Genomic DNA, 57,269 nt, shown 5'->3' on the forward strand with positions numbered 1-57,269 from the left:
CAGTGTGCTGCCTGGGCAACTGCGACAAGGCCCCGGCGCTGATGATCGACGACGACACTTTCGGCGACGTGCAGCCTGCTGGCGTGGCCAAACTGTTGGAGGGCTACGTATGACCCTGACCTCTTTCGGCCCTGCGAACCGCATTGCGCGCACCGCAGAAACCCACCCCCTGACCTGGCGCCTGCGTGACGACGGCGAGCCCGTATGGCTCGACGAGTACCAGGCCAAGAACGGCTACGCGGCGGCCCGCAAGGCCTTCGCCGACCTGTCCCAGGACGACATCGTCCAGACCGTCAAGGATGCCGGCCTCAAGGGTCGCGGCGGTGCGGGCTTCCCCACCGGCGTGAAGTGGGGCCTGATGCCCAAAGACGAATCCATGAACATCCGCTACTTGCTGTGCAACGCGGACGAAATGGAACCCAACACCTGGAAAGACCGCATGCTGATGGAGCAACTGCCCCATCTGCTGATCGAAGGCATGCTGATCAGTGCCCGCGCACTGAAAACCTACCGCGGCTACATCTTCCTGCGCGGCGAGTACACCACCGCCGCCAAGCACCTGCGGCGTGCCGTGGAAGAAGCCAAGGCCGCGGGCCTGCTGGGCAAGAACATCCTGGGCAGCGGCTTCGATTTCGAGCTGTTCGTCCACACCGGCGCCGGGCGTTACATCTGCGGTGAAGAAACCGCACTGATCAACTCCCTGGAAGGCCGTCGCGCCAACCCACGCTCCAAGCCGCCCTTCCCTGCCGCCGTGGGCGTATGGGGCAAGCCGACGTGCGTGAACAACGTCGAGACCCTGTGCAACGTGCCGGCGATCATCGGCGACGGCGTGGAGTGGTACAAATCTCTGGCCCGCGAAGGCAGCGAAGACCACGGCACCAAGCTGATGGGCTTCTCCGGCAAAGTGAAGAACCCTGGCCTGTGGGAGCTGCCCTTCGGCGTGACCGCACGCGAGCTGTTCGAAGACTACGCCGGCGGCATGCGCGACGGCTTCAAGCTCAAGTGCTGGCAGCCAGGCGGCGCTGGTACCGGCTTCCTGTTGCCAGAACATCTGGATGCGCAAATGTATGCCGGCGGCATCGCCAAAGTGGGCACCCGTATGGGTACCGGCCTGGCCATGGCGGTGGACGACAGCATCAACATGGTGTCGCTGCTGCGCAACATGGAGCAGTTCTTCGCCCGTGAATCCTGCGGCTTCTGCACCCCTTGCCGCGATGGCCTGCCATGGAGCGTCAAGCTGTTGATGGCCCTGGAGAATGGCCAAGGCCAGCAAGGCGACATCGAGACCCTGCTGGGTCTGGTGGGTTTCCTCGGCCCAGGCAAGACCTTCTGTGCTCACGCACCGGGTGCCGTGGAGCCTTTGGGCAGTGCCATCAAGTATTTCCGTCCAGAGTTCGAAGCCGGCATCGCGCCTACCAGCGCCGCCGTCCCGCCTCTGGCCCGACCGATCGTAGTCGGCGCGTAACGCTTAGATGAGGGTGCAGGGTCCGTGCCCTGCGCTCGACGTGCGATGACGCCGTGAACGGCTGTGTTGATTCGCACGCATAACAAGATTCCATTAGCCACGCCCGCTGACACCGGGCCAACGAAGAACTTTGAACCATGGCCACTATCCACGTAGACGGCAAAGCGCTCGAAGTCGATGGGGCGGACAACCTGTTACAGGCTTGTCTGTCACTAGGCCTCGACATCCCTTATTTCTGCTGGCACCCCGCTCTCGGTAGCGTCGGTGCCTGTCGCCAGTGCGCGGTCAAGCAGTACACCGACGAGAACGACACCCGTGGTCGTATCGTCATGTCCTGCATGACCCCAGCCACCGACAACACCTGGATCTCCATCGACGATGAAGAATCCAAGGCCTTCCGCGCCAGTGTTGTCGAGTGGCTGATGACCAACCACCCCCACGACTGCCCGGTCTGTGAGGAAGGCGGTCACTGCCACCTGCAAGACATGACGGTGATGACCGGCCACAACGAGCGCCGTTACCGCTTCACCAAGCGCACCCACCAGAACCAGGACCTCGGCCCGTTCATTTCCCACGAGATGAACCGCTGCATCGCCTGCTATCGCTGCGTACGCTTCTACAAGGACTACGCCGGCGGTACCGACCTGGGCGTCTACGGCGCCCACGACAACGTGTACTTCGGTCGCGTTGAAGACGGCACCCTGGAAAGCGAGTTCTCCGGCAACCTCACCGAGGTCTGCCCGACCGGTGTGTTCACCGACAAGACTCACTCCGAGCGCTACAACCGCAAGTGGGACATGCAGTTCTCGCCGAGCATCTGCCATGGCTGCTCCAGCGGTTGCAACATCTCCCCGGGCGAGCGCTACGGCGAGCTGCGGCGCATCGAGAACCGCTACAACGGTTCGGTGAACCAGTACTTCCTCTGCGACCGTGGCCGTTTCGGTTATGGCTACGTCAACCGCAAGGACCGTCCACGCCAGCCACGCCTGGCCGACGGCACCAAGCTGACCCTGGACCAGGCTCTGGACCAGGCCGCCGACCTGCTGCGCGGTCGCAACATCGTCGGTATCGGCTCGCCTCGCGCCAGCCTGGAAAGCAACTACGCCCTGCGTGAGCTGGTAGGTGCCGAGCACTTCTACAGCGGTATCGAAGCTTCTGAACTGGAGCGCATCCGCCTGGTTCTGCAGGTTCTGAACGACAGCCCGCTGCCGGTTCCGAACCTGCGCGACATCGAAGACCACGATGCCATCTTTGTCCTCGGCGAAGACCTGACCCAGACCGCCGCACGCATGGCCCTGGCCCTGCGCCAGTCAGTCAAGGGCAAGGCCGAGGAAATGGCCGATGCCATGCGCGTCCAGCCTTGGCTCGACGCTGCGGTGAAGAACATCGGCCAGCACGCGCTGAACCCGCTGTTCATTGCCAGCCTCGCTGAAACCAAGCTCGACGACGTGGCCGAGGAGTGTGTACACGCCGCTCCGGACGACCTGGCGCGCATCGGTTTCGCCGTGGCCCACGCCATCGACGCCAGTGCCCCGGCCGTGGAAGGCCTGGACAGCGAAGCCCTGGAACTGGCCAAACGCATCGCTGATGCTCTGCTGGCGGCCAAGCGGCCACTGATCATTGCCGGTACCTCCCTGGGTTCCAAGGCACTGATCGAAGCAGCGGCGAACATTGCCAAAGCCTTGAAGCTGCGCGAGAAAGCCGGCTCCATCAGCCTGATCGTGCCAGAGGCCAACAGCCTCGGCCTGGCCATGCTCGGTGGCGAATCCGTGGACGCGGCCCTGCAGGCGGTGATCGACGGTAAGGCCGACGCCATCGTGGTGCTGGAAAACGACCTGTACACCCGCACCGACGCAGCCAAGGTGGATGCCGCGCTTAATGCAGCGAAGGTGGTGATCGTTGCCGATCATCAACAGACTGCAACCCTCGAGCGTGCACACCTGGTGCTGTCGGCGGCCAGCTTCGCCGAAGGCGACGGCACCCTGATCAGCCAGGAAGGCCGCGCCCAGCGCTTCTTCCAGGTCTTCGATCCGACCTACCTGGACGCCAGCATCATGGTTCACGAAGGCTGGCGCTGGCTGCATGCCCTGCGCAGTACCTTGCTGAACCAGCCGGTGGACTGGACCCAGCTGGACCACGTGACCGCTGCCTGCGCCGCGAGCACCCCGCAACTGGCCGGCATCGTTGACGCCGCGCCATCCGCCGCGTTCCGCATCAAGGGCCTGAAACTGGCTCGCGAACCGCTGCGCTACAGTGGCCGCACCGCCATGCGCGCCAACCAGAGCGTGCACGAACCGCGTACTTCGCAAGACCCGGATACTGCCTTCGCCTACTCCATGGAAGGTTACTCGGGCTCCGCCGAACCGCGCTCGCAAGTGCCGTTCGCCTGGTCGCCGGGCTGGAACTCGCCGCAAGCCTGGAACAAGTTCCAGGACGAAGTCGGCGGCCACCTGCGTGCCGGCGACCCGGGTACCCGCCTGATCGAAAGCCAGGGCGACCGCCTCAACTGGTTCGCCAGCGTGCCGCGGGCCTTCTCCCCGGCTCAGGGTACTTGGCAAGCGGTGCCGTTCTACCATCTGTTCGGCAGCGAAGAGAACTCTTCAAAAGCCGCTCCAGTGCAGGAACGCATTCCGGCGGCCTACGTGGCCCTGGCCAAGTCCGAAGCCGATCGCCTGGGTGTCAACGACGGTGCCTTGCTCACGGTGAACGTAGCCGGCCAGACCCTGCGTCTGCCACTGCGCATCAACGAAGAGCTGGGTGCTGGCCTGGTGGGCCTGCCTGCCGGCCTGGCGGGGATTCCTCCGGCGTTCTTTGGCAAATCCGTTGACGGTCTGCAGGAGGCGGCGCAATGAGTTGGTTTACCCCTGAAGTGATCGACGTGATCCTGACGGTCGTCAAAGCCATCGTGATCCTGCTGGCCGTGGTGGTCGCCGGTGCGCTGTTGAGCTTCGTCGAACGTCGCCTGCTGGGCTGGTGGCAGGACCGTTACGGTCCGAACCGCGTTGGCCCGTTCGGTATGTTCCAGATCGCCGCCGACATGCTGAAGATGTTCTTCAAGGAAGACTGGACTCCACCGTTTGCCGACAAGGTGATCTTCACCCTGGCACCGGTGGTCGCCATGAGCGCCTTGCTGATCGCCTTTGCGATCATCCCGATCACCCCAACCTGGGGCGTCGCGGACCTGAACATCGGCCTGCTGTTCTTCTTCGCCATGGCCGGTCTTTCGGTCTACGCGGTGCTGTTCGCCGGCTGGTCGAGTAACAACAAGTTCGCCCTGCTGGGCAGCTTGCGTGCCTCGGCCCAGACCGTGTCCTACGAAGTGTTCATGGGCCTGGCGCTGATGGGCATCGTGGCTCAGGTCGGTTCGTTCAACATGCGCGACATCGTCGAGTACCAGGCGCAGAACCTGTGGTTCATCATTCCGCAGTTCTTCGGCTTCTGTACGTTCTTCATCGCTGGCGTGGCCGTGACTCACCGTCACCCCTTCGACCAGCCGGAAGCGGAACAGGAACTGGCCGACGGTTACCACATTGAATACGCCGGTATGAAATGGGGCATGTTCTTCGTTGGCGAGTACATCGGCATCATCCTGATCTCGGCACTGCTGGTCACCCTGTTCTTCGGTGGCTGGCACGGTCCGTTCGGCATCCTGCCGCAACTGTCCTTCGTCTGGTTCGCCCTGAAGACCGCGTTCTTCATCATGCTGTTCATCCTGCTGCGCGCCTCTATCCCGCGCCCGCGTTATGACCAGGTGATGGACTTCAGCTGGAAATTCTGCCTGCCGCTGACCCTGATCAATTTGCTGGTGACCGCAGCGCTTGTGTTGTTGAACACGCCAGCGGGCGCGGTTCAGTGAGGATTTGACCCATGTTCAAATATATTGGCGACATCGTTAAGGGTACTGGTACCCAGTTGCGCAGCCTGGTGATGGTGTTCGGTCACGGCTTCCGCAAACGCGACACCCTGCAATACCCCGAAGAGCCGGTGTACCTGCCGCCACGCTACCGTGGCCGTATTGTCCTGACTCGCGACCCCGACGGCGAAGAACGTTGCGTTGCCTGCAACCTGTGCGCCGTGGCCTGCCCTGTGGGTTGCATCTCGCTGCAGAAAGCTGAAACCGAAGACGGTCGCTGGTACCCGGACTTCTTCCGTATCAACTTCTCGCGCTGCATTTTCTGCGGTCTTTGCGAGGAAGCCTGCCCGACCACCGCAATCCAGCTGACACCGGATTTCGAAATGGCCGAGTTCAAACGTCAGGACCTGGTTTACGAGAAAGAGGATCTGCTGATCTCCGGTCCCGGAAAGAACCCTGACTACAACTTCTATCGTGTTGCAGGTATGGCCATTGCCGGTAAGCCAAAAGGCTCCGCGCAGAATGAAGCCGAGCCGATCAACGTGAAGAGCTTGCTGCCTTAAGGAAGAACGATGGAATTCGCTTTCTATTTCGCATCAGGTGTTGCCGTTGTTTCCACGCTACGCGTGGTCACCAACACCAACCCTGTGCACGCCCTGCTCTACCTGATCATTTCGTTGATCGCCGTGGCCATGACCTTCTTCAGCCTCGGCGCGCCGTTCGCCGGCGCCCTGGAAGTGATCGCCTATGCTGGCGCCATCATGGTGCTGTTCGTGTTCGTGGTGATGATGCTCAACCTCGGCCCGGCCGCGGCTCAGCAAGAGCGTATCTGGCTCACGCCCGGCATCTGGATCGGCCCGGTGATTCTCGCCGCGCTGCTGCTGGCTGAACTGCTGTACGTATTGTTCAGCCACCAGAGCGGTGCCGGTATCGGTCAAACCACCGTCAGCGCCAAGGCCGTGGGCATCAGCCTGTTCGGTCCTTACCTGCTGGTGGTCGAACTCGCCTCGATGCTGCTGCTTGCCGCAGCCGTCACGGCGTTCCACTTGGGCCGCAACGAGGCGAAGGAGTAATACCATGCCTGTTATCCCTCTCGAGCACGGTCTGGCGGTTGCCGGCATCCTGTTCTGCCTCGGTCTGGTCGGCCTGATGGTCCGCCGTAACATCCTCTTCGTATTGATGAGCCTGGAAGTGATGATGAACGCCTCTGCACTGGCCTTCATCGTTGCGGGCGCCCGCTGGGCGCAACCGGATGGACAAGTGATGTTCATCCTGGTGATCAGCCTGGCAGCCGCCGAGGCCAGTATTGGCCTGGCGATCCTGCTGCAGCTGTACCGCCGCTTCCACACTCTCGATATCGATGCAGCCAGCGAGATGCGCGGATGAACCTTCTCTTTCTGACTTTCGTATTCCCCCTGATCGGTTTCCTGCTGCTGTCGTTCTCCCGGGGACGCCTCTCGGAAAACCTCTCGGCCCTGATCGGCGTCGGCTCCATTGGCCTGTCGGCCATCGTGGCCGCCTACGTGATCTGGCAATTCAACGTCGCGCCGCCCGCGGGTGGTCACTACACCCAGGTGCTGTGGCAGTGGATGTCGGTGGACGGTTTCGCACCGAACTTCGCCCTGTACCTGGATGGTCTGTCCGTGACCATGCTGGGTGTAGTAGTGGGCGTGGGCTTCCTGATCCACTTGTTCGCGTCCTGGTACATGCGTGGTGAAGCCGGCTACTCGCGCTTCTTCGCCTACACCAACCTGTTTATCGCCAGCATGCTGTTCCTGGTGCTGGGCGATAACCTGTTGTTCCTGTACTTCGGCTGGGAAGGCGTGGGCCTGTGCAGCTATCTGTTGATCGGTTTCTACTACAGCAACCGCAACAACGGTAACGCCGCACTCAAGGCCTTTATCGTCACCCGTATCGGCGACGTATTCATGGCCATCGGCCTGTTCATCCTGTTCCAACAGGTGGGCACGCTGAACGTCCAGGAACTGCTGGTGCTGGCACCGCAGAAGTTCCAGGCCGGCGACTTCTGGATCACCCTGGCGACCCTGATGCTGCTGGGCGGCGCCGTGGGTAAATCCGCGCAACTGCCGCTGCAGACCTGGCTGGCGGACGCGATGGCCGGTCCGACCCCGGTTTCGGCACTGATCCACGCCGCGACCATGGTGACCGCTGGTGTCTACCTGATCGCCCGTACCCACGGCCTGTTCACCCTGGCGCCGGAAGTCCTGCACCTGGTAGGCCTGGTCGGCGGCGTGACTCTGGTTCTGGCCGGCTTCGCCGCGCTGGTGCAAACCGACATCAAGCGGATCCTCGCCTACTCGACCATGAGCCAGATCGGCTACATGTTCCTGGCCCTGGGCGTTGGCGCCTGGGACGGCGCGATCTTCCACCTGATGACCCACGCCTTCTTCAAGGCCCTGCTGTTCCTTGCTTCCGGTGCGGTGATCGTTGCCTGCCACCACGAGCAGAACATCTTCAAGATGGGCGGCCTGTGGAAGAAACTGCCTCTGGCCTACGCCAGCTTCATCGTTGGTGGCGCAGCCCTGGCAGCCCTGCCTCTGGTAACCGCGGGCTTCTACTCCAAGGACGAGATCCTCTGGGAAGCCTTCGCCAGCGGCAACCACGGCCTGCTGTACGCCGGCCTGGTGGGTGCGTTCATGACCTCGCTGTACACCTTCCGCCTGATCTTCATCACCTTCCACGGTGAAGCCAAGACCGAAGCCCACGCCGGCCACGGGATCTCCCACTGGCTGCCGCTGGTGGTGCTGATCGTGCTGTCCACCGGGATCGGCGCGATGATCACTCCGCCCCTGCATGGTGTACTGCCGCTGAGCGCCGGTCATGCCGGTGGCGAAGCCAAGCACAGCCTGGAAATCGCCTCGGGCGCCATCGCCCTGGCCGGTATCCTGCTGGCCGCCCTGTTGTTCCTTGGCAAGCGTCGCGTTGTGACCGCCATCGCCAACAGCGGCATCGGGCGTCTGCTCTCGGCCTGGTGGTTCGCCGCCTGGGGCTTCGACTGGATCTACGACAAACTGTTCGTCAAGCCATACCTGGCCATCAGCCATGTACTGCGCAAGGACCCGCTCGATCAGACCATCGGTTTGATCCCGCGTATGGCCAAAGGGGGTCACAACTCCCTGAGCCGTACCGAGACCGGTCAACTGCGTTGGTACGCCGCCTCGATGGCAGCCGGTGCCGTGCTGGTCATCGGCGCCATTGTGCTGGTAGCGGTCTGATATGAACCTTGCGAACTTGCGAAAGGAATTGAGCCCGTCATGATTCTGCCTTGGCTAATCCTGATCCCCTTCATCGGCGGCCTGCTGTGCTGGCTGGGTGAGCGCTTCGGCGCCACCCTCCCCCGCTGGATTGCGCTGTTGACCATGACCCTGGAACTCGCTCTCGGCCTCTGGCTGTGGGCCCACGGTAACTATTCATTTGCTCCGGCGCCTGGCGCCGATCCAACTTGGGCCATCGAGTTCAAGCATGTCTGGATCGAGCGCTTCGGCATCAACGTGCACCTGGCGCTGGACGGCCTGTCGCTGTTGATGATCCTGCTGACCGGCCTGCTGGGTATCCTCTCGGTACTCTGCTCCTGGAAAGAGATCCAGCGTCACGTGGGCTTCTTCCACCTGAACCTGATGTGGATCCTGGGCGGTGTGGTCGGCGTGTTCCTGGCGCTGGACCTGTTCATGTTCTTCTTCTTCTGGGAAATGATGCTGGTGCCGATGTACTTCCTCATCGCGCTCTGGGGTCACAGCTCGGCAGACGGCAAGAAAACCCGGATTTACGCGGCGACCAAGTTCTTCATCTTCACTCAGGCTTCCGGCCTGATCATGCTGGTGGCGATCCTGGGTCTGGTGCTGGTCAACTTCAACAACACCGGGGTCATCACTTTCGATTACGCCCAGTTGCTCAAGACCAAGATGTCCACCGCCACCGAGTACATCCTGATGCTCGGCTTCTTCATCGCCTTTGCGGTGAAGCTGCCGGTGGTGCCGTTCCACTCCTGGCTGCCTGACGCTCACGCCCAGGCACCGACCGCCGGTTCCGTGGACCTGGCGGGCATCCTGCTGAAGACCGCGGCCTATGGCCTGCTGCGCTTTGCCCTGCCGTTGTTCCCCAACGCCTCGGCCGAGTTCGCACCGATCGCCATGACCCTGGGCCTGATCGGGATTTTCTACGGTGCCTTCCTGGCGTTCGCCCAGACCGACATCAAGCGCCTGATCGCCTTCTCCAGCGTTTCCCACATGGGCTTCGTGCTGATCGGTATCTACTCCGGCAGCCAGCAGGCCCTGCAGGGCGCGGTGATCCAGATGCTGGCCCACGGTGTTTCGGCAGCCGCGCTGTTTATCCTCAGCGGCCAGTTGTACGAGCGCACCCATACCCGCGACATGCGTGAAATGGGCGGCCTGTGGTCGCGTATCGCCTACCTGCCGGCCATCAGCCTGTTCTTTGCAGCAGCTTCTCTGGGCCTGCCGGGCACCGGTAACTTCGTCGGCGAGTTCCTGATCCTGATCGGCACCTTCGTCAGTGCGCCATGGATCACCGCGATCGCGACTTCCGGCCTGGTGTTCGGCTCGGTCTACTCGCTGATCATGATCCACCGTGCCTACTTCGGCCCGTCCAAGTCGGACGCGGTACTGCACGGTATGGATGCTCGCGAACTGATCATGGTGCTGGGACTGGCGGTCCTGCTGATCTACATCGGCGTGTACCCGCAACCGTTCCTCGATACCTCTGCCGCCACCATGCATGGTGTGCAGCAATGGCTCAGCACCGCCTTCACTCAACTCGCTTCGGCCCGGTAAGAGCGCTATGGACTTTACGATTCAACACTTTATAGCCCTGGCGCCGCTGCTGATCACCAGCGCCACCCTTGTGGTGGTGATGTTGGCGATCGCCTGGCGGCGCAACCACGCCCAGACCTTCCTGCTGTCGGTGGCCGGTCTGAACCTGGCATTGCTGTCGATCTTCCCGGTGCTGAAAGTGGCACCCCTGGCGGTTACCCCGCTGTTGCAGATCGACCAGTTCGCCTGCCTCTACATGGCCCTGATCCTGGTGGCCACCCTGGCCTGCGTCACCCTGGCCCACGCCTACCTGGGCGACGGCAGCAGCGGTTACCCGGGCAACCGAGAAGAGCTGTACCTGCTGATCCTGCTGGCCGCCGCCGGTGGTCTGGTACTGGTCAGCGCGCAGAACCTGGCCGGCCTGTTCATCGGCCTGGAGCTGCTTTCGGTACCGGTCTACGGCCTGGTGGCCTATGCCTTCTTCAACAAGCGCTCCCTGGAAGCCGGCATCAAGTACATGGTGCTGTCGGCCGCCGGTTCGGGCTTCCTGTTGTTCGGCATGGCCTTGCTCTACGCAGAAGCCGGTAGCCTGAGCTTCAGCGGCATCGGTCAGGCCCTGGCCGCCACTGGGCTGCCAAGCCCGCTGGCGCAACTGGGCCTGGGCATGATGCTGATCGGCCTGGCCTTCAAACTGTCGCTGGTACCATTCCACCTGTGGACTCCGGACGTCTACGAAGGCGCCCCGGCGCCGGTCGCCGCCTTCCTGGCCACCGCCAGCAAGGTGGCAGTGTTCGCCGTACTGGTGCGTCTGTTCCAGCTGTCTCCAGTGGCCAGCAGCGGTGTCCTGAGCAACGTGCTGACCGTGATCGCCATCGCCTCGATCCTGGTGGGCAACCTGCTGGCGCTGACCCAGAGCAACCTCAAGCGTCTGCTGGGTTACTCGTCCATCGCCCACTTCGGTTACCTGCTGATCGCCCTGGTGGCGAGCAAGGGTCTGGCCATGGAAGCCATCGGCGTGTACCTGGTCACCTACGTGATCACCAGCCTCGGCGCCTTCGGCGTGATCACCCTGATGTCCTCGCCGTACAAGGGCCGTGATGCCGACGCCCTGTACGAGTACCGCGGCCTGTTCTGGCGCCGTCCGTACCTGACCGCCGTGCTCACTGTGATGATGCTCTCCCTGGCCGGTATTCCGCTGACCGCGGGCTTCATCGGCAAGTTCTACATCATCGCTACCGGTGTCGAAGCGCACCAATGGTGGCTGGTCGGTTCCCTGGTAATGGGCAGCGCCATCGGCGTCTTCTACTACCTGCGAGTGATGGTCACCCTGTACCTGATCGAGCCGAACCTGCGTCGCGTCGATGCCCAACTGCACTGGGAACAGAAAGCCGGTGGCGTCATGCTGCTGGCCATCGCGGTCCTGGCGTTCTTCCTGGGCGTATACCCACAGCCGCTGCTGACCCTGGTCCAGCACTCCGGCCTGGCGGGTTGATCACTTAGGTTTCAACGCAACAAACAGAACGGCACCTTCGGGTGCCGTTTTGCATTTCAGGCCCCTGCCCTCCCCTCTTCCCAGCGAAACTCGGAATCGCCCTTCCTGTCACGTCGGCCCGGTCCGACATTCAGCCCACTGCCGCGGGCATAGACTGTTGCCAGATCAAACGCGGCGCTCAGCGGGCCTTGACCAAAGCTGCAGCGTCATCCAGTCTATACGCAGGAAGCGTATGAAATGAATGCTCTGTTTATTGAACTACCGGCATTTGCACGATACCGAAAGGACTTCCTTGACGACGAGTTGTTCTGCGAACTGCAGATCGAGTTGCTACGCCACCCGCACGCGGGTGTTCTGATTCAGGGCACTGGCGGCTTGCGCAAGATGCGTTTCGTCGATGAGCGACGCAACAACGGCAAGCGTGGCGGGCTGAGGGTGATTTATTACTGGTGGTCCGGGGGAGCGCAGTTCTGGCTCTTTACCTTGTTCGACAAGGAGCAGATGGACGACCTGCTACCGCAGCAGCGACAACAGCTCAAACAACTGCTGGAACGTGAAATCGAGGCCAGAAGACATGACCAAACGTGACATCTTTTCCGAACTGCTAGAAAGCGTCGATGCCCTCACCCAGGAACGTCAGGGCAAGATCACCCTGCGTAGCCATAAAGTGAAGCTCGACAAGCTGCCGCCCATCACCGCCGCCGAGGTGATGAACATCCGCCAGCAACTCAACCTCTCGCGCTCGGTATTCGCCATGTACCTGCGCACCAACACCCGCACCCTGGAAAATTGGGAACAGGGCCGCGCCACCCCCAATGCCCAGGCCACCACCCTGATACGCCTAGTGGAACGCTATCCGGATACCGTAGAGCGCCTGGCCTCCCTGGCCTGAGCGAGCCTGAGCTTTGCAATGGGCAACAAAAAACCCGCACCAGGCGGGTTTCTTGTTGCTGCGAACCTAGGCCTAGTCAGCCAGACGCCAGGTAGTGCCGCCCTTGCCGTCTTCCAGAATCACGCCCATGGCGGTGATCTGGTCACGGATCCGGTCGGACTCGGCCCAGTCCTTGTTGGCACGGGCCGCCAGGCGAGCCTGGATCAGCGCCTCGACTTCGGCCGCATCGACCCGGCCTTCGGCACCGGCTTGCAGGAAGTCGTCGGCTTCCAGTTGCAGCACACCCAGTACGCTGGCCAGCTCTTTCAGGCGCGCCGCCAGACCGGCCGCCGCATCGATATCGCTCTCACGCAGGCGGTTGATCTCGCGCACCATCTCGAACAACACGGCACAGGCTTCCGGAGTACCGAAGTCGTCGTTCATCACCTGGGTGAAACGTTCGACAAAAGCCTCGCCACCGGCCGGCGCCACTTTCGGCAGGCCCTTGAGTGCGTGATAGAAACGCTCCAGGGCGCCCTTGGCGTCCTTGAGGTTGTCTTCCGAGTAGTTGATGGCGCTGCGGTAGTGGCTGGCCACCAGCAGGTAACGCACCACTTCCGGATGGTACTTGTCGAGCACATCGCGAATGGTGAAGAAGTTGTTCAAGGACTTGGACATCTTCTCGCCATTGATGCGGATCATGCCGCAGTGCATCCAGGCGTTGGCGTAGGGCTTGCCGGTGGCGGCCTCGCTCTGGGCAATCTCGTTCTCGTGGTGCGGGAACTCCAGGTCGCTGCCGCCGCCATGAATGTCGAAGGTCTCGCCCAGGCAGCAGGTGGACATCACCGAGCATTCGATGTGCCAGCCCGGACGACCGTCACCCCAAGGCGATGGCCAGCTTGGCTCGCCCGGCTTGGTGCCTTTCCACAGAACGAAGTCCAGTGGGTCCTGCTTCGACTCGTCGACTTCGATCCGCGCGCCGATGCGCAGGTCTTCGATCTTCTTGCGCGACAGCTTGCCGTAGCCCATGAATTTGCCGACGCGGTAGTACACGTCGCCATTGCCCGGGGCATAAGCGTAACCCTTGTCGATCAGGGTCTGGATCATCTTCAGCATGCCCGGAATATGATCCGTGGCACGCGGCTCCATGTCCGGCTTGAGGATGTTGAGGCGTGCTTCATCCTCGTGCATCGCCGTGATCATGCGTTCGGTCAGGACATTGAACGGCTCACCGTTCTCCTTGGCCCGGTTGATGATCTTGTCTTCGATGTCGGTGATGTTGCGCACATACGTCAGGTCATACCCGCTGAAACGCAGCCAGCGGGTAATCAGGTCGAAGGCCACCATGCTGCGGCCATGGCCCAGGTGGCAGTAGTCGTACACGGTCATGCCGCACACGTACATGCGCACCTTGTTGCCATCCAGAGGCTTGAAGACTTCTTTGCTCTTGGTGAGCGTGTTGTAGATCGTTAGCACGTTAGTTCCTTGACTGAATCACTGACCCCAGGAGTCGCGCAGGGTCACGGTACGGTTGAATACCGGAGCACCTGGTTTCGAGTCCTTGATATCCGCGCAGAAGTAGCCTTCGCGCTCGAACTGGAAACGGTCTTCCGGCTGTGCGTTGCCCAGCGAGGGTTCAGCACGACAACCAGTGAGCACTTGCAGGGAGTCAGGGTTGATGTTGTCCAGGAAACTCGCGCTGTCTTCGGCCTTCTCCGGGTTCGGAGAGCGGAACAGACGATCGTACAGACGCACTTCGCACTCGACGCTAGCCGCAGCCGGCACCCAGTGGACCACGCCCTTGACCTTGCGGCCTTCAGGGTTCTTGCCCAGGGTGTCCGGATCGTAGGAGCAACGCAGCTCGACGATATTGCCCTCAGCATCCTTGATCGCTTCGTCGGCACGGATCACGTAGCTGCCGCGCAGGCGCACTTCGCCGTTCGGCTCCAGGCGCTTGTAGCCTTTTGGCGGCTCTTCCATGAAGTCGTCACGGTCGATGTAGATTTCACGGGCGAATGGCAGCTTGCGCACGCCAAGTTCTTCTTTCTGCGGATGACGCGGCAGTTCGAGGTTCTCGACCTGGTCTTCCGGATAGTTGGTGATCACGACTTTCAACGGACGCAGCACGCACATGGCGCGCGGGGCATTCGCGTCGAGGTCCTGGCGGATGCTGAATTCCAGCATGCCGTAGTCGACCACGCCGTCGGAGCGGTTGGTGCCAACCATCTCGCAGAAATTGCGGATCGATGCCGGGGTGTAGCCGCGGCGGCGGAAGCCCGACAGGGTCGACATGCGCGGGTCGTCCCAACCATTCACGTGCTTCTCATCCACCAGTTGCTTGAGCTTGCGCTTGCTGGTGATGGTGTAGTTCAGGTTCAGGCGGCTGAACTCGTACTGGCGCGGGTTGGCCGGCACTGGCAGGTGCTCGAGGAACCACTCGTACAGCGGACGGTGGCTTTCGAACTCCAGTGTGCAGATCGAGTGGGTGATGCCTTCGATGGCATCCGACTGACCGTGGGTGAAGTCGTAGTTGGGGTAGATGCACCACTTGTCACCGGTCTGGTGGTGATGGGCGTGGCGGATGCGGTACATGATCGGGTCGCGCAGGTTCATGTTCGGCGAGGCCATGTCGATCTTGGCCCGCAGTACCCGTGCACCGTCCGGGAATTCGCCGGCACGCATGCGGGCGAACCAGTCCAGGTTCTCTTCTATCGAACGCTCGCGGAACGGGCTGTTCTTGCCCGGCTCGGTGAGGCTGCCGCGGTATTCCTTGGCCTGCTCGGGGGTCAGGTCGCAGACGTAGGCTTTGCCTGCCTTGATCAGTTCCACGGCCCAGTCGTGCAACTGGTCGAAATATTGCGAGGCATAGCGCACTTCACCGGACCATTCGAAACCCAGCCACTTGACGTCGCTTTCGATGGCGTCGATGTACTCCTGGTCTTCCTTGGCCGGGTTGGTGTCGTCGAAGCGCAGGTGGGTGACACCCCCGAACTCCTGGGCCAGACCGAAGTTCACGCAGATCGACTTGGCGTGACCGATGTGCAGGTAACCGTTGGGCTCCGGAGGGAAGCGGGTCACGATCTGTGTGTGCTTACCCGAGTCCAGGTCCGCCTGGATGATCGGGCGCAGGAAGTTGACCGGTACGGCCGGTCCAGTCTTGGAATTCGAGGTAGGGTCGACAGTGGGCTTGCTCATAGGATCCTTGAACGTACAAGTGCGCGGCCAGGTGCGGCCTGATAAATCAAAACGGATATCATAGCCGATGCTGTCAAGTGCCTGACAGAGCGCAGCTTTAAAACTGCGGCTATTAATGGCACCCAAGTGAAAAAACAGCCTCGAAATTCGTGGCGGTCACGCTAAACTGCGCTCCTTGGCTGCAGGATGGCCAAATCGGTGCGGACCCCATGCGTGCCCCGCCACCCAGGATTTTCTTGAAAACGCTTCTCCTTATACAGAGTACCGACCATGACCCAAGTCAAACTGACCACCAACCACGGCGAGATCGTGCTGGAACTGAACGCCGAGAAAGCCCCGTTGACCGTGGCCAACTTCGTCGAATACGTGAAAGCCGGTCACTACGAGAACACCGTATTTCACCGCGTCATCGGTAACTTCATGATCCAGGGCGGCGGCTTCGAACCTGGCATGAAAGAAAAGAAAGACAAGCGTCCAAGCATCCAGAACGAAGCGGACAACGGCCTTTCCAACGACAAGTACACCGTCGCCATGGCCCGTACCATGGAGCCGCATTCGGCCTCCGCGCAGTTCTTCATCAACGTCGCTGACAACAGCTTCCTCAACCACAGCGGCAAGACCGTTCAAGGCTGGGGCTATGCCGTATTCGGTAAAGTGATCGCCGGCACTGAAGTGGTCGACAAGATCAAGGGCGTGGCCACCACCATGAAATCCGGCCACCAGGATGTACCCGCAGAAGACGTGATCATCGAGAAAGCCGAGATCGTTGAGTGATACTGCTGATTTCAGATTTGCATCTGGAAGAGGAACGCCCGGACATTACCCGGGCGTTTCTGGATTTACTCGGTGGGCGCGCTCGCGCCGCCGAGGCGCTGTACATACTCGGGGACTTCTTCGAGGTATGGATCGGCGACGATGCCATGACCCCCTACCAGCTTTCCATTTGCCAGGCACTGCGCGAGCTCAGCGACAGCGGCACGCAGATCTTCCTGATGCACGGCAATCGCGACTTCATGCTCGGCCAGGCCTTCTGCAAGGCGGCGGGCGCCACCCTGCTCAAGGACCCCAGCGTCGTCGACTTCTACGGTGAACCGGTATTGCTGATGCACGGCGACAGCCTGTGCACCCGCGACGAAGCCTACATGCGCATGCGCCGTTACCTGCGCAACCCGTTGAGCCTGTGGATTCTGCGGCACCTGCCCTTGCGCACCCGGCGCAAACTGGCACGCAAGCTGCGCAATGAAAGCCGTGCCCAGACCCGCATGAAAGCCAACGACATCGTCGATGTGACCCCGGACGAAGTGCCGCGGGTGATGCAGGAACATGGCGTGCACACCCTGGTACACGGCCATACCCACCGCCCGGCGATTCACAAGTTGCAGATTGGCGAGCAAGCCGCCAAACGCATCGTGCTGGGGGATTGGGATCGTCAAGGTTGGGCGTTGCAGGTCGATGAGCAAGGCTTTCAGTTGGCGGCATTCGATTTCGTACCGGCTCAGTTGGCGCTACCCGGTTCGTCTTGAATTTCGCGTCTTTCGCTGGCAAGCCAGCTCCTACAACGATTCCTCAACCGTAGGAGTCGGCTTGCCGACGAAGAGGGCCCTGGGCCTTGCATTAGCCTTGGGGACGCCTTCGCTGGCAAGCCAGCCCCTACAAGGGAGCTGGGCATCAATGCCCCGCCGACGCCGGGCCGGCCTTGGCGGCGAACGGCGGCTTGGCCAGCCAGACCAGCAGAATCAGGCCCATGAACACCCAGCCCAGCAAGGTGAAATAGTCCACCGTCGAGAGCATGTACGCCTGGCTGGTGAGCACTTGATCCAACTGCGCGTAGGCCTTGGTGCTGGCACCGCCGAGGTTGTTCAGTGCATCCCGGGTGACCGGATCGAAGGTGCTCATGCTTTCGCTCATGTAGGCATGGTGCTGATCCGCCCGACGTATCCAGATCCAGGTTGTCAGCGACGCGGCAAAGCTGCCTCCCAGGGTCCGCAGAAAGGTCGCCAGGCCAGCGCCGTCGGCGATCTGGTGCGGCGGCAGATCGGACATCAGGATGCTCAGGGTCGGCATGAAGAACAGCGCCACGCCAATCCCCATGAACAACTGCACCAGGGCGATGTGCTGGAAGTCCACCTCATTGGTGAAACCGGCACGCATGAAGCAGCTCAGGCCAATGGCCAGGAATGCCAGGCCAGCCAGTAGGCGCAGGTCGAACTTGTGGGCGTACTTGCCGACAAAGGGCGACATCAGCACCGGCAGGATGCCAATCGGTGCCACGGCCAGACCGGCCCAGGTGGCGGTATAGCCCATCTGGGTCTGCAACCATTGCGGCAGGATCAGGTTGATCCCGAAGAACCCGGCGTAGCCGCCCACCAGCACAATGGTGCCGATGCGGAAGTTGCGATGGGCGAACAGCCGCAGGTTGACCACCGGATGACGATCGGTCATTTCCCAGATCACGAACACCGCCAGGGCAATCACCGAGATCAGCGTGCCGACGATGATGAAGTTGGACTCGAACCAGTCCAGGTCGTTGCCCTTGTCGAGGACGATCTGCAAGGCACCAACCCCGACAATCAGGCTCAGCAGGCCGATATAGTCCATCGGCTGACGACTGGTCACCACCGGCCGCGCTTTCATTTGCTGCTGCACCACCCAGGCGGCAAACAGGCCGATCGGCACGTTGATAAAGAAGATCCACGGCCAGCTGTAGCTGTCGGTGATCCAGCCACCGAGTATCGGCCCGGCAATCGGCGCCACCACCGTGACCATGGCCAGCAGCGCCAGGGCCATGCCCCTCTTCGCGGGCGGGTAGACGGCAATCAGCAGGGTTTGGGTCATGGGATACAGGGGACCTGCCACCACCCCTTGCAGCACCCGAAAGCCCACCAATTCCGGCATGGAGGTGGAAATGCCGCAGAGAAACGAGGCCACCACGAACAGCAGCGTGGCCCAGATAAACAGCTTCACCTCACCGAAACGCCGGCTCAGCCAGCCGGTCAGCGGCAAGGCAATGGCGTTGCTCACGGCGAACGAGGTAATGACCCAGGTGCCCTGTTCCGAACTCACCCCGAGGTTGCCGGAGATGGTCGGCAACGCCACGTTGGCGATGGTGGTATCGAGCACCTGCATGAAGGTCGCCAGGGACAGACCGATGGTACTCAGCAGCAGGCTGGGAGGCGTGAAAGACGCATTATTGCTCATCGCGAATCCTTTGGAACTAGGCTGGCACCCTGGCCTCTAGACGAAACCAGGGTTGACGGATTGGCGAATCAGCGCTGGGCAGTCTTGCCGATGGTCGCGCTGTTGTCGTGGATCAGGCGGGCGATCAGGGCGTCGGCCTCACCCAACTGACGGTCATAGACGTTGGTGCTCAAAGAAGCCTTTTGCGGTGGTTGCTGGGCCAGTACCGGACCGCTCTGATCTCGCAGGTTGACGTTCACCAGGGTCGACAGGCCGACCCGCAGTGGGTGCTTGGCCAGCTCATCGGCGTTGACGTGGATACGCACCGGTACGCGCTGCACGATCTTGATCCAGTTGCCGGTAGCGTTCTGCGCCGGCAACAGGGCAAAGGCGCTACCGGTACCGGCGCCGAGGCTATCAATGGTGCCGCTGTATTTCACATCGCTGCCATAGATGTCGGCCTCGATATCCACCGGCTGGCCAATGCGCATGTCCCGCAGCTGGGTTTCCTTAAAGTTGGCGTCGATCCACAGCTGGTCCAGGGGAATCACCGCCATCAGTGCAGTACCCGGCTGGACCCGCTGGCCCAGTTGCACGGTGCGCTTGGCCACATAACCGGTCACCGGCGCGATCAGCGTGCTACGGGCGTTGGTCAGGTAGGCCTGGCGCAACTGCGCAGCGGAAGCCTGCACATCCGGGTGATTGGAGACTACGGTGTCGTCTACCAGAGCATTGGTGGTATTGAGCTGCTGCTGGGCATTGGCCAAGGCATTTTGCGCCGAGGTCAGGTCATCGCGAGCGTGGGACAGTTCTTCCTGGGAGATCGCACCGCTGGCCGCGAGGTTCTTGCGGCGATTGAAGTTGTCCTGGGCTTTCTGCACTTCGGCCTTCTGCGCCGCCACCTGGGCCCGCATGCCATCGACGTTGCTGTACAAGCCGCGTACCTGGCGCACGGTGCGGGCCAGATTGGCCTCGGCACTCTGCAGGCCGACCTGGGCATCGTTGGGGTCGAAGTTGATCAGCACCTGGCCTTCATGCACCAGGTCGCCATCATCAGCGCCGATGCTGACCACGGTGCCGGTGACCAGCGGGGTGATCTCCACGACGTTGCCGTTGACATAGGCATCGTCGGTGCTTTCATTCCAGCGTCCATAGAGTTCGTGCCAGGCGAACACGCCCAGGCCGCCGAGGATGACGATGGCCGTCAGCCCCAGGAGCATGACTTTGCGCTTGCGGGAGTTGCTGGCGTCCGGGGTGTTTTCGGTTGTTTGAGTGTCGGCAGTGGCCATGACAAATACCTCGAATTATTTGGTCTGAGGGGCTGGGGCTGGGTTGGCCGAAGCCAGGTTCTGGGCGCCGAAGCCGCCCCCCAACGCCTGCATCAATTGAATCGACAGGTCGATCTGCTGAGCATTCAGCGTGGCCAGCTGGCGCTGGGCCTGCAGCAATTGCTGCTCGATGCTCAGCACGTCCAGGTAGTTGCCGATCCCGGAACCGAAACGCTGGACCACGGTGTTGTAGGAATCCTGAGCGATGTCGGTGGCGTGCTGCTGGGCGACGATCTGCCGTCCGATATCCCGCAGTTGAGAGATGCTGTCGCTGACATCCCCCAGGGCGGACACCAGGGTCTTGTTGTATTGCGCGACTGCCAGGTCGTAGTCGGCATCCCGAGCGTCCAGGTCGGCCCGCAGTCGCCCACCGTCGAAAATCGGCAGCGAAACGGTCGGCGCAATACTGAAGAAGCGACTGGCGGAACCGAACAGCGCATCGCCCAGCAACGCCTCGGTGCCCGCTCGCGCACTGAGGTTGAGGTTGGGATAGAAACGGGTCTTGCTGGCATCGATGTTCTTGCTCGCCGCTTCCACTCGCCAGCGAGCCGCCACCAGATCCGGCCGGCGTCCCAGCAGTTCAGCAGGCAGCGTCGAAGGCAGGGCTACGGCGCTGGCTTGCAGGACCTTGGGCCGGGAGATGTCATCGGCCCGATCCGGACCTTTGCCCAGCAACACGGCCAGGGCGATCTTCGCGCTCTGCAATTGCTTCTCGGCGTCGATCAGGCTGGCCTGGGAGCTGGCCTCCAGACTTTCGGTCTGCTGGTACTGGTACTGACTGTCGATCCCGGAGTCCAGGCGACGGCGGCTCAGGTCGAGCATCTGCCGGGTACGCTTGAGGTCCTCGTTAGCCAGGTCGTAAACGATATGCGCACGCCCCAGGTCGCTGTAGGCACGCGCCACATCGGCGGCCAGGGTCAGGCTTGCTGCCTGGCGATCGACTTCAGCGGCTCGGGCCTGCCCCAGCGCCGCTTCCCAGGCCGCGCGCTGGCCGCCCCAGAGATCGAAGTTGTAATTGAAGCTGGCGCCAACATTGCGCACCGTGGAATAGGCCCCGCCCTGCCCCAGCGGGTCCTGGTCACGGGCCAGGCGCGATCGGCTGATACCGGCGCTGGCATCCAGGGTTGGCATCCGCTCGGCATCCGCGGCATAGGCCGCAGCACTGGCCTGATGGGCACGGGCACTGGCGATCTGCATGTCCGGGCTGTCCCGCAGGGCTTCCTGGATCAGACCGTCAAGCTGGGTATCGCCCAGGCTTTTCCACCAGTCGCTTTGCGGCCAGGCGGCCGGCGACAAGGTCACGCCGTTGAGAGACTGGCCAGTTGCGAGGCTTTTTGCCTCAAGGCTTACGCCGGAGGTATCCAGGCCGCTGTAATTGGCACAACCGGCCAGACTCATGGCCAACAGCACCAGGCTGAGGCGAGTACGCAAGGATTTACTGCTCATTTATCACCAATGCGCAGGACGGTGATCGGATCACCGGCTGCCAGCAAAATTTTCTTGAGAATCTGTTCCAGGGTGCGCAACTCCTCGGGAGAGATGGCACCGGCAAGCTCGTTCATCGCATTGGCGCCGATGTAGGGCAGCCGATCGGCGAGCTTCTGCCCCTCTTCGGTCAGCACCAGCTGCACTTGGCGGCGATCACCTTCCGAACGCTTGCGAGCGAGAAAATCCTTCTGCTCCAGGCGATCGAGCATGCGGGTCATGGAACCGCTGTCCAGGGACAGGTGGCGACACAACTCGGCCGGCGTATCGACACCGAACTGGGCCATGATGATCAGCACCTTGAACTGCGCGGCGGTGATGCCGTGGGGTTCCATATGGGTGTCAATGATCCGGTCCTTGAGCAAGGCGGCACGCCCCAGCAGCAGGCCGAGATGGCAATTGTGAAAATCGTCGGGTTCGAAATGCTTCATCTGACCACCAATTAGCTGCCTAGGCAGAGAGTGTGTGTCGAGATGTTACTGCCTAGGCAGCAAATGTCAACGCAATAATTAGCTTGCTCTTTATTTGCTTGATAAACGGTGCAGCGCCGCCGGTTCGAAACCGGCGGGTGCCTTGTTCTGTTGGAGAGAGGTGGCGTGGACAAGAAGGGGGGCTGCCCCCCCCCTCTGACGGCGAGCCTTAGAAGTCGCGCTTGTAGAAGATGTCCAGGGAGCTGGCAAAACCGCTGGCCGCTTCCAGGTAGACCTTCTTGCTCAGTTTGTAGCGCAAGGCAATGGTGCTGGCAGGTTCGAAGACCCCGACGCCATAACGCAGGCTGAGCTTCTCGGAGATATTGCCGCTGGCCACCACGCTGGTGCTGTTGCCGCTGCCTTGGGTATCGAGCTGGAAGTCCTGGATGCCCAGGTTCTTGGCAATGCCGCCGGTAAGCTCGGAACTGCCCATCAACCCCAGGCCCAGGGCGGCCTGGGCCAGCATGTTGTTGTCTTCACCGGTGGAGCTCAGCGGCCGCCCCAGCACCAGATAGGACAAGGCCTGTTCCTGGCTCATGGCCGGCTCGGAGAAGATCTGCGTCGCCGGTTGCTCGGCGCTGCCACTCAAGCGGATGCCGGCAATCACGTCGTCGGTCTGGCGCACCGCTTCGATATCCAGGTACGGCTGGTCGATGGGGCCGGCAAACAGCAACCGTGCGCGACGCACCGTCAGGCGCTGGCCATAGGCTCGGTAACGACCGTCGTTGAGCCACAGCTCGCCACGGGTATCCATGTTGTCGCCAATGTGCACATGCCCCTGCAGGTTGGCGGTGAGGCCGAACCCGGCAAAGCTGAGCTTGTCCTGGCCCACTTCCACATCGATGTTCATCGCCATGGCCATGGGCTTCTTACCCTCGTCGGTCTGCTGGCCGACGATGACCGTGTCATCGGAAACCTTGACCGTCGACGGCGGCAGTTCACGTACGGTGATCTGCCCCTTGGGGATCAGCACTTTGCCGTCGATTGCCAGTTTGTCGTCCTGCAGTGAGATCTTCAGGTCCGGAGCCATTTCCAGCGCCGCATAGGGCTCGACAGTGACGGGTAACTGCGTGCCCTTGAGGCTCAGGTCCACCGCCAGGGCACGCCCCCAGGCGATATTGCCGTTGAGGCTGCCCTGCCCGGCCTTGCCGCTTTTCCAGCCGCCGTTGAGTTGCACGCTCTCGCCCATGATCTGCGCGCTCAACTGCAAGTCTTCAAGGCTGATGGGCAGCTCGGAACCGGAGACCTGACCGCCACTGAGTTGCAGATTGCCGTTGACCTGGGGCGCTAGCAGCCCACCAGACAAGCGACCACTGCCGTTCAGATTGCCGCTGAGTTTCTCCACCATGGGCACAAACGGCCGCGCCACGGACAGATCAAGACCACTGAGGCGGAACTCCCCGGACAACGGTTTGCTCTTGGGCAACGGATTGATCTGTGCCTGAACCATCAGTTCTCCCAGCTTGCCGCCGTCGAACTGCAGCTGAGTATCGATGCGTCGCGGGTTGAGGCGGGTGTCGAGCTTCAACGCCTGATAGGGGAAGTCCAGCCACTGCCCCTTGTCCTTGACCCGCAAGGTGCCACCACTGGCATCCAGCAGGATCTGGCCTTTGGGACCACTGGCCGGCAGGTCCAACTGCACCTCGGCATTGAGAATGCCCTTCCAGGCGAAGTCCTTGGGCAGCCATTGAGCCAGGCTGTCGATGGGGAAACGCTTGAGGTGATAACGCAGCTTCGGATCAGGCATCAATCGCTGGTCTTCGCCGCACAGACTGGCATCACCGCTGGTCCAGCAATGGGCGCCAAAGTTGAGGGTTCCATTGGCCAGCCGCTCCAGCTTCGCCGGGCTCTGCAGTTTCCAGTCCTGGCCGCCGGTCTGTACATCGCCACTGGCCAGGCGTCCCCGCCAATTGCCCTGATCCAGCGCGCCGTCCAGCCCCAGGGCCAGTTTCAACAGCGGGCCTTGCAGGTCCAATTGCAGTTTCTGTTTCTTGATATCGCCCTGGCCGGCCAGGGTCAGGGTGCCAAGCTGGGTGTCTCCCGCCTGAATCTCACTGCCCTTGAGTTCCACCTGAGCCTGTTGTGCGCTGTCGAGAGTGGCTTCCAGCTTGAGGCTTTGCAGACGGTTGTCGGCAAAGGCCAGTTGCTGCCCCGAGAGGTCCACCTTGCCCTGTGGCGCCTTGAGCGTGCCTGCCAGGTCTACCCGGCCATTGAGTTGCCCGCGCAACTGCGGCCAGAGCTGGCCCAGGCGCGGCAGCTTGATGTCCAGTTGGCCGGCGATTTTCTGCTGCAGGCTGCCGGAGCCGTTGATGCGGTTGTCCCCCAGGCGGATATCCAGGGCACTCAGGTTCCACTGCTCCCCTGCCCCGTCGGCCTTGGCCAGCAGCACGGTTGGCTGCCCCCGCAGGCGCCCCTTGAGGTCGAGGTCGGCCGTGACCTTGAGCTGTTCATTCTTCATTTCACCCTGGCTGCGCAAAGGGCCGGCCAAGGTGCCGGGCAACTCGGCCAGCCAATAGGCCGGGTTGATGGCCGACAACTCCAGGGCCGTATCCCAGGCCACACCGTCGGCAAATTGCAGGTTCAGGTGCCCCTGGGCCTTGCCTTGTCCGGCCGTGAGCTGAAACTGCGGCAGGAAGATCTTGCTCAAGTCGCCGCTGAATGGACTGCTCAGGCTGAAGGCGCCTGCCGGGCCATCCAGATCACCCTTGAAGTTGCCCAGGTAATTGCCATCCCGATACGCCACTTCTGCATTGAAGCTGCGCAACGCCACGGCCGGTTCTTCGATCAATGGGTAAAGGCGATGCCAGGGGAAATCCAGCCAGGCAAGCTTCGCCTCGGCCGAAAAGCCTTGGCTCCAATCAAGCTGACCGCTGAGATTGAGGCTTTGCTTGTCGTTGGCCCGCAGGTCCAGCGTGGCGATCTGCGCGCCCTTGGCGTCGACCTTGCCTTGCAACCGCAGAGCCACCGGCCCTTGCTCCGCCGGCAGACTGGCCTTGCCGTTGAGCTGGTAGCCGTTTTTCAAGTCCCCCTTGCCGGTCAATTCCAACTGGTCCAGTTGCAGGGTATCCGGCAAGTCGGCGCTGGCCTTGAAGCCATCGGCAATGATTCGCACCTGCGCCGGCAGGTTCTCCACCAGGGGTTGCAGCTCACCGCTCAACTGCCCTTGCAGATAACCACTGCTGTCGGCCTTGAGTTTCAAGGTCTTGAGCAGATCGCCTTCGATCTTCATAGCCAGGGCCCAGGGGCCACCGCCAGGAGCGGGCAAACCGAGGGTACCCTGAGCCGTCAGAGGCCAGTCGCCACTGGGTTGCAACAGGCCGGACAGGTCGAGGCTCAGGTCATCGCGCTGCAGGTGCACCGAGTCGATCTGCAAGCCCTGAGCGGTCCAGTGCGCCGCCAGTTGCAGCCCCTTGAGTTCTTCACTGCCGTTGAACAACAGACGGCCAACCCGTACCTGTCCAAGCTCGATGGCCACGGGCAGACGCAGTTCCGGCAGGCTGATGGGCCCCGTGCTTTCTTCGGCATCGTTGCCGGGAGCGAACTGAAGGCTGACCTGATCGGCCTCCAACTGCTCGATGCACAGGGTCATGCGCAACAGGCAGGCAGGAGACCAGGCAAATTTCACCGATTCGAGCTCAACCCGGCTGCCGTCCTGCTGCCAGAGCAGATGGTCTGTGCTCCACTGGCCGCCCAGATGCCCCTGGAAATTGTCCAAGGTCAGTCCCGGCACCAGGCCCAGGGCCCAGCGGCTGCCGGCCTGAGTCCCTAGAACCGTGGTCAGGGCCAGGAGGGTGAGGATCACCAGCGCAAGAATCGCCAGCAGCGTTATCTTCAAAGCGCGCTTCAAAGCTCTGGCCCCATGGAAAAGTGCAAGCGAATACCACCGTCATCATTCATTGCGTGGGCCAGGTCGACCCGGATCGGTCCTACCGGCGAAACCCAGCGCAGCCCTACACCGACCCCGGTCTTGAGGTTCGGCAGTTCCAGTTTGTTGAACGAGTTGCCCTGATCGACAAAGGTCGCGATCCGCCATTTCTCGGCGATGGAGTACTGATACTCGACACTGCCCGCCACCATGTAACGACCCCCGATACGATCGCCGTCGGAGTTCTTCGGGGACAGGGTCTGGTAGTCGTAGCCACGCACGCTCTGGTCGCCACCGGCGAAGAAGCGCAAGGACGGCGGAATGGATTTGTAACCGTTGGTGGCGCTGCCTCCAAACTGCACACGACCGAGAAAGCGATGATTGTCCCAGGCTGTGGTCAGGCCTTTGAGCAGGACCGTTCCGTACAACAGGTTGGTGTCGGAACCCACGCCTTCCTTGGCCAGCTTGGTATCGAATTGAATGCGATAACCGTTGTGCGGATCGATGCGATTGTCGCTGCGCAGGTAGGAATAGGTCAGGCCAGGCATCAGCAGATTACTCAGGCCCGAGTCGTCCCCAAGGCGATACTCCTCACGCTGATACTTCAGCGAGACCACGCGCTGCCAGCCGCTGGGCAGCTTGCTGTGCCACTCGGGGCCCACTGTGAGCAACTTACTCAGGGTATCGGTGCCGGAGATTTCTTCGTTCTGATAACCACCGGCAAAGCGCAGCTTGTCGGTCAGGGGCGGGTCCAGAGGAATGTCGTACCACAGGCCGACGTTCTGCCGCGGCGCCGAGACTTCCGCCTCCCAGCCATAACTGTGGCCCTGGGGATTGACCCAGTGCCGGGTCCAGTTGGCCTTGACCCGGGGGCCGACGTCGGTGGAGTAACCCAGGCCAAGCCCCATGGTCCGGGGCTTGCGGGTTTCCAGCAGGACCGCTACCGGAATCACCTCATGCTCGGCAGCAGTGGGCGCCGCATCTACCCGAACACCCTCGAAATAGCCACTGGACTGCAGCGCCTGATTGAGTTCGGCAATCAACTCGGAGTCGTAGGGGGCGCCGTTCTTGAAGGGCACCATGCGCCGCAACAGGTCTTCGTCAAACAACGAGTCCCCGGTGAAACTGACCTTGCCCAGTGCGTAACGCGGACCGCTGTCATAAACCAGTTCGATGTCCGCCACCCCGGCCAGGGGATCTACCGACAATTGCTGGCGGGTAAAACGCCCGCTGAAAAAACCATAGCGCGAGGCCTGGTTCTGGATCAGGCGCTTGGCATCTTCATAACGGCCATGATTGAGCACAGCGCCAGGCTTGAGCTGGTCACTGTCGGGGGTGCGGAAGGACTTGAGGGAAGCCGCCGGGCCTTCGACCCGGATCGTCACATTGCGCAGATGCACCGGCTCGCCGGGGTCGATACGCAACAACAGGCGGGGTTTCTCGCCGCCACGCACTTCGCTTTCGATATGGGGCTGGTAGTAGCCCAACGCCTGGGCGGCTTTCTTCGCCTGCTCCTCGGCGCCCCGGCTGAACCGCAGCAGGGCTTCTTCATCGCGATCACCGACACCGCCAATGTAACCCTCCACATTGGCCTTCAGCTCGTCGTTGGCGGGCTTTACCCTGACATCCAATTCGCTCTGCGCCAGCGCCGCACAGCTTGTGAACAACAGCAAAAAGCCGCTGGTAAATCTTCCTGGAAACTTCATAGGCGCGGATGCTATCACGAGCTTGGGGGGGCGATAGAGCGCTCAAGTGCTAGGAAAGTTCTATATCAGGCTGTTGCTCTTTGTAAGAGCTGCGGGTTCGCATGAAAGAAAACGTGCTCACGGACCGGCCCTACCGCGATCTCCCCGATCTCCTCATAACCCTGACGTTTATAGAACTCCAGATAGCGCGGATTGCCCGTATCCAGGACCACGCCCTGGGAATGTTCATCCACTGCACACCAATTGTGAACCGCCTGCAGTAACTGTTCGCCGAAATGCTGCCCCTGAAATTGCGGGTGCACCCCCAACAGCGGCAGCACATGAACCGCATCGCCGGGTAGGCAAGCCTGCACCGCTTCGTGGTACTCCAGATACCGCCGCGTACACCGGAACCCCGTGCTCAGGACCATGCGCAGCCGCCAGGCCCAGCTTTCGGTAATGCCCAGGCGGCGTTGCGGCGGGGCGATCAGGGCAATGCCAATCAAGCGGTCATTGACGAGCAGGCCGATGGCCGGCAGGTCTTGCAGAAAATGTTGCTTTACCAGCTCGCGCACCGTCGCCCGCACCCGCTGTTCATAACCGGCGCGCTCGGATTCGAAAATGAAACCGAACGTCGGTTCATGGCGATAGGCCTGGTACAGCAGCGACCGCGCTTCGCGGGAATAGCCGCTGTCGAGCATATGGATATCGGCGATGGCGTTGGAGGTATCAGGCATGTCGGTCACTCTCCCCTGGACCCGGCTCGAATGGCCGCGCTCTTGTTATTACGAACCTGGCGCGGCGCTGATCGTTCCCACGCTCAAGGACATTAGCAGCGCATTCGCGGGGCTGCCATGCTGGTCGACCCGGGCGTAGTCAGCTAGCATCGCTGTTTTGCCAGGACCGCCGACCATGAAGATCGTCTCGTTCAATATCAACGGGCTGCGCGCCCGCCCCCATCAGTTGGCGGCGCTGATCGACAAACACCAGCCGGACGTGATCGGCCTGCAGGAAACCAAGGTCGCCGACGAGCAGTTTCCCCTCGCCGACATCCAGGCCCTGGGCTACCACGTGCATTACCACGGCCAGAAGGGCCATTACGGTGTCGCCCTGCTCTCGCGCCAGGCGCCACTGGCCCTGCATAAAGGCTTTGAAGGCGATGACGAGGACGCCCAGCGGCGTTTTATCTGGGGCACCTTCGCCGATGCCAACGGCACGCCGGTGACCATCATGAACGGCTACTTCCCCCAGGGTGAAAGCCGCGACCATCCCACCAAGTTCCCAGCCAAGGAACGCTTCTACAACGACCTGCAGCACCTGCTGGAAAGCCGCTTCAGCAACGACCAGCCCCTGGTGGTCATGGGCGATGTGAATATTTCCCCGCAAGACTGCGACATCGGCATCGGCGCCGAAAATGCCAAGCGCTGGCTCAAGACCGGCAAGTGCAGCTTCCTGCCGGAAGAGCGCGAGTGGATGGCACGCCTGAAGAACTGGGGCCTGGTGGACAGCTTCCGTCACCTGAACCCCGAGGTGAACGATCGCTTCAGCTGGTTCGACTACCGCAGCCGCGGCTTCGAGGACGAACCCAAGCGCGGCCTGCGCATTGATCTGATCATGGCATCCCAAGGGCTGCTGCCCCGGGTCAAGGACGCCGGTGTCGATTATGAGCTGCGGGGCATGGAAAAGCCTTCTGACCATGCGCCAATCTGGCTCGAGTTGAGCTGATCGACAGGCACAAAAAAGCCCATCACTAGATGGGCTTTTTTCTACTGCTTACAGATGGACCACTTCAACCCGCTCAGTGGTGCCGGCTGCTGCAATGGCGCTGATCGCGTTTTCAAGGGTGGCTTCCGAATCGTACAAGTGACTGACCAGAATCACTTCCTTGCCAGACTTGAGCTTGAAAAAAGGTTTACCGCCCGATGAAATTTTCTTGACGTAACGCTCGGGAGAAGAGCAGTGTGCGCGGAACAGGCCGAGAGCTGCCTCGGCACTGTCCCGGCAAGGGAATCGGTCGCTTTGAAGCATGGTCTGCGCCTCCTTTGTCTTCAGCAAGAATCTGCATGCACCACTGCCATACTGCTTCAGCTCGAACCAGGCACTCATTTGTAACTCCTTTGCTTACTACGAAATAGCAGCACAACACTGCCGAGGCATCCGCGGGGGGATGACGCGTTGGCAGTCGCCCCAATCCCCGCCAGACAAAGTTGCCCACTCTACGCAGCCTTCGAAGACTGGTCTCTAGGACAAGTCTCAAAAAATCTAGAGAAAACAGCTATTTACGACGTAGGACTTTCGCCATTTGTGGTCAGAAAGTGCCACCCGTCACATCCCTGTCACCTCCCTGACTTAATCTCACCAGCACTCTCCTCTTTCTCAATAGAAGGCCAGTGCCGCCATGCCCCGCGCTTCCACCGTCAGCGAACGAGATATCTGGTGCCGGACCATCAGCCTGTTTCTGATCGGCTTCGTTTGCTATGCCCTGCCTTGGTCGGTGTTCGCCGCCTTGCCCCTGGCACCTGAAAATACCGCTGTGTTGCACATCCAGGGCTCCAACACCATCGGTGCCCAACTTGGCCCGGCGCTGGTCAAGGGTTTGCTCGAACAGCAGGGTCTGCGCGACGTCAGGATCGAGGCCGGCGGCAAGGACAATGAGAAACGCGTTCTGGGACAGAGCGCCCAAGGTCGGACAGTCAGAGTCGATGTCGCCGCCCACGGTTCGAGCACCGGCTTTGGCGCGCTGAAAAACGCCCAGGCCGATATTGCAGCCGCCTCCCGACCGATCAGGGACAGCGAACTGGTGGAGCTGGAAAACCTGGGAGACCTGAAAAGTCCCGGCGCTGAACAGGTCATCGCCATCGACGGACTGGCAATCATCCTTCATCCACACAACCCGCTGAGCCAGCTAAGCACCGAACAACTGGCCCGCCTGTTCAGCGGCGAGATCAAGACCTGGGAAGAACTGGGGAGCACGGGCGGACCGATCCACCTGTATGCCCGGGATGACCAGTCCGGCACCTACGACACCTTCAAGGAGCTGGTACTCAGCCGTCGCGGCAAGACACTGAACCCCGCCGCCAAGCGTTTCGAGTCCAGCGAGCAGCTGTCCGACGCGGTGAGCCGAGACCCTCAAGGCATCGGCTTCATCGGCCTGCCCTACGTACGCCAGGCCAAGGCCGTGGCGATTATCGACGGCGACTCCCAACCCATGCCGCCCCTCAACAGCCTGATCGCCACCGAAGACTACCCACTGTCGCGGCGCCTGTACCTGTACCTGCCGCCCAATGGGCAGAACCCCTGGGCCGACGCTCTGGTCAGTTTTGCTCAGAGCACCAAGGGCCAGGCCATCGTCGCCGCCAACGGCTTTATCGCCCAGACCGTACAGGCCATGAAGGTGGCACCCAGCGCGCAGATGCCCAAGGCCTATCAGGCGTTGAGCCGAGAGGCCCAACGCCTGACGGTGAACTTTCGCTTTGAAGAAGGCAGCGCCAATCTGGACAACAAGGCACGCCAGGACCTGAATCGCGTCCTGGATTACCTGCGCCAACACGGCAAGATGAACCGGCAAGTCACTCTGGCCGGATTCGGTGATGCCAAGAGCGACCCGGCACGCGCTGCGCTACTGTCCAAGCTGCGGGCCATGACCGTGCGCAGGGAACTGGTAAAAAGCGGGGTGGTGTTTCGCGAGATCCGCGGTTTCGGCGCTGAACTGCCAGTGGCAGCCAACAACGCCGACGAGGGCCGGATCAAAAACCGGCGCGTGGAAGTCTGGGTGTACTGAATACACAGCAATCGGCCTGCCACAGGCGTCGCCCGGCAGGCCGGCTGCATGACCATCAATGGCCGCTGCGCAGCATTTCCTTCGGCACATACTTGCCGATTTCGTACTTGCCGATGGCCGCGCGGTGCACTTCATCCGGGCCGTCCGCCAGGCGCAAGGTGCGCTGCATAGCGTACATGTAGGCCAGAGGGAAGTCATTGGATACCCCGGCCCCACCGTGAATCTGGATCGCCCGATCGATCACCCGCAGGGCCACGTTCGGCGCCACCACCTTGATCTGGGCAATTTCGCTCTTGGCCACCTTGTTACCCACGGTGTCCATCATGTAGGCCGCCTTGAGGGTCAGCAGCCGAGCCATGTCGATCTCCATCCGCGAGTCGGCGATCTTGTCGATGTTGCCACCCAGGCGAGCCAGCGGCTTGCCGAACGCGGTGCGATTCACCGCGCGCTTGCACATCAATTCCAGGGCTCGCTCGGCCATGCCAATGGAGCGCATGCAGTGGTGAATGCGGCCCGGGCCAAGACGGCCCTGGGCAATCTCGAAACCACGTCCCTCTCCCAGCAGCACGTTCTCATAAGGCACTCGAACGTTGTCGAACAGCACTTCGGCGTGACCATGAGGCGCATCGTCGTAGCCGAACACCGGCAGTGGACGAACGATTTTCACCCCTGGGGTATCCACCGGCACCAGGATCATCGAGTGCTGCTGGTGACGCGGCGCATCCGGGTTGCTCAGGCCCATGAAGATCAGGATCTTGCAACGCGGGTCACAGGCGCCCGAGGTCCACCACTTCTTGCCGTTGATGACCCACTGGTCGCCATCGCGTACCGCGCGGGCCGCCATATTGGTGGCGTCGGACGAAGCCACATCCGGCTCGGTCATGGCGAATGCGGAGCGGATCTCGCCCCGCAGCAGCGGCTCCAGCCAGCGCTGCTTCTGTTCTTCGCTGGCATAACGCACCAGTACTTCCATGTTGCCGGTATCCGGCGCCGAGCAGTTGAACGGCTCGGGGCCCAGCAGCGAACGGCCCATGATCTCCGCCAATGGCGCATATTCAAGGTTGGTCAGGCCGGCACCCAGTTCCGACTCAGGCAGAAACAAATTCCACAGCCCTTCAGCCTTGGCCTTGAGTTTCAGCTCTTCCATGATGGCGGTCGGCTGCCAGCGATCGCCTTCGGCAACCTGACGCTCGAAGACCGCTTCAGCCGGATAAACATAGGCATCCATGAACGCGGTGACGCGCTCACGCAGTTCCTGAACCTTGGGGGAATAGGCGAATTCCATGGGCAGTTCTACCTTTGTGAAGAACGGGTGTTTGGGGACTGAAATCGATGCTAGATCAGCTACGAAAATTTACCTAGCCTATTCTCGGCGTGTATTAACATTCATCACCGATATATGATCGGCTGATCCGAAAGGCTTCCGAGCCTCCCTCACAGGCCCTAACAATAAGAGTGCAGCGCCATGAATCTGAGCAAGGTCGACCTCAACCTCTTCATCGTTTTCGACGCGATCTACACCGAAGCCAACCTGACCCGCGCCGGGCAGATCGTCGGCATCACCCAACCGGCCGTGTCCAACGCGCTGGCGCGTCTGCGCGAGACCTTCAACGATCCGCTGTTCGTCAGGACCGCCCAGGGCATGGTGCCCACGCCCATGGCGCAAAACATCATCGGCCCGGTGCGCAACGCGCTGTCGCTGCTACGGGTTTCGGTGCAGGAAAGCCGCATCTTCAACCCCCTGCAAGCGGTCAAGACCTATCGCATCAGCATGACCGACCTGACCGAGGCGGTAATCCTGCCGCCACTGTTCCAGCGCCTGCGCCGCCTGGCGCCAGCGGTGATCATCGAGAGTTTCCTCTCCAAGCGTCGGGAGACCACCAAGGAACTGGCGGCCGGGCGTCTGGACTTTGCCGTGGATGCCCCTCTCAACACCGACCCCCAGGTGCGCCACGTCAAGCTCATGGAAGACCGTTACGTGTGTGCCATGCGCAAGGGCCATCCCCTGGCGGGCAAGGAAAAGTTTACCCTGGACGACTACCTGTCCCTGACCCACATCCATATTTCCAGCCGCCGCAGCGGCCTGGGCCATGTCGACCTGGCGCTGGGCAAGATGGGCATCCAGCGCAAGATTGCCCTGCGCTCCCAGCACTACCTGATGGCCTCGCAAGTCCTGCAACAGACCGACATGGTCATGACGGTGCCGGAACGTTTTGCCCGACGCCATGAACTGCATGCCTTCAATCTGCCAGTCAATGATGTGCCACCGGTGGAAACCCACCTCTATTGGCACGAAAGCACCGACCAGGACCCGGCCAACCGTTGGATGCGCGAGCAGATGATCGAGCTGTGCCAACAGGTTACCGCCTACGAAAAGAAGCTCGACCAGCAAACAGCCTGACCCCTTCGCCGGCAAGCCCTCTCTGTAGGAGCCGGCTTGCCGGCGAACGGGATCGACTCGGATTGCTTGACGTATACGTAAACCTGCCTTTAGCTTAGCGCCAAGTCCCACCTTGAGCGCCTCCATGAGCAGCCAGACCTACAGCATCTCCGACCTCGCCCGCGAGCTCGACATCACCACCCGGGCCATACGCTTCTATGAAGAACAGGGCCTGCTGGCCCCTGAGCGTCGCGGTCAGGAACGCATCTACTCTCCCCGGGACAAGGTCAGCCTGAAGCTGATCCTGCGGGGCAAGCGCATCGGCTTTTCCCTGGCCGAATGCCGTGAACTCATCGAGCTCTACGACCCCAGCAGCGGCAACCTGAAGCAGTTGCACAGCATGCTGGCGAAAATCGGCGAGCGGCGTGAGCAGCTCGAACAGCAGTTGCTCGACATTGAACAGATGAAGCTGGAACTGGACACCGCCGAAGAGCGCTGCACCCAGGCACTGGAACAAACCATCCAGAACCAGAAAAGCACCGCACAATAATCCTTGGGACACCTGCGCCGCTCGCGCCGGCATCCGCCATCCCTCATAGAAGGTGAACCTGAATGTCACTCCCCAGCCATGTACGCCTGATCGAAGTCGGCCCCCGCGACGGTCTGCAGAACGAAGCCCAGCCCATCAGCGTCGAAGACAAGGTGCAGTTGGTCGATGCCCTGACGGCGGCAGGCCTGGGCTATATAGAAGTCGGCAGTTTCGTCTCGCCCAAGTGGGTGCCGCAGATGGCCGGCTCGGCCGAGGTCTTCGCCCGCATTCAGTGCAAGCCGGGGGTGGTCTATGGCGCGCTGGCGCCGAACCTGCGGGGCTTCGAGGACGCGCTGGCAGCGGGGGTCAAGGAAGTCGCAGTGTTCGCCGCCGCATCGGAGTCCTTCTCCCAACGCAACATCAACTGTTCCATCAGCGAAAGCCTGCAGCGCTTCGTGCCGATCATGGAAGCCGCCAAACAGAACGGCGTCAGTGTGCGCGGGTATGTGTCCTGTGTGCTGGGCTGCCCTTACGAAGGTGAGGTAGCCCCGGAGCAAGTGGCCCTGGTGGCCCGTGAGCTGTACGCCATGGGCTGCTACGAAGTGTCCCTGGGCGACACCATCGGCACTGGCACCGCCGGCGCCACCCGCAGAATGTTCGAAGTGGTGGGCGCCCAGGTGCCACGGGAGAAGCTCGCCGGCCACTTCCACGACACCTATGGCCAAGCCTTGGCCAACGTCTACGCCAGCCTGCTGGAGGGCATCGCGGTGTTCGACAGTTCGATCGCCGGCCTCGGCGGCTGCCCCTATGCCAAGGGCGCCAGCGGTAACGTCGCCACCGAGGATGTGCTGTACCTGCTCAACGGCCTGGGCATTCACACCGGTATCGACATGGATCGCCTGATCGACGCTGGCCGGCAGATCTGCACGGTACTGGGACGCCCCAGCGGTTCTCGTGTGGCCAAGGCACGTAACGCCGGGTGAGCCAATGTGCGGCCGGGTGTTACCGGCTGCTCTAAACGGCGGCGGGAACGAGTAACACGGAAACAGTTTGTCGATTTTCTTGCGATACAGATTGTCCTACAAAAACATCAAGTCGTTGAATTTAAAGGATTTTAAAAAGTTGGCACGGCTTCTGCTATCTCTATGGCATAACAAGAATAAAAAGTAGCAAACCTAATAAGAATAAGACGTAACGACTCTGACATAACAAAAACAACACGGCAGAGACGCAGCTAACAGATTTTTTTGGAGAGGATGTAATGTGCAGGAGGGCTTGCAAGAGCCACCCGCAACCGGTCAGAGAACAATAAAACTACCCTGAGGTAGCTCCCGAACTGGTTGGATCGCTCTGGCGACACGTTAGATCAGCGCTCAAAAAAATACGTTTGCTCTTGATCCCGGATGGGGATCGCCAAAAACAGCAGTAAAGGGCCACGGTTGCCAAAAACAACAATAGACCGCCCCTCAATAATAAAAAAAGAGCACGCAACGACAAATTAAAGGGGAGCTTCGGCTCCCCTTTGTGCTTTCTGCGATTCGGCTTTGGCCTGCCCTTCTCGCCCATAAAGCGTGCACCCGTCCCGATGCACGCTCCAGCAATGCTCACACTCTGCCCACCTGCTCGCGCAGCTCCTCAATGCTGATTTCGCGCATGCGGAATTTCTGGATCTTGCCGGTCACCGTCATCGGAAACTCCTCGACGAACTTGAAGTAGCGCGGCGTCTTGAAGTGGGCGATGCGCTCCTTGCACCAGGCTTGCAGTTCCAGTTCATTGGCGCATTGCCCAGGGTGGAACTTGATCCAGGCGACAATCTCCTCGCCGTACCTGGCACAGGGAATGCCGATCACCTGCACATCGGCCACCGCTGGATGAGTGAAGAAGAACTCTTCCAGCTCCCGCGGGTAAATATTCTCGCCACCGCGGATGATCATGTCCTTGTTGCGCCCGGCGATGCACACGTACCCCTGCTCGTTCATGGTGGCCAGGTCACCGGTGTGCATCCAGCCGGCCTGATCGATGGATTCGCTGGTGCCCTGGGGGTTGTTCCAGTAACCGAGCATGACGCTGTAACCCCGGGTGCAGAGTTCACCGATGGTGCCCCGGGGCACCAGATTGCCGGCCTCGTCGATGATCTTGCTCTCCAGATGCGGCTGGGTCCGACCCACTGTGGTGACGCGCAACTCCAGATCGTCGGCAGGACCGGTCTGCAACGATACCGGACTGGTCTCCGTCATCCCGTAGGCGATCTGCACCTCGCTCATGTGCATCTCGCTGATGACCCGGCGCATCACCTCGATCGGACACGTGGCACCGGCCATGATCCCGGTGCGCAGGCTCGACAGATCAAACTCGCCGCGCCTTGGCTGGTCGAGCATGGCGATGAACATGGTGGGTACCCCATACAAGCCGCTAGCCCGCTCCTCGGCCACGGCGCTCAGCGTCAGCAACGGGTCGAAGGCATCGTTGGGGTAGATCATGGTGGTGCCGTGGGTGATGCAGCCCAGGTTGCCCATGACCATGCCGAAGCAGTGATACAGCGGCACCGGGATCACCAGCCGATCTGCCGCGGTGAGGCCCAGGCTCTCCCCCACCATGTAACCGTTATTGAGGATGTTGTAGTGACTCAGGGTCGCGCCCTTGGGGAAACCGGTGGTGCCGGAGGTGTACTGGATATTCACCGGCTGATCGAAATCCAGGCTGTCCTGGCGCACCTGCAATTGCTCGGCGGTAGCTCCAGCGGCAAGGGCCGTCAGTTGCGACCAGGGCAGAAAACCGGATGGGGGCTGAGCATCCAGACTAATCACCCCACGCAACTCGGGCAGGCGCTCGCAATGCAGTTGACCGATGGATTGCTCCGCCAATTCGGGGATCAGCCCCTGCAGCATGCCGTGATAGTCGGAAGTCTTGAACGCCCCGGCACAGATCAGCCACTGACAGCCGGATTGCTTGAGCACATATTCCAGCTCGGAACTGCGATAGGCCGGATTGATGTTCACCAGAATCGCGCCGATCTTGGCACTGGCGAATTGGGCGATGCACCACTGGGCGCAGTTGGGGGCCCAGATCCCCAGACGATCACCCGTCTTGAGACCCAGGGCCAGCAGCGCCCTGGCATGCAGGTCGACGGCCTCACGCAGTTGCTGCCAGCTGTAGCGCAACTGCTGATGACGCACCACCAGGGCTTCACCCTGGGGATAGGCAGCGACGGTGTTGTCGAAGGCCTGGCCGATGGTCAGCGCCAGCAATGGCTTGTCTTGCATACCACGGGTGTAACTGCGATCCGGCTGGAAACCCGAGTGTTCCATGACGACCCCTATTGTCTTTATTAGTGGGTGTTCAGGAGCCTGGCCGATGGTGCGAAAGAGCCTGGCTCCAATCGAAAGCCCTGCTACTCTGGCGCAAGTTGACGTTTACGTAAAGGGCGATTGACAGCCTTCGGTCGCAGGTTTACGTTAACGTAAAGGTGAGAGCCCGACAGCCCGTTCTCTACCGCCTATTCCCTCAATAAAAACAAGTTTGAAGGTGCCCCGCCATGAGTTACCCGACCCTGAACTTCGCCCTCGGTGAAACCATCGACATGCTGCGCCAACAGGTCCAGGCCTTCGTCAGGGCGGAGCTGGCACCTCGGGCGGCACAGATCGATGTCGACAACCTGTTCCCCGCCGACATGTGGCGCAAGTTCGGCGACATGGGCCTCCTGGGCATTACCGTAGCGGAAGAATACGGCGGCGCCGGGCTGGGTTACCTGGCCCACGTGGTGGCCATGGAAGAGATCAGCCGCGGATCGGCCTCGGTGGCCCTGTCCTATGGTGCCCATTCCAACCTCTGCGTGAACCAGATCAACCGCAACGGCAACCATGAACAGAAGAGCAAATACCTGCCCAAGCTGATCAGCGGTGAACACATTGGCGCCCTGGCCATGAGCGAACCCAATGCCGGTTCCGATGTGGTGTCGATGAAGCTGCGCGCCGACAAGCGCGGTGACCACTTCGTACTCAACGGCAGCAAGACCTGGATCACCAACGGCCCCGACGCCAACACCTATGTGATCTACGCCAAGACCGACCTGGAAAAGGGCCCCCACGGCATTACCGCATTCATCGTCGAGCGTGACTGGAAAGGCTTCAGCCGCAGCAACAAGTTCGACAAGCTGGGCATGCGCGGCTCCAACACCTGTGAGCTGTTCTTTGATGACGTCGAAGTCCCGGAAGAAAACATCCTTGGCGTGCTCAACGGCGGAGTCAGAGTGCTGATGAGCGGCCTGGACTACGAGCGCGTGGTGCTCTCCGGCGGCCCGACCGGGATCATGCAGGCCTGCATGGACCTGGTCGTGCCCTACATCCACGACCGCAAGCAGTTCGGCCAAAGCATCGGCGAGTTCCAGCTGATCCAGGGCAAGATCGCCGACATGTACACCCAGCTCAACGCCAGTCGCGCCTACCTGTATGCCGTGGCCCAGGCCTGTGAGCGTGGCGAAACCACCCGCAAGGACGCCGCCGGGGTGATTCTCTACAGCGCCGAGCGCGCGACCCAGATGGCCCTGGATGCGATCCAGATTCTGGGAGGCAACGGCTACATCAACGAATTCCCCGCAGGCCGCCTGCTGCGTGACGCCAAACTCTACGAAATCGGCGCCGGCACCAGCGAGATCCGCCGCATGCTGATCGGTCGCGAACTGTTCAACGAAACCAAGTAAGAACAGCCGCAAGTTGCGAGCTACAAGCGGCAAGCCACAACTGCCGTAACACCGACTTACTCTTGCAGCTTGAAGCTTATGGCTTCGAGCTGCGCTGGGAGCACCGATGATTCTGAAGTCTCAGCTCAACCCGAAATCACCCGAATTCGCGCAGAACGCTGCCAGCATGCTGGCTCAGGTCGACGCCTTGCACACCCTGCTCGCCCAGATCCAGCAAGGCGGCGGCGCCAAGGCCCAGGAACGCCACACGTCCCGGGGCAAACTGCTGCCTCGAGAACGCATCAACCGCCTGCTCGACCCTGGCTCGCCATTTCTCGAAGTCAGCCCCCTGGCCGCCTACGAGGTCTATGGCGAAGACGTGCCCGCCGCCGGCGTGATTGCCGGCATCGGCCGTGTAGAAGGCATCGAATGCATGATTGTGGCCAACGACGCCACGGTGAAAGGCGGCTCCTACTACCCGCTGACGGTAAAAAAACACCTGCGGGCCCAGACCATCGCCCAACAGAACCGCCTGCCCTGCATCTACCTGGTGGATTCCGGCGGCGCCAACCTGCCCCGCCAGGACGAAGTATTCCCGGACCGCGAGCACTTCGGCCGGATCTTCTTCAACCAGGCCAACATGAGCGCTCAGGGTATCCCGCAGATCGCCGTGGTCATGGGTTCCTGCACCGCCGGCGGCGCCTACGTGCCGGCCATGGCCGACGAAGCCATCATGGTCCGTGAACAGGCCACCATCTTCCTCGCCGGCCCACCCTTGGTGAAAGCCGCTACCGGCGAGGTGGTGAGTGCCGAAGAGCTGGGCGGTGCCGACGTGCACTGCAAGACTTCCGGCGTTGCCGACCACTACGCCGACAGCGACGAACATGCGTTGGCCCTGGCCCGACGCAGCGTGGCCAACCTCAACTGGCACAAACAGGGCCAGTTGCAGCAACGCCCCCCGATCGCCCCGCTGTATGCCCGTGAAGAGCTTTACGGCGTGGTGCCGGCCGATCCCAAGCAACCCTTCGATGTACGCGAAGTCATTGCCCGGTTGGTGGACGGCTCGTTGTTCGATGAGTTCAAGGCCCTGTTCGGCACCACCCTGGTCTGCGGCTTCGCCCACCTGCATGGCTACCCAGTGGCCATCCTCGCCAACAACGGCATCCTCTTCGCCGAAGCCGCGCAAAAAGGCGCGCACTTCATCGAACTGGCCTGCCAGCGCGGGATTCCCCTGCTGTTCCTGCAGAACATCACCGGCTTCATGGTGGGCCAGAAATACGAGGCAGGCGGCATCGCAAAGCACGGCGCCAAGCTGGTCACTGCGGTGGCCTGCGCCAAGGTGCCGAAATTTACCGTGATCATCGGCGGCAGCTTCGGCGCCGGTAACTACGGCATGTGCGGCCGCGCCTACGATCCACGCTTTCTGTGGATGTGGCCCAACGCGCGAATTGGCGTGATGGGTGCCGAACAGGCGGCCGGGGTGCTGGTACAGGTCAAGCGCGAGCAGGCGGAACGCGGCGGACACCCTTTCGACGCCGCCCAGGAAGCCGAGATCAAACAGCCGATCCTCGATCAGTACGAGCACCAGGGGCACCCTTACTACTCCAGTGCGCGGCTGTGGGACGACGGCGTCATCGACCCGGCACAGACCCGTGACGTCCTGGCCCTGGCCCTGTCCGCGGCCCTCAATGCCCCCATCGAACAGAGCCGCTTCGGCGTGTTCCGCATGTAATCCTGCGCGAGAAGAACATGAGCGACTTCAACACCCTGGAACTGCTGCATGACCCTCGTGGCTTCGCCACCCTGTGGCTCAGCCGTGAAACCAAGAACAACGCCTTCAACGCCGAGATGATCCGCGAGCTGATCCTGGCCCTGGATCAGGTGCAGGGCGACCCGAGCCTGCGCTTCCTGCTGCTGCGCGGACGCGGCAAGCATTTCAGCGCCGGCGCCGACCTGGCCTGGATGCAGCAGTCCGCCGAACTCGACTACCACACCAACCTCGACGATGCCCGGGAACTGGCGGAGTTGATGTACAACCTGGCCAAGCTGAAGATCCCGACCCTGGCCGTGGTGCAAGGTGCAGCATTCGGTGGCGCCCTGGGCCTGATCAGTTGCTGCGACATGGCAATCGGTACCGACGACGCCCAGTTCTGCTTGTCGGAAGTACGCATCGGCCTGGCGCCGGCGGTCATCAGTCCCTTTGTGGTCCAGGCCATTGGCGAGCGCGCCGCCCGACGTTATGCCCTCACCGCGGAACGCTTTGGTGGCCAACGGGCACGGGAAATCGGCTTGCTGGCGGAGAGTTACCCGGCTGCCGAGCTGGAACAGCAAGTGACCCAATGGATCGACAATCTGCTGCTCAACAGCCCCCAGGCCATGCGTGCCAGCAAGGACCTGCTGCGAGAAGTGGGCAACGGCGCCCTCACCACGGCCCTGCGCCGCTACTGCGAAAATGCTATCGCGCGGATTCGGGTCAGCGCCGAAGGCCAGGAAGGCCTGCGGGCCTTCCTGGAAAAACGCCCGCCCAGTTGGCAGTCCGAGACCGCGACCAAGGAGTCCCGCTGATGAACGCCCCTGTTCTAGACACTTTGCTGGTGGCCAACCGTGGCGAGATCGCTTGCCGCGTGATGCGCACCGCCAAGGCCTTGGGCCTGACCACCGTGGCCGTGCACAGCGCCACTGACCGCAATGCCCGGCACAGCCGCGAGGCAGATATCCGCGTCGACCTGGGGGGTAGCAAGGCCGCCGACAGCTACTTGCAGATCGACAAGCTGATCGCTGCGGCCAAGGCCAGCGGCGCCCAGGCCATCCACCCCGGTTACGGCTTTCTCTCGGAAAACGCCGGTTTTGCCCGAGCCATCGAAGCGGCGGGCCTGATCTTTCTCGGTCCGCCCGCCTCAGCCATTGACGCCATGGGCAGCAAGTCGGCGGCCAAGGCACTGATGGAAACCGCCGGCGTTCCTCTGGTGCCGGGTTATCACGGCGAAGCCCAGGACCTGGAAACCTTCCGCAGTGCCGCCGAGCGCATCGGCTACCCGGTGCTGCTCAAAGCCACCGCTGGTGGCGGCGGTAAGGGCATGAAAGTGGTCGAAGAGGTCAGCCAGTTGGCCGAAGCCCTGGCTTCGGCCCAGCGTGAAGCCCAATCGTCCTTTGGCGATTCCCGGATGCTGGTGGAAAAATACCTGCTCAAGCCCCGTCACGTGGAGATCCAGGTGTTCGCCGACCAGCACGGCAACTGCCTGTACCTCAACGAGCGCGACTGCTCGATCCAGCGGCGTCACCAGAAGGTGGTCGAGGAAGCCCCCGCTCCCGGCCTCAGCCCCGAGTTGCGCAAGGCCATGGGCGAAGCCGCTGTGCGCGCGGCCCAGGCCATCGGCTACGTCGGCGCCGGCACCGTAGAATTTCTCCTCGATGCTCGCGGCGAATTCTTCTTCATGGAGATGAATACAAGGCTGCAGGTGGAACACCCGGTTACCGAAGCCATCACCGGCCTCGATCTGGTGGCCTGGCAAATACGCGTGGCCCAGGGTGAAGCCCTGCCCATCAGCCAGGAACAGGTCCCGCTGCTGGGGCACGCCATTGAAGTGCGCTTGTATGCCGAAGATCCGGGTAACGACTTCCTTCCCGCGACCGGGCGCCTGGAGTTGTATCGGGAATCCGCCGCCGGCCCGGGCCGTCGGGTGGACAGCGGGGTCGAGGAAGGTGATAGCGTGTCGCCCTTCTACGATCCTATGCTGGGCAAGCTGATCGCCTGGGGCGAGAACCGCGAGCAGGCTCGTCTGCGCCTGTTGAGCATGCTCGACGAGTTCGCCATCGGTGGCCTGAAAACCAACCTGGCGTTCCTGCGGCGCATCGTTGCCCATCCGGCGTTCGCCGAGGCGCAACTGGATACCGGATTTATCCCACGCTATCAGGAGCAATTACTGCCAGCGCCCAGCGAACTCGGCGCGGACTTCTGGCAGGCAGCTGCACAGGCATTCACACAAAGCCAGCCAGAGCGGGTGCGCAGCGACGACCTGCAGTCCCCCTGGTCGGCAGTCAATGGCTGGCGCAGCGCGTTGCCGGCCCAGACCAGCCTGCACCTGAGCTGTGCCGGACAGGATCAGGCCATCAGCCTGGGCGCTCGCTCGCCGGCCTTCCAGTTGCAAGGTGAACGCCTGTGGGTAGAGCAACAGGGGCTGCGCCGTGAACATCGCGCCATCCGCCGTGGCGACACCCTCTACCTGCACTGGCAGGGCGAGATGCACAGCGTCACGGCGTACGACCCGATTGCCGCAGCCGATGCCAGTCACAGCCAGCAAGGCGGGCTTACTGCACCCATGAACGGCAGCATTGTGCGGGTGCTGGTCAGCGCCGGGCAAAGCGTCGAAGCCGGTGCGCAACTGGTGGTGCTGGAGGCGATGAAGATGGAACACAGCATCCGCGCGCCCCAGGCAGGCGTCATCAAGGCGCTGTATTGCCAGGAAGGCGAAATGGTCAGCGAAGGCAGTGCATTGGTGGAGTTGGAATAAGTCCACCAATAAGAAAGCCCCTTCCTAACTGTAGGAAGGGGCTTTTCAAGGAAGTTAAAACTTCGCAGTAGCTTGTACGACTACACCAATAACCCGGCACTCATCGCTGTAGAGCATCTTCGGATAGGTGGGATTGAGGGGAACCAGATAATGCTGACTACCCTCTTTCACCCACTTGCGAAAGATCGCCTCGGCATTACCGGGACACTGTACGACCACCAACTTTCCAGGTTCGGCGGTAATAGCCGGATCCACCAGAATCAGCATGTCCTGACTGATGCTCAAGCCGCTGGGCGCGATCATTGCGTCACCCACTACCACCAGCCAGAACGCCGCGCCTTGAGCCTGATAATCGGAAAGCTCATAGCGCTCCGGCACATAGGCTGACTGGCCATCTTCACGCACTTCCCCTGCAACCCGCCAATCGCTCACCGGGTAACGGAAATACGGATTGTACTTGTGCAACAGTGAAGGCTCGTTCACCAGGGGTTCGCCATCGTCACCCAGCATGGGCTTTTCGCGAACCACCAGGGCGACTTCCAGAAAGCCCATGCCGATCTCTTCAAGCACCCGGTTCATGTCTTCGATCTTTGGCTGACGGCGTTTGCTCAACCAATGACCGATACCACCCTGAGACATGCCCAGACGCTCGGCGAGTTTTTCCTGTGTGACCTTGCGGCCTTTCATGTTGGCTTTGACCAACTCGATCCATTTGTCCATGGACTGAACAATACGTTGTGTATTTCCCGCCTCAACACACAACTTGTAGTATTTGAAATCTCGTCACAATTACAATACGTATTAACCTAGTTCATACCCCTCTTTCCTTTTCTCAAACAGGACGGAACACTTTATGAACGCAAGCAGCAAGGACGTGCCGGAGCTCGATACAGAGACCACATTGAATTCACTCAAGGGCAGCCACGCAGCACGACGGGCGATGGACTATTACTTGAAGCCCGCGCTGACCGCATCGGACAAGGAAGAGAAGTTCTTCGAGGTCAGGCGCAACCTCAGCAGCGAGGAAGCCATGATCCATGCATCCGATCTGCTGCGCTGTGCAGCAGCCACCGCCTATGACGCGGCCGACAATCTGCGGGGGGCCAATCGCGACCTGGCTTTTTCCGTGGTGCACATGATCGACCTGGCCAAAGCCCTGGTGGACAAGTCCCTGGAAAGTCAGCGCTTTGAGTCCAGCTGAGACGCTGGCAAGGAATAAACAGCGGAAACAGGAGAAATGGAAAAATATTTTCCAAAGGGCGGGGAAAAACATTTGACTTGCAAATGATAATGATTATTATTGAAAGCAACTGGTCGCGAGATCAGTCGATAGCCCAAAGGACCTTAGGTCGGACCTTTGGATTATCTCCTCATCAGGCTAATCACGGTTTTTGACCCGGCTTTTTGCCGGGTCTTTTTTTTTGCCAGTTTTCTGGCTTGGCTTCAGGCTAATGAAGACGTGGGTGCTGCTAAAAATAATGGCGGCGATGATAGCAAAAGAATGTCCTTTTGCAAGGGAACACCCGTGGTAAAAGGCCAGGAAAGACAAAGTAGCGCTTGAGAATCAATCGCATAGCCACTAAGCTTCGTCTGCGTCAAGGACGACGCCCCCCCTTCTATTACCCCCCTCAGTGTGTAGAGTAGCGGTCATAACAATCCTATACAGGGACCGACCATGACCGTGGGCAATCACACTTCGTTTCAAATTACTGCCGACTTCGACAGCGGCAATATCAACGTGCTGGACATCAGCAATCCGCTGCAGGCACTGCTGGCCATCCGCCCGGATACCCAGAGTCCGCATTTCCAATGGTTTCACTTCAAGGTCAGCGGCCTGCATGTCGGCCAGGAACATTGGTTCCGCCTGACCAACGCCAGCCAGTCCTCCTACAACAAAGCCTGGACCGGTTACCAGGCCGTCGCCTCCTATGACCATGTGAACTGGTTCCGCGTGCCGACGATCTTCGAAGGCGACGCCCTGCGCTTCAATCTGGAAGCCACCCAGACTCACGCCTGGTTCGCCTACTTCGAGCCCTACAGCCGCGGGCGCCACGACTGGCTGATCGATCAGGCCCTGAGCAAGGCCGACACCGAACTGCTGGCGGTGGGCAAAAGCGTCGAAGGCCGAGACATCCAGCTACTGCGCAAGGGCAACGGCAAGGAAGGCCAGCGCAAGATCTGGATCATTGCCCAACAGCATCCCGGCGAGCACATGGCCGAATGGTTCATGGAGGGCGTGATCGAACGCCTGCAGCACCGCGATGACCCAGAGCTCAACTCGCTGCTGGCCAAGGCCGATCTGTACCTGGTGCCCAACATGAACCCGGACGGCGCGTTCCACGGCCACCTGCGCACCAACGCCAAGGGCCAGGACCTGAATCGCGCCTGGCAGAACGCCAGCCAGGAGCTCAGCCCGGAAGTGCTGTTCGTCCAGCAGCAGATGGAAAAGTACGGCGTCGACCTGTTTCTTGATGTGCACGGCGATGAAGAGATTCCCCACGTGTTCACCGCCGGCTGCGAGGGCAACCCGGGCTACACACCACGCCTGGCGGGACTCGAAGAACAATTCCGCAGCCACTTGAAGCGCCAGACCCGGGACTTCCAGACCACCCATGGCTACGCCCGGGACAACCCCGGAGAAGCCAACATGACCCTGGCCTGCAACGCCGTCGGGGAAAAGTACGACTGCCTGGCATTGACCCTGGAGATGCCCTTCAAGGACCACGACGACGCCCCCAATCCGCTAACCGGCTGGTCCGGAAAACGCTCCATGCAACTGGGCAAGGATGTGCTGAGCACCCTCGCCGACCTGGTGGACAGCCTGCGCTGAGCCCAGGCAACGACTGCGGGAGCCGATCCCGCAGTCGTCCCCCTGCTCACGAAGCCGGTACCCGCAGGCAATCCTCCGGGCCCAACAAACGCCCGTCCGCCGTACGCAGTTCCAACGCAGGCAGCGGCTGCCCGGTTTCCCGGTCCAGCATGCGCGAATGCGCCTCACCCTCTTCGTAGAAAAACGCCTCGCCCCATTGGCGCAAGCCGATGATCAGGGGAAACAGCCCCTTGCCCTTTGGCGTCAGCACGTACTCCTGATAGGCACTGCCATCAGAGGCCGGCACCACTTCAAATACCTCATGCTCCACCAAGGTCCGCAAACGTGTGGCAAGAATGTTCTTGGCCATGCCGAGGTTGCGCTGGAACTCGCCAAAGCGACGGATACCGTCGAAGGCATCCCGCACAATCAGCAGCGACCACCAATCGCCTATAGCGTCCAGTGAACGGGCCACCGGGCACTCGGCATCTTGCAGGCTGGTGCGTTTAACCATGCTGGGCATTCTCCGTTCGGGTCACAGGAAAGTGGTTGCAATATAAAACCATGGTCCTTACCGTACAACTGGTTTCATAACGAAACCATAATCGGAGCCCGACATGTCACACGATCCTTCCCCTCCTGCCACATCGACTCTTTCACCACGGGTGGTGCTGCTGTTCGCCATCGCCTGTGGCCTGGCGGTGGGCAACGTCTACTACGCCCAGCCGCTGCTGGACGCCATGGCCCGGACCTTCGACCTGCCGCCGGCCACGGTGGGCATCGTCATCACCCTGACCCAGGTGGGCTACGGCCTGGGGCTGCTGTTGCTGGTGCCCTTGGGCGACCTGCTCAACCGCCGGCGACTGATCGTCACCCAGACCCTGCTTTCAGTGCTTGCCTTGCTAATGGTGGCCCTGGCCCCCAGCAGCGCCTGGCTGCTGTTGGGCATGGCCAGCACCGGCCTGCTGGCAGTGGTGACCCAGATTCTGGTGGCCTATGCCGCGAATCTGACGCCCACAGCCCAGCGTGGACGGGTGGTAGGTATGGTCACCAGCGGCATCGTGGTGGGCATTCTGTTGGCCCGCACCGTGGCCGGGACCATGGCCGATCTGGCAGGTTGGCGCTCGGTCTATCTGTTGTCGGCCGGCTTGACTCTGCTGGTGGCCCTGAGCCTGTGGAAAGTGCTGCCGAGGGTTGAACAGCCACCCGCAGTGCAACGCTACGGGCAATTGCTCGGCTCGCTGCTGCAACTGTTCAGGGAAGAAAAAGTGCTGCGCGACCGTGCAGTGCTGGCCATGTTGATCTTCGCCGCGGGCACCGTCTTGTGGACCCCATTGGTGCTACCTCTGAGCGCCCCGCCGCTGTCGCTGTCTCACACCGAAATCGGTCTGTTTGGCCTGGCCGGGGCCGCGGGCGCCCTGGGCGCAGCACGAGCCGGGCACTGGGCGGATCGCGGCCTGGCGCAGTGGACCAGCGGCCTGGCCCTGGCGTTGATGTTGCTGTCCTGGCTGCCCATCGCCTTTACCCAATCGTCCTTGTGGGCCCTGTTACTGGGGGTGATCACCTTCGACCTGGGCCTGCAGGCCGTTCACGTCACCAGCCAGAGCCTGATCTACAGCGTGCGCCCGCAAGCCCAGAGCCGCTTGGCTGCCGGTTACATGCTGTTCTACTCCCTGGGCAGCGCCGGCGGCTCGATTGCCGCCACCGCCACCTACGCCTGGGCCGGCTGGAGCGGGGTCTGCCTGCTCGGAGCCGCTATCAACAGCCTGGCACTGGTCTATTGGCTGTGGAGCCTGAACCCCGTAAAAACCCGGGCCGAGGCTCGCTGTGTCACTTGAGCGACACAGCAGGCTCGCCCAAGGGGGACTCAACCACGCCCCCGCAGCATGCTCTGCAATACCCCGTCTCGGCGGACCCAGCCATGGAACAGTGCCGCCGCCAGATGCAGCAACACCGTCAGGAACAGCAGATAAGCCAGGTAGCCATGGGCCTTGCGCAAGAGAGCGAACACCTGGGCATTGGCCGGCAGGATCGCCGGCAACTGCAACGAACCGCTCAGCATCACCGGGTCCCCGGCCGCCGAAATCATGGCCCAGCCCAGTACCGGCAAGCCCAGCATCAGGGCATAGAGCAGCACATGGGAGGCTTTGGCCGCCAGCACCTGCCAGCCCGGCAAGTCTGCCGGCAGCGGCGGTTGCCGAGTGGAAAAACGCACAAACAGGCGCACCGCCGCCAACAGCAGAATGGCGATGCCCAGCGGCTTGTGCAGGTGGATCAGCCACTCATGGCGAGCGGACACCGAGGTCACCATGCCGGCACCGATAAACAGCATGGCAATGATCATCAGCGCCATCAGCCAGTGCAGCAGACGCGCCAGCGGGGCGAAGTGTTGAGGTTGGCTGTTCATGGACGCGGTTCCTGGGCGGAGGGCAATTGACTGACTTCACTGGTGCGACGCAGGTAGGAACTGGCGTAGGCGGCAGAACGTGCGGCCAGCAGGGGATCATCGGAGGCCTGGATGCCATTGGGCAGAATCAGCGGGTCGTAATTGATGTCCCGGCACTGGCCACTGTTCTGCGGCTGGGTGCCTTGCAGCACCAGGGTCCCGGCATTGATCACCGGACGCTCTGCGGGCCAGGCCTTGCTGGCGTCATTGGTGGGATCTCCCGGTGCCGCCAGGGTGATCTGCAAGCGCCAGCGCAAAGGCCCTTCGGCCAGCCGCCGGAGCAGATCCTGCTCCAGGTAGTCGGCACCCGCTGCGGCGCTGCCGACGGCCTGGGCATCCTGTACTAGCGGCACCAGGCCCCAACGCACCGCCTGGCGCTGACCACTGGCGTTGACCAGGTAGAACGCGTTGATCCCGTTGTAGCTTTCACTGGCGTAGCTGGTTGAAGGCTTGGCGCTCTTGACCCATTGCAGGAAGGGCCCGGCCTCGGGGTGGGCGGCAAAGAACGCCGGCACCTTGGTCGGGTCCGGCTTGCCCGTGGACGGATCGGGGGAACTGGCCTGCTGCAGTTGATAGAACGCCTCGGGAGTGCCCACCGGAAACACCGGCATGCTGTTCATTCCCGTGCGCCACTGCTGGCCGTTGGCCTGGAGGAAACGCAACGCCAGGCTGCGGATCGGCACGCTGCTGTCCGGCGCATAGGGGTTGCCGCTGGGCAGGGCAAAACGCCCCACCACCGGCGTTTGCGCCTCGCTGAACACCTGCGCCGTGGAGTAGGCCCGGGCCTCGCCACTGCTCTGGAAGTAACCGATGACACACACGCCCTTGGCGTGGTTACGGCGAAAGCCCAGATGCACGCCGTTATTGGTCTCCAGCACATCCACCAGGGCCTTGGGAGTCAGGCGTTGCGGGTCGAAATTGCCGTGCACGTAGGCCAGCGCCGCAGCAGCGGCGGCCACTACCCAGGCAATGGCCCCCAGGCGCAAGGTCAGGCTGACAGCACTCAAGGGCGGACGATCGGGTGGCGAGGATGGGGCAACCATGGACATCTCCAGTACGCGGGGCCACAAGGACCAGGATCAGTCAGACGTAGCCCGGTACCGGTTATTCCAGACCCCGATATTTATTTTTCCGCGACTGGAATAACCTGCAGCACGGCGCGTCTTCCTAGTCCCAAGCCTAGTGACTGGCCCAGCACCTGCAGGACTTCATGAACGATTTCGACGAACAGCTACGCCTGCTGCTCCCCCGCCTCAGGCGCTTTGCCCTGTCCCTGACACGCCAGCCCAGCAGCGCCGACGATCTGGTGCAGTCCTGCCTGGAGCGCGCCTTGTCGAGTCGGGCCCATAAACGCCCCGAGGGCGATCTGCGAGCCTGGCTGTTTGCCATCCTCTACCGGCAGTTTCTCGATGCCCACCGACGCTCCCGGCGCTACGCACGCATGCTCGAATTCTTTACCGGACGTGACGACGCCCAGCCTTCGGTGGAGCGCACCGTAGTCGCCCAGTCGACCCTGGCAGCCTTCGACCGCCTGAACGCCGAGCAACGCGCCCTGCTGCTCTGGGTCTCGGTGGAGGGCTTGAGCTACAAGGAAGTGGCAGAGATCCTCCAGGTCCCCGTCGGCACCGTGATGTCTCGCCTGTCCAGGGCCCGCCAGGCGCTGCGCCAACTCAGCGACGGCGAAATCAACAGCCCCTCTCTACGGATACTCAAATGATCAGCCTGCCCCCCAGCGACAGCGACCTGCACGCCTACGTCGATCACCAACTCAGCGAAGCGGACCGCCGGGTGCTGGACAGCTACCTGGCCAACCATCCGCAAACGGCGGCCCAGGTCCAGGCCTGGCAGCAGGATGCCCAGCACCTGCGGGCCGCCCTGGGTGGAGCCCTGCTGCAAGCGACCAATCCGGCGCTGGAGCCGACCCTGATCCGTGCGCGCCACAAGCAGCGGGGCTTGCGGCGCCTGGCCAGTGCCGCGGCGCTGCTCGTGGCGGTCGGGGTTGGCGGTCTGAGCGGCTGGCAGGCCCGGGAACTGACCCTGGCCGGCAACACCGTGCTGCCGATGACCGATGCCCTCCAGGCGTATCGCCTGTTCGCCGAGCAAGGCATCCTGCCCGCGGACTTCAAGGTCCAGGACAACGACGCCATGCAAGCCTGGCTGGATCGCTACTTCACCCAGGCCAGCCCACTGCCGGACCTGCACGACGCTGGCTTCAAAGCGGTCAGCGGGCGCCTGTTGAGTACCGAGCAAGGGCCTGCGGCAATGGTCCTGTACCAGGATCGCGAGGGGCGCAAAGTCAGCTTCTACATCCGCCCGCCAGGACCGCAGAACACCCTGCTGCCTCGTGGCAGCCGCCGTGACGGCTCATTGCAGACACAGTACTGGTCCGGCGGGGGCTACAACTACGCCATGGTCGGCCCGGCGGAAATTCCCCTGTAGGTCTTCAGAACCCCACGTCCAGCACCACGTTGTCGATGTAGGTGCCCGCTGGCGGCGTGTTCTGGTCGGTGTAGATCCTGGCGTTGTAGTTGAAGATCTGGCTGCCGGTACCCAGGCCATTGCCCGGGTTCACTTCGGCATCGGTGCTGGAGCGCCGGGCACTGCCGACGCTGCCCCAACGGGTGTTGCCGGCACTTTTGAAGATGTCGTAGGCCAGGTAGTTGCTGCCGGATATCATCTGCCGTCGCCCTCCTGCGCTCACGGGGTGCTGGCCGTCGCTCAAGCCCACGGTATAGGCGCTGCCCTTGGTGCAGGACAGGTTGATGGTCTGCCCGGTGACCGTGGCGAATGCGCTGACCACCGGCGCGCTGCCGAAACTGATGTTCGGCGCGGTGATCACGCAATCATTGGACACCGTCATGTTCACCGTGAGGGCCTGAGTGCCGCTGCCGATGTCCCGTCCCAGGCAGATCCCCAGGGCGCCGATCCCGGCGCAATAATTCCAGCTCCAGAAGATGCTCAGGTTCTCGGTGTAGACCCCTGCCGCTACGTTGCTGCCGGTGATGGTCCCCATGTAGATAGGCACGGTCTTGGCCACGGTGGAACTGCCCAGCAATCCCAGGACATCGATGATCGAGTTGCGGGCGAAGTCGAACTGCACCCCCCGAGTGATCGGATAGCTGGTGCTGTTGTTGGCGTACAGGGTGTAGCCGATGACATCGCCCGTGGGGCCAACCATGCCGCTGGTGCTGGAAGTGATGGTGGCGTAGAAGTGGTCGTTGCTGGCCAGCAGGCTCAACAGCGAGCCGGTGCAACTCAGGCCCGCATTGGTGGTGGAAGCCGGCTGCGAAGTGGTACGCACCAGGATCGAGCTGACGGTGCCGAACCCCGCCGGTGCGGTGCTGACGGCGTTGCACAGCGCCTGAGCCTGCAGCGCCAGCAGACTCGCCAGCAACCCCACTATTGCCTGTCGCCATCCCTTGAAGCTGTCCACCCTCAGCACTCCCTTGCCTCGTGACGCCACGACTACTGGCAGACCAGCGGGCCGATCAACGGCACCTGCTGCTGTTGCAGATCCATGTCGAACTGCGCACGGCAGCTCTGGCCATCGGCCAGGCTGACGTGCAGGCTGTTGTGTTGCGAAAGGTTCTCCAGATACACCAGCCCATCCCAGCCGACCACCGCCCGAGCCCCACTCTGCTGATGGGTCACGGTGCTGCCCAGGGGCAGTTCCCGTTGCTGGGCGTCCACCAGCACCACGCTGGCGGCGACGATCCGGGTCAGTGGGAACTCCAGCAAATAGCCACTGCCGCGACGCACCGCCACTCGCTGCTCCACATTCGGGGTCTGGACGTTGGCCGGCAGGTTCAACGGATCGATCTCGTACTTGCCCCGGTAATAGGCACTGCTCCACGGCACCAGCAAGTGTCCGTTCTTGTCGGTCTGCCCCACCAACTGGTTTTCATAGCGCACCGGAATGTCCTGATAGCCATCGGTGCTGACCACCACGAAGGCATCGTCAATCTGGTTGGCGGCGAACACCTGACGGTCCATCCACACCAGCGAGCCACTGGCATCGGCCCAGCGGGTCTCGGCATCGCGGGAGCCATAGACCCCGGCCTGCAGGCGCACCGACTGCAGGCGCCAGGTGACATCCGCCTGACGATAGTCGGCGCCGCTGCCCGTGGCATAACCCAGGTTGTAGCCAACCCCGCCCTCCAGGGGCACCGAGCGACTGAAATTGAGCCGCTGGCGGTTTTCCCCCGTCTTGCTGCGTTCGTTGCTCAGGCTCAGGCTGCCGTGCAAGTCGAAGGGAATCACCAGCTGCGCCTGCATCGCCCACTGGCTGTCGCCGATCTCCCGGTTGGCCGACAGGTAGAAGCTGCTGTTGTGCCACAACGGCTTGCTCCAGGTCAGGTTCAACAACCGGGTGCGGCTCGAGTCGGCGGCACGCACATCGAAATAGCCGGCCCCCAGGCTACCGTAGCGGTCCAGGTTGAGGCTCAGGGTCAGTTGCTCGCTGCGCTGGCTGAGGCTGATGTAAGGGCTGTCGACCACCGTCAGGTCGGCATACTGGTCACGACGTTGCATCCGTTGGTACGCCAGGCTGAAGCGCTGGTTGTTGTACTGGTAGCCAAAGCTGAACTGCTGGCCGCCGCTGCCGTCGAAACGGCTCTGGCTGAGCGCCGTGTTGAGCACGCCAAAGTTGCCCAGGCGCATATTGCCGCCCACCCCGCCCAGTGTCAGGGAGTCCGAGGCTTCGGCATGCGCTTCCAGGGTCAGGCTGTCGCTCAGGCCATGGCGCAGGCTACCGGAGGTGACACCCGGGCCATAGCCAAAATCACGCAGGGTGTAGTCCCGGCGCAGGTTCCCCGCGGCCACCGAGAAGTCCGTCAGGCCCTTCTGCAGCAGGCTGCTGGTGACGTAGAACGGCACCGTGGTCGACACTTGTCGCCCCAGGGCGTCCGTGGTCACCACCACCGCCTCCCCGGCCCCGTTGATAAAGGGAATGTTGGTCAGGGTATAAGGCCCCGGCTGCAACTCGCTGCTGCTGGACTTGTAGCCATTGATGAACAGGTCCAGGGACGAGGGCACCGCCGCTTCACCGGCAAACTGCGGCAAGGGATAGGTCACCAGATCCGGACGCACGGCAAAATCCCGAGACAGCTGGACCCCACCCAGACGCACCGAACTGCTCCAGGGCAAGGCGCTGCTCACCACGTCACCCGCCTCATAGGTCAGCAGGCGTTCTTCATCGGAAAAACGCCAAGTGGTGTCATAGCGCCGATACCCATTGTTCAACGAGCCGCTGGCAACGCCGGACAAGGTCCGCCGGTACTGCCCGGTATTGGACAAAGTGCCCCAGGTGTCAAACAGCCGCACTTCATTCCAGGCCGCCAGGTAGGTGCCGCCGTCGTCGGTGTCATTGAGGTACAGATCGTAGTTGAGCAGCGCGCCAAAACTGCTCAGGGCCGGCGTCCGCGGATAGGCCTGGCGACTGCCGATGAACTGCTCCGGCAGCCAGTCCGGCGGTACATCAATCAGCAGGCGCTGGCCCTGACTGTCGTAATCGCTGTGCAGGCCCGGCAGGCTGTCCAGATCGACTTCGCTGCCCAGCCCCTCCGGCAACTTGATGCCGGTTTCCCGCAGCGCCTGCACCGGCATGAACAATCGTCCGGCACGCTGCTCCACCGCCACCACCTTCCCTGTGTTCATCTGATTGATCACCAGCTCCAGAAACAACTGTGCATCGGCCAGCGACTCCAGGCTGCTGGGCGGTGGCGGCAGCTCGCCAGCCTGGGAGAGAGGGGCCAACAGCAAACCGCACAGGCCGGCCATCAGCCCTTTCCAGCAGCGCAAACGACGAGCCGCGTCCTGGCTCATGGCGGGTTCAAGTCCATCTATGGACATCTCCATCCCAAGGCGGATGCGCCACCGCGCTCACATCCGTCCGTACCTCTTCCCGACCGCCACCTGGCAGGCGCCTGCCTGACGCCTCTGGATCAGTGCGCAGGCGCCAGACTCTGCACCTGCGGCGCCCCATTGACCCGCAGTTGCAGGGTCGAATCCATCGTCAGGGGGTCCGTCACCGGCCAGCGCATGACCGCCCCGGGCAGCACGTAACCGAGCAAGCCCGGCGCCAGCGGCCGAGTCTGCCCGCCCTGCTTGAACGCCACATCGGTCAAGCGCGCATGCACCGCCCCCTGGTTACGCAGCTCGAAAAACGTCTTGCCGTCCACCGCCACTTTGCGCCAGCTGAGGTCCGGCACCCCGGCGCCCTTGGGATCGCGAGGGCGGGAAGTGTCTTCCTTGCTCCAGAGCCCGGCGCCATAGGCGAACAACGGCACCGAGTAACGCATCTGGAAGCGAATCGCCGCCGCGCTCTTGGCCCCCTCTTCCGGGGTGATGGGCTTGGCCGAAGGAATCTCGTCGATGATGATCCGGTACGCCAGCTCCTGCCCCGGCGGCACCTCACGGGTTCGGGTCAGACGCACCAGTTGCTTCTGACCGGGTTCGATCTTCGCCACCGGCGGGCTGCCGATAACGTCGCGCTGGTTCTGGTACTGGTCGGCAAAACCGCTCTGGCTCCAGGCGAACACCCGGATCTGCAGGTTGGCGGTTTCCGTGCCGCGGTTTTCCAACCACAGTGCGCTGGCTTGCTGATCCGCCTCCAGAACCGGGTCGATTGGCCAGATCAGCACCGAACTGGCGGCCTGGACCCTGGGTGCAACCGACAACAGCCCCAGCACCATCAGATATCCAATCCCCCGCATGCCTCGCAAAGGTAAATGCATACTGCTACTCCTTGTCCGCCTGCCGACTGGTTGTCGACTCGCCCCATCACCACGACAGCTGCACTTGCAGCACATCGCTGTACGTCCCCCCAGGCTGATTGCCCGGCAACTGCACCTGCCCGTAGATCGGCAGGCTGATGTTATTGGCATCGCTGTAAGCCACGGCCACGCTCTGGCCTATGCCCAGGCTCTGGCTGTATGCCGCATCGCGAAACAACTGATAGGCCACCCGGGCACTGCCGCTATTGAGCTGCATATGTCGCCCGCTGCTGTTGTACTGGCCTCCGTCCACGGTCATGTTCAGGGCCACCCCCGGCGTGCACTGCAATTGCACGCCCCCGGTCAACGCCACTTTCACGGTGCTGGTGGACAGCGCCGACTGGCTGCCGAACGCCAGGCTGCCGTAGTTGCTGACACCGCCCACCACCAGGCACCCGGCGGTGATGGTGGCGCTGACCTGGAAGCTCTGGCTGGTGGCCGCCGCGATCCACGCCGGCCAGGCACTGGCGCAGATCAGGGCGAACAGCGCAAAACCTTGGCTGGCCATGACATCAGAAGGTCAGCTGCACCGACACCGTATCGGTGTAGGTACCGGCCGGTAGCCCTGCCTTGCCCACCGCCTGGCCATAGAGGTTCACCGTCTGTGCAACGCCGGTGCTCGGCGCCAGGTTGATCACCCCGTTGATCGCCACAATTTGCGAGTGGCCGGAGTCGGTGTACAAGTCGTAGGGCACATAGTTGGCCACCCCGTCGAACAGCGCCCGAGTGCCGCCGGTGGACTTGCCGTCATTGGCGCCGCCCTGAATGGTCAGCGAGGGCGTGGTGCCCGAGGAGCAGAGGATCGACAGCGCGCCGCCTCCGCCCCCCAGCACCTGGCCAGTGGCGGTGGTGAACAGGCTGTTGGTGGTGCCGAAGTTCAAGGCGCCGAAGTTCAGGCCGGTGCTGCCGCCCACCCCGTTGACCTGACAACTGCTGGTGAGAATCAGGGTCGAGCTGATCTGACCGGTGACCGTAGTGGCAGCGTTGGCCGTGGAAACCATGACCAGTCCCAACAAGGGCCAGCCAATCCTGGATACAAGCGCGTGCATGATGTGCGTCCTCTCGTGATTTACCAATCCAGCGTGATGGTCAGGGTGTCGGTGTAGACCCCTGCCGGAACCGCGCGGGTATTCGCGACCACAGAGCCGAACACCGGAATGGGAATCCGCCTGGCGCTGCTCACTGCGAAATTGCGCTGCTGGCCGATGCTGTAGCTGTCGCTACCCGATGCATCGACAAACAATCGATAGGGAATGGTCTGGCGTCCGTTGCTCAAGCGTCGGGTCGTACCGTCGCCGTTGAGGCCGCCATTGATGGTCACGGTGAAGCCGGTGACCGAGGGATTGCAGGCCACCTGCAGCTGGCCTTCGGCGCTGTCGGTGAGGCTGGCCTTGATCGGGTTGACCCAGGTCGGGCCCTGTTGCCCGAAGTCGAGCATGCCCAGGTCGCTGATCGGGCTGGTGGAGGGCGCGCTGCCGCCACTGCTCACCTGACAGCTGGCAGTGATCACCAGACGCGCCTGGATCTGCCCGCTAATCGCTGCCTGGGCATCCTCCGCCAGCAGACACAGCGAGCCCAGAGCGACGATCGTCCAGGTCCTGCCTTTCATTGCACCCATCCCGGTTCCATCAGGACTCCTACGTGAGCCGTTCACCATGAGCGGCTGTCCCTGCTCTGCCCGGGTCCCCC

Annotated in this window: 51 protein-coding genes (1 of these 51 cut by a window edge); 29 read left to right on the forward strand and 22 right to left on the reverse strand. The window is 62.0% G+C overall.

The features are described from left to right. The 12 genes from nuoE to P7C00_RS21285 all read left to right on the forward strand — a co-directional run. Positions 1-113: the final stretch of an NADH-quinone oxidoreductase subunit NuoE gene (nuoE, locus tag P7C00_RS21230; protein WP_011062188.1), read on the forward strand. It extends 385 nt beyond the left edge of the window; only the last 113 of its 498 coding nucleotides appear in the window; its start codon lies beyond the left edge, outside the window; its stop codon occupies positions 111-113. Further along, positions 110-1,465: an NADH-quinone oxidoreductase subunit NuoF gene (gene nuoF, locus P7C00_RS21235; protein WP_253164795.1), complete on the forward strand. Its 1,356-nt coding sequence runs from the start codon at positions 110-112 to the stop codon at positions 1,463-1,465. Before nuoE ends, nuoF begins: the two co-directional genes overlap by 4 nt. A 137-nt stretch (positions 1,466-1,602) precedes the next feature. Further along, on the forward strand, positions 1,603-4,317 hold the full coding sequence (nuoG, locus tag P7C00_RS21240) for an NADH-quinone oxidoreductase subunit NuoG (protein ID WP_346635090.1): 2,715 nt from the start codon (positions 1,603-1,605) through the stop codon (positions 4,315-4,317). Beyond that, positions 4,314-5,321, forward strand: a complete 1,008-nt coding sequence (gene nuoH / locus P7C00_RS21245) for an NADH-quinone oxidoreductase subunit NuoH (protein ID WP_346635091.1) — start codon at positions 4,314-4,316, stop codon at positions 5,319-5,321. The genes nuoG and nuoH overlap by 4 nt, the downstream gene beginning before the upstream one ends. An 11-nt stretch (positions 5,322-5,332) precedes the next feature. Further along, positions 5,333-5,881 (forward strand): NADH-quinone oxidoreductase subunit NuoI, encoded by a 549-nt coding sequence (gene nuoI / locus P7C00_RS21250; protein ID WP_003223795.1) that lies wholly within the window; start codon positions 5,333-5,335, stop codon positions 5,879-5,881. A 9-nt stretch (positions 5,882-5,890) separates the two neighbouring features. Beyond that, complete coding sequence (gene nuoJ, locus P7C00_RS21255; protein WP_011062192.1) at positions 5,891-6,391, forward strand: NADH-quinone oxidoreductase subunit J; 501 nt, start codon at positions 5,891-5,893, stop codon at positions 6,389-6,391. A 4-nt stretch (positions 6,392-6,395) separates the two neighbouring features. After that, on the forward strand, positions 6,396-6,704 hold the full coding sequence (nuoK, locus tag P7C00_RS21260; protein WP_077934490.1) for an NADH-quinone oxidoreductase subunit NuoK: 309 nt from the start codon (positions 6,396-6,398) through the stop codon (positions 6,702-6,704). Next, entirely contained in the window at positions 6,701-8,554 is a 1,854-nt protein-coding gene (gene nuoL, locus P7C00_RS21265) for an NADH-quinone oxidoreductase subunit L (RefSeq protein WP_253164798.1), read from the forward strand. The genes nuoK and nuoL overlap by 4 nt, the downstream gene beginning before the upstream one ends. 39 nt (positions 8,555-8,593) lie before the next feature. After that, entirely contained in the window at positions 8,594-10,126 is a 1,533-nt protein-coding gene (gene nuoM / locus P7C00_RS21270; protein WP_011062195.1) for an NADH-quinone oxidoreductase subunit M, read from the forward strand. 7 nt (positions 10,127-10,133) lie between these two features. Then, on the forward strand, positions 10,134-11,597 hold the full coding sequence (gene nuoN, locus P7C00_RS21275) for an NADH-quinone oxidoreductase subunit NuoN (protein ID WP_015636299.1): 1,464 nt from the start codon (positions 10,134-10,136) through the stop codon (positions 11,595-11,597). 237 nt (positions 11,598-11,834) lie between these two features. Further along, on the forward strand, positions 11,835-12,185 hold the full coding sequence (locus P7C00_RS21280) for a toxin (RefSeq protein ID WP_346635092.1): 351 nt from the start codon (positions 11,835-11,837) through the stop codon (positions 12,183-12,185). Beyond that, the gene (locus P7C00_RS21285; RefSeq protein WP_404937307.1) at positions 12,172-12,489 is read left to right on the forward strand and encodes a helix-turn-helix domain-containing protein; all 318 of its coding nucleotides are present in this window, start codon (positions 12,172-12,174) and stop codon (positions 12,487-12,489) included. Before P7C00_RS21280 ends, P7C00_RS21285 begins: the two co-directional genes overlap by 14 nt. Positions 12,490-12,561: 72 nt before the next feature. Here the strand turns inward: P7C00_RS21285 and cysS are convergent, their stop codons facing one another. Together cysS and P7C00_RS21295 are read right to left on the reverse strand one after the other, a co-directional pair. Beyond that, the gene (gene cysS, locus P7C00_RS21290; protein ID WP_092313045.1) at positions 12,562-13,944 is read right to left on the reverse strand and encodes a cysteine--tRNA ligase; all 1,383 of its coding nucleotides are present in this window, start codon (positions 13,942-13,944) and stop codon (positions 12,562-12,564) included. A gap of 18 nt (positions 13,945-13,962) precedes the next feature. Beyond that, complete coding sequence (locus tag P7C00_RS21295) at positions 13,963-15,663, reverse strand: glutamine--tRNA ligase/YqeY domain fusion protein (protein ID WP_404937308.1); 1,701 nt, start codon at positions 15,661-15,663, stop codon at positions 13,963-13,965. Between the two features lie 270 nt (positions 15,664-15,933). Between P7C00_RS21295 and P7C00_RS21300 the strand changes: the two genes are divergently transcribed. Together P7C00_RS21300 and lpxH are read left to right on the forward strand one after the other, a co-directional pair. Beyond that, the gene (locus tag P7C00_RS21300; protein ID WP_346635095.1) at positions 15,934-16,437 is read left to right on the forward strand and encodes a peptidylprolyl isomerase; all 504 of its coding nucleotides are present in this window, start codon (positions 15,934-15,936) and stop codon (positions 16,435-16,437) included. Further along, complete coding sequence (lpxH, locus tag P7C00_RS21305; protein ID WP_404937309.1) at positions 16,434-17,186, forward strand: UDP-2,3-diacylglucosamine diphosphatase; 753 nt, start codon at positions 16,434-16,436, stop codon at positions 17,184-17,186. Before P7C00_RS21300 ends, lpxH begins: the two co-directional genes overlap by 4 nt. 145 nt (positions 17,187-17,331) lie before the next feature. Here the strand turns inward: lpxH and P7C00_RS21310 are convergent, their stop codons facing one another. From P7C00_RS21310 to P7C00_RS21340, 7 genes are all read right to left on the reverse strand, one after another. Beyond that, on the reverse strand, positions 17,332-18,861 hold the full coding sequence (locus P7C00_RS21310) for a DHA2 family efflux MFS transporter permease subunit (RefSeq protein WP_346635097.1): 1,530 nt from the start codon (positions 18,859-18,861) through the stop codon (positions 17,332-17,334). Between the two features lie 68 nt (positions 18,862-18,929). After that, a complete protein-coding gene (locus P7C00_RS21315; protein WP_346635098.1) occupies positions 18,930-20,129 on the reverse strand; it encodes an efflux RND transporter periplasmic adaptor subunit in 1,200 nt (399 codons plus the stop codon). Between the two features lie 15 nt (positions 20,130-20,144). Continuing rightward, positions 20,145-21,614 carry an efflux transporter outer membrane subunit gene (locus P7C00_RS21320; RefSeq protein WP_404937310.1) on the reverse strand — a complete coding sequence of 490 codons (1,470 nt, stop codon included), beginning with the start codon at positions 21,612-21,614 and terminating at the stop codon, positions 20,145-20,147. Further along, positions 21,611-22,084 (reverse strand): MarR family transcriptional regulator, encoded by a 474-nt coding sequence (locus tag P7C00_RS21325; RefSeq protein WP_346635100.1) that lies wholly within the window; start codon positions 22,082-22,084, stop codon positions 21,611-21,613. The genes P7C00_RS21320 and P7C00_RS21325 overlap by 4 nt, the downstream gene beginning before the upstream one ends. 208 nt (positions 22,085-22,292) lie before the next feature. Then, the gene (locus P7C00_RS21330) at positions 22,293-25,970 is read right to left on the reverse strand and encodes a translocation/assembly module TamB domain-containing protein (RefSeq protein WP_404937311.1); all 3,678 of its coding nucleotides are present in this window, start codon (positions 25,968-25,970) and stop codon (positions 22,293-22,295) included. Continuing rightward, positions 25,967-27,694, reverse strand: coding sequence for an autotransporter assembly complex family protein (locus P7C00_RS21335; RefSeq protein ID WP_404937312.1), 1,728 nt, complete (start codon positions 27,692-27,694; stop codon positions 25,967-25,969). The genes P7C00_RS21330 and P7C00_RS21335 overlap by 4 nt, the downstream gene beginning before the upstream one ends. Positions 27,695-27,759: 65 nt before the next feature. Then, positions 27,760-28,410 (reverse strand): GNAT family N-acetyltransferase, encoded by a 651-nt coding sequence (locus P7C00_RS21340; protein WP_346635103.1) that lies wholly within the window; start codon positions 28,408-28,410, stop codon positions 27,760-27,762. A 175-nt stretch (positions 28,411-28,585) separates the two neighbouring features. Between P7C00_RS21340 and xthA the strand changes: the two genes are divergently transcribed. Next, the gene (xthA, locus tag P7C00_RS21345) at positions 28,586-29,398 is read left to right on the forward strand and encodes an exodeoxyribonuclease III (RefSeq protein ID WP_346635104.1); all 813 of its coding nucleotides are present in this window, start codon (positions 28,586-28,588) and stop codon (positions 29,396-29,398) included. 48 nt (positions 29,399-29,446) lie between these two features. Here the strand turns inward: xthA and P7C00_RS21350 are convergent, their stop codons facing one another. Then, positions 29,447-29,779, reverse strand: a complete 333-nt coding sequence (locus tag P7C00_RS21350; RefSeq protein ID WP_404937313.1) for a YegP family protein — start codon at positions 29,777-29,779, stop codon at positions 29,447-29,449. A gap of 292 nt (positions 29,780-30,071) precedes the next feature. On the opposite strand from P7C00_RS21350, the gene P7C00_RS21355 reads away from it, so the two are divergent. Beyond that, positions 30,072-31,454 carry a substrate-binding domain-containing protein gene (locus P7C00_RS21355; protein WP_404937314.1) on the forward strand — a complete coding sequence of 461 codons (1,383 nt, stop codon included), beginning with the start codon at positions 30,072-30,074 and terminating at the stop codon, positions 31,452-31,454. A gap of 55 nt (positions 31,455-31,509) precedes the next feature. Here the strand turns inward: P7C00_RS21355 and P7C00_RS21360 are convergent, their stop codons facing one another. Next, positions 31,510-32,739, reverse strand: coding sequence for an acyl-CoA dehydrogenase (locus P7C00_RS21360; RefSeq protein ID WP_346635106.1), 1,230 nt, complete (start codon positions 32,737-32,739; stop codon positions 31,510-31,512). A gap of 180 nt (positions 32,740-32,919) precedes the next feature. On the opposite strand from P7C00_RS21360, the gene P7C00_RS21365 reads away from it, so the two are divergent. The 3 genes from P7C00_RS21365 (at position 32,920) to P7C00_RS21375 (ending at position 35,346) form a co-directional block, all read left to right on the forward strand. After that, complete coding sequence (locus P7C00_RS21365; RefSeq protein ID WP_221811545.1) at positions 32,920-33,855, forward strand: LysR family transcriptional regulator; 936 nt, start codon at positions 32,920-32,922, stop codon at positions 33,853-33,855. A 124-nt stretch (positions 33,856-33,979) separates the two neighbouring features. Then, positions 33,980-34,384: a MerR family DNA-binding transcriptional regulator gene (locus P7C00_RS21370; protein WP_102864696.1), complete on the forward strand. Its 405-nt coding sequence runs from the start codon at positions 33,980-33,982 to the stop codon at positions 34,382-34,384. Between the two features lie 62 nt (positions 34,385-34,446). Beyond that, positions 34,447-35,346, forward strand: a complete 900-nt coding sequence (locus P7C00_RS21375) for a hydroxymethylglutaryl-CoA lyase (protein WP_346635107.1) — start codon at positions 34,447-34,449, stop codon at positions 35,344-35,346. A gap of 621 nt (positions 35,347-35,967) precedes the next feature. Here the strand turns inward: P7C00_RS21375 and P7C00_RS21380 are convergent. Further along, complete coding sequence (locus tag P7C00_RS21380) at positions 35,968-37,671, reverse strand: AMP-binding protein (protein WP_346635108.1); 1,704 nt, start codon at positions 37,669-37,671, stop codon at positions 35,968-35,970. A gap of 227 nt (positions 37,672-37,898) precedes the next feature. Here P7C00_RS21380 and P7C00_RS21385 point away from each other — a divergent pair, with 227 nt between their 5' ends. The 4 genes from P7C00_RS21385 to P7C00_RS21400 all read left to right on the forward strand — a co-directional run bounded on the left by P7C00_RS21385 (position 37,899) and on the right by P7C00_RS21400 (position 43,552). Continuing rightward, positions 37,899-39,062, forward strand: a complete 1,164-nt coding sequence (locus P7C00_RS21385; RefSeq protein WP_346635109.1) for an isovaleryl-CoA dehydrogenase — start codon at positions 37,899-37,901, stop codon at positions 39,060-39,062. A 106-nt stretch (positions 39,063-39,168) separates the two neighbouring features. Beyond that, positions 39,169-40,773, forward strand: a complete 1,605-nt coding sequence (locus P7C00_RS21390; protein WP_404937315.1) for a carboxyl transferase domain-containing protein — start codon at positions 39,169-39,171, stop codon at positions 40,771-40,773. 17 nt (positions 40,774-40,790) lie between these two features. Then, positions 40,791-41,606: a gamma-carboxygeranoyl-CoA hydratase gene (locus tag P7C00_RS21395; RefSeq protein WP_404937316.1), complete on the forward strand. Its 816-nt coding sequence runs from the start codon at positions 40,791-40,793 to the stop codon at positions 41,604-41,606. Further along, positions 41,606-43,552, forward strand: coding sequence for an acetyl/propionyl/methylcrotonyl-CoA carboxylase subunit alpha (locus P7C00_RS21400; protein ID WP_346635112.1), 1,947 nt, complete (start codon positions 41,606-41,608; stop codon positions 43,550-43,552). The genes P7C00_RS21395 and P7C00_RS21400 overlap by 1 nt, the downstream gene beginning before the upstream one ends. 54 nt (positions 43,553-43,606) lie before the next feature. Here the strand turns inward: P7C00_RS21400 and P7C00_RS21405 are convergent, their stop codons facing one another. Then, positions 43,607-44,272 (reverse strand): S24 family peptidase, encoded by a 666-nt coding sequence (locus tag P7C00_RS21405; protein ID WP_346635113.1) that lies wholly within the window; start codon positions 44,270-44,272, stop codon positions 43,607-43,609. A gap of 133 nt (positions 44,273-44,405) precedes the next feature. On the opposite strand from P7C00_RS21405, the gene P7C00_RS21410 reads away from it, so the two are divergent. From P7C00_RS21410 to P7C00_RS21420, 3 genes are all read left to right on the forward strand, one after another. Further along, complete coding sequence (locus P7C00_RS21410) at positions 44,406-44,753, forward strand: DUF6124 family protein (protein ID WP_346635114.1); 348 nt, start codon at positions 44,406-44,408, stop codon at positions 44,751-44,753. A 156-nt stretch (positions 44,754-44,909) separates the two neighbouring features. Beyond that, on the forward strand, positions 44,910-45,113 hold the full coding sequence (locus P7C00_RS21415; RefSeq protein ID WP_346635115.1) for a hypothetical protein: 204 nt from the start codon (positions 44,910-44,912) through the stop codon (positions 45,111-45,113). Positions 45,114-45,227: 114 nt separating this feature from the next. Continuing rightward, a complete protein-coding gene (locus P7C00_RS21420; RefSeq protein WP_346635116.1) occupies positions 45,228-46,382 on the forward strand; it encodes a M14-type cytosolic carboxypeptidase in 1,155 nt (384 codons plus the stop codon). A gap of 46 nt (positions 46,383-46,428) precedes the next feature. On the opposite strand, the gene P7C00_RS21425 is transcribed toward P7C00_RS21420, so the two are convergent. Beyond that, positions 46,429-46,875 carry a helix-turn-helix domain-containing protein gene (locus tag P7C00_RS21425; protein ID WP_346635117.1) on the reverse strand — a complete coding sequence of 149 codons (447 nt, stop codon included), beginning with the start codon at positions 46,873-46,875 and terminating at the stop codon, positions 46,429-46,431. 103 nt (positions 46,876-46,978) lie between these two features. Here P7C00_RS21425 and P7C00_RS21430 point away from each other — a divergent pair, with 103 nt between their 5' ends. Beyond that, complete coding sequence (locus P7C00_RS21430; RefSeq protein ID WP_404937317.1) at positions 46,979-48,199, forward strand: MFS transporter; 1,221 nt, start codon at positions 46,979-46,981, stop codon at positions 48,197-48,199. Between the two features lie 29 nt (positions 48,200-48,228). On the opposite strand, the gene P7C00_RS21435 is transcribed toward P7C00_RS21430, so the two are convergent. Continuing rightward, positions 48,229-48,768 (reverse strand): cytochrome b, encoded by a 540-nt coding sequence (locus P7C00_RS21435; RefSeq protein WP_102881811.1) that lies wholly within the window; start codon positions 48,766-48,768, stop codon positions 48,229-48,231. Then, positions 48,765-49,850 carry a catalase family peroxidase gene (locus tag P7C00_RS21440; RefSeq protein WP_404937318.1) on the reverse strand — a complete coding sequence of 362 codons (1,086 nt, stop codon included), beginning with the start codon at positions 49,848-49,850 and terminating at the stop codon, positions 48,765-48,767. The genes P7C00_RS21435 and P7C00_RS21440 overlap by 4 nt, the downstream gene beginning before the upstream one ends. A 167-nt stretch (positions 49,851-50,017) precedes the next feature. Here P7C00_RS21440 and P7C00_RS21445 point away from each other — a divergent pair, with 167 nt between their 5' ends. Both P7C00_RS21445 and P7C00_RS21450 read left to right on the forward strand, forming a co-directional pair. Next, positions 50,018-50,524, forward strand: coding sequence for an RNA polymerase sigma factor (locus P7C00_RS21445; RefSeq protein WP_404937319.1), 507 nt, complete (start codon positions 50,018-50,020; stop codon positions 50,522-50,524). After that, complete coding sequence (locus P7C00_RS21450) at positions 50,521-51,246, forward strand: anti-sigma factor (protein WP_346635121.1); 726 nt, start codon at positions 50,521-50,523, stop codon at positions 51,244-51,246. The genes P7C00_RS21445 and P7C00_RS21450 overlap by 4 nt, the downstream gene beginning before the upstream one ends. 4 nt (positions 51,247-51,250) lie before the next feature. Here the strand turns inward: P7C00_RS21450 and P7C00_RS21455 are convergent, their stop codons facing one another. From P7C00_RS21455 to P7C00_RS21480, 6 genes are all read right to left on the reverse strand, one after another. Then, positions 51,251-52,240 carry a spore coat protein U domain-containing protein gene (locus tag P7C00_RS21455; RefSeq protein ID WP_404937320.1) on the reverse strand — a complete coding sequence of 330 codons (990 nt, stop codon included), beginning with the start codon at positions 52,238-52,240 and terminating at the stop codon, positions 51,251-51,253. Between the two features lie 32 nt (positions 52,241-52,272). Continuing rightward, positions 52,273-54,630, reverse strand: coding sequence for a fimbria/pilus outer membrane usher protein (locus P7C00_RS21460; protein ID WP_404937321.1), 2,358 nt, complete (start codon positions 54,628-54,630; stop codon positions 52,273-52,275). A 119-nt stretch (positions 54,631-54,749) separates the two neighbouring features. Beyond that, positions 54,750-55,520 (reverse strand): molecular chaperone, encoded by a 771-nt coding sequence (locus P7C00_RS21465; RefSeq protein ID WP_404940062.1) that lies wholly within the window; start codon positions 55,518-55,520, stop codon positions 54,750-54,752. 67 nt (positions 55,521-55,587) lie between these two features. Next, a complete protein-coding gene (locus tag P7C00_RS21470; protein WP_346635125.1) occupies positions 55,588-56,088 on the reverse strand; it encodes a spore coat U domain-containing protein in 501 nt (166 codons plus the stop codon). Positions 56,089-56,092: 4 nt separating this feature from the next. Next, complete coding sequence (locus P7C00_RS21475) at positions 56,093-56,629, reverse strand: spore coat protein U domain-containing protein (protein WP_346635126.1); 537 nt, start codon at positions 56,627-56,629, stop codon at positions 56,093-56,095. Between the two features lie 20 nt (positions 56,630-56,649). Then, entirely contained in the window at positions 56,650-57,189 is a 540-nt protein-coding gene (locus P7C00_RS21480; protein WP_346635127.1) for a spore coat U domain-containing protein, read from the reverse strand. Positions 57,190-57,269: the final 80 nt, after the last annotated feature.

The sequence above is a fragment of the Pseudomonas sp. JDS08PS003 genome (assembly GCF_045013505.1).
Lineage (GTDB): Bacteria > Pseudomonadota > Gammaproteobacteria > Pseudomonadales > Pseudomonadaceae > Aquipseudomonas > Aquipseudomonas protegens_B.

Bases quoted from the DNA above. Each gene is read 5' to 3' on its own strand.
- nuoF (WP_253164795.1), top strand. From the start codon at position 110: ATGACCCTGACCTCTTTCGGCCCTGCGAACCGCATTGCGCGCACCGCA.
- nuoG (WP_346635090.1), top strand. From the start codon at position 1,603: ATGGCCACTATCCACGTAGACGGCAAAGCGCTCGAAGTCGATGGGGCG.
- nuoH (WP_346635091.1), top strand. From the start codon at position 4,314: ATGAGTTGGTTTACCCCTGAAGTGATCGACGTGATCCTGACGGTCGTC.
- nuoI (WP_003223795.1), top strand. From the start codon at position 5,333: ATGTTCAAATATATTGGCGACATCGTTAAGGGTACTGGTACCCAGTTG.
- nuoJ (WP_011062192.1), top strand. From the start codon at position 5,891: ATGGAATTCGCTTTCTATTTCGCATCAGGTGTTGCCGTTGTTTCCACG.
- nuoK (WP_077934490.1), top strand. From the start codon at position 6,396: ATGCCTGTTATCCCTCTCGAGCACGGTCTGGCGGTTGCCGGCATCCTG.
- nuoL (WP_253164798.1), top strand. From the start codon at position 6,701: ATGAACCTTCTCTTTCTGACTTTCGTATTCCCCCTGATCGGTTTCCTG.
- nuoM (WP_011062195.1), top strand. From the start codon at position 8,594: ATGATTCTGCCTTGGCTAATCCTGATCCCCTTCATCGGCGGCCTGCTG.
- nuoN (WP_015636299.1), top strand. From the start codon at position 10,134: ATGGACTTTACGATTCAACACTTTATAGCCCTGGCGCCGCTGCTGATC.
- P7C00_RS21280 (WP_346635092.1), top strand. From the start codon at position 11,835: ATGAATGCTCTGTTTATTGAACTACCGGCATTTGCACGATACCGAAAG.
- P7C00_RS21285 (WP_404937307.1), top strand. From the start codon at position 12,172: ATGACCAAACGTGACATCTTTTCCGAACTGCTAGAAAGCGTCGATGCC.
- P7C00_RS21295 (WP_404937308.1), bottom strand. From the start codon at position 15,663: ATGAGCAAGCCCACTGTCGACCCTACCTCGAATTCCAAGACTGGACCG.
- P7C00_RS21300 (WP_346635095.1), top strand. From the start codon at position 15,934: ATGACCCAAGTCAAACTGACCACCAACCACGGCGAGATCGTGCTGGAA.
- P7C00_RS21310 (WP_346635097.1), bottom strand. From the start codon at position 18,861: ATGAGCAATAATGCGTCTTTCACGCCTCCCAGCCTGCTGCTGAGTACC.
- P7C00_RS21315 (WP_346635098.1), bottom strand. From the start codon at position 20,129: ATGGCCACTGCCGACACTCAAACAACCGAAAACACCCCGGACGCCAGC.
- P7C00_RS21320 (WP_404937310.1), bottom strand. From the start codon at position 21,614: ATGAGCAGTAAATCCTTGCGTACTCGCCTCAGCCTGGTGCTGTTGGCC.
- P7C00_RS21325 (WP_346635100.1), bottom strand. From the start codon at position 22,084: ATGAAGCATTTCGAACCCGACGATTTTCACAATTGCCATCTCGGCCTG.
- P7C00_RS21335 (WP_404937312.1), bottom strand. From the start codon at position 27,694: ATGAAGTTTCCAGGAAGATTTACCAGCGGCTTTTTGCTGTTGTTCACA.
- P7C00_RS21340 (WP_346635103.1), bottom strand. From the start codon at position 28,410: ATGCCTGATACCTCCAACGCCATCGCCGATATCCATATGCTCGACAGC.
- xthA (WP_346635104.1), top strand. From the start codon at position 28,586: ATGAAGATCGTCTCGTTCAATATCAACGGGCTGCGCGCCCGCCCCCAT.
- P7C00_RS21350 (WP_404937313.1), bottom strand. From the start codon at position 29,779: ATGAGTGCCTGGTTCGAGCTGAAGCAGTATGGCAGTGGTGCATGCAGA.
- P7C00_RS21355 (WP_404937314.1), top strand. From the start codon at position 30,072: ATGCCCCGCGCTTCCACCGTCAGCGAACGAGATATCTGGTGCCGGACC.
- P7C00_RS21360 (WP_346635106.1), bottom strand. From the start codon at position 32,739: ATGGAATTCGCCTATTCCCCCAAGGTTCAGGAACTGCGTGAGCGCGTC.
- P7C00_RS21365 (WP_221811545.1), top strand. From the start codon at position 32,920: ATGAATCTGAGCAAGGTCGACCTCAACCTCTTCATCGTTTTCGACGCG.
- P7C00_RS21370 (WP_102864696.1), top strand. From the start codon at position 33,980: ATGAGCAGCCAGACCTACAGCATCTCCGACCTCGCCCGCGAGCTCGAC.
- P7C00_RS21375 (WP_346635107.1), top strand. From the start codon at position 34,447: ATGTCACTCCCCAGCCATGTACGCCTGATCGAAGTCGGCCCCCGCGAC.
- P7C00_RS21380 (WP_346635108.1), bottom strand. From the start codon at position 37,671: ATGGAACACTCGGGTTTCCAGCCGGATCGCAGTTACACCCGTGGTATG.
- P7C00_RS21385 (WP_346635109.1), top strand. From the start codon at position 37,899: ATGAGTTACCCGACCCTGAACTTCGCCCTCGGTGAAACCATCGACATG.
- P7C00_RS21390 (WP_404937315.1), top strand. From the start codon at position 39,169: ATGATTCTGAAGTCTCAGCTCAACCCGAAATCACCCGAATTCGCGCAG.
- P7C00_RS21395 (WP_404937316.1), top strand. From the start codon at position 40,791: ATGAGCGACTTCAACACCCTGGAACTGCTGCATGACCCTCGTGGCTTC.
- P7C00_RS21400 (WP_346635112.1), top strand. From the start codon at position 41,606: ATGAACGCCCCTGTTCTAGACACTTTGCTGGTGGCCAACCGTGGCGAG.
- P7C00_RS21405 (WP_346635113.1), bottom strand. From the start codon at position 44,272: ATGGACAAATGGATCGAGTTGGTCAAAGCCAACATGAAAGGCCGCAAG.
- P7C00_RS21410 (WP_346635114.1), top strand. From the start codon at position 44,406: ATGAACGCAAGCAGCAAGGACGTGCCGGAGCTCGATACAGAGACCACA.
- P7C00_RS21420 (WP_346635116.1), top strand. From the start codon at position 45,228: ATGACCGTGGGCAATCACACTTCGTTTCAAATTACTGCCGACTTCGAC.
- P7C00_RS21425 (WP_346635117.1), bottom strand. From the start codon at position 46,875: ATGGTTAAACGCACCAGCCTGCAAGATGCCGAGTGCCCGGTGGCCCGT.
- P7C00_RS21430 (WP_404937317.1), top strand. From the start codon at position 46,979: ATGTCACACGATCCTTCCCCTCCTGCCACATCGACTCTTTCACCACGG.
- P7C00_RS21435 (WP_102881811.1), bottom strand. From the start codon at position 48,768: ATGAACAGCCAACCTCAACACTTCGCCCCGCTGGCGCGTCTGCTGCAC.
- P7C00_RS21440 (WP_404937318.1), bottom strand. From the start codon at position 49,850: ATGGTTGCCCCATCCTCGCCACCCGATCGTCCGCCCTTGAGTGCTGTC.
- P7C00_RS21445 (WP_404937319.1), top strand. From the start codon at position 50,018: ATGAACGATTTCGACGAACAGCTACGCCTGCTGCTCCCCCGCCTCAGG.
- P7C00_RS21450 (WP_346635121.1), top strand. From the start codon at position 50,521: ATGATCAGCCTGCCCCCCAGCGACAGCGACCTGCACGCCTACGTCGAT.
- P7C00_RS21460 (WP_404937321.1), bottom strand. From the start codon at position 54,630: ATGAGCCAGGACGCGGCTCGTCGTTTGCGCTGCTGGAAAGGGCTGATG.
- P7C00_RS21465 (WP_404940062.1), bottom strand. From the start codon at position 55,520: ATGCGGGGGATTGGATATCTGATGGTGCTGGGGCTGTTGTCGGTTGCA.
- P7C00_RS21470 (WP_346635125.1), bottom strand. From the start codon at position 56,088: ATGGCCAGCCAAGGTTTTGCGCTGTTCGCCCTGATCTGCGCCAGTGCC.
- P7C00_RS21475 (WP_346635126.1), bottom strand. From the start codon at position 56,629: ATGCACGCGCTTGTATCCAGGATTGGCTGGCCCTTGTTGGGACTGGTC.
- P7C00_RS21480 (WP_346635127.1), bottom strand. From the start codon at position 57,189: ATGAAAGGCAGGACCTGGACGATCGTCGCTCTGGGCTCGCTGTGTCTG.